The following is a 57504-nucleotide window of genomic DNA, read 5'->3' as shown; positions in this document are numbered from 1 at the left end:
TTTTGGAGGACAAAGGGGTAAAGAACGCTACTTTCTTCCTCTCTTCACCCTGGAGTAAGGATCATCCCGAGATGGTGCAGCGAATTGTTAAAGGTGGATGGGAGGTTGGGAGTCACGGGCATAAGCATGTAAACTACAGCAGTCTCAACGACGATGAGATTCGGACACAAATTAAAACAGCCAACCAAATCTTAAACCAGGTTACTGGTAAAAATCCGAATCTGATCCGGTTACCTAACGGTGATTTTGACAAAAGAGTGCTCCGCATCGCTAACGAGCTTAATTACACGGTCATCCAATGGGATACAGATTCTATGGATTGGATGAATAAAGGCGTCGATAATATTATTAATCGTGTTGTATCCAAGGCTCACCCCGGAGACATCGTACTTATGCATGCCAGCGACTCCGTCAAGCAAACTCACGAAGCGCTGCCCGTCATTATCGATCAGCTTCGCGCCAAAGGCTATGAGTTCGTTACGGTCAGTGAGCTGATGAAGCAAACAGAGGTTCGCAACAAACCACCCGTCGAAGACCAAGCCATGAAACAGCTTCAATAATTCAGTGTTGACTAATAGAAATTAAGAAGAGCCGTCACAGCGGCTCTTTGTTTGTTTTTAGCACTTTCGATAAAATCAATATTTGCCATGCATTGCAAGCAAGCAAAGGGATCATCATAAAGAGAGTTGAAGCTGCACTATTGATCCTGAGCGCTGGTACTGCTTCGATGGCCGTAACGGCTGTCATAAAAAATAATGTAGGGATAAATCCATTTTTGTTGGTCAGCTTCACCTTCCACCAAGAAGTGGAGAACGCGACAACAAGTAAAATAAGCGGCAGCATCATGTAGGTAAGCCAGCTTTCTTGCGCATCTTCATGTCTTAGAAACACCAAATCGACCAAGGCAATAAGGACACAGATCAACTGCAGTGTATCTGTAATCCATTTAGCTCTTATCATGCCCATCACTATAAAACGAACAATCAAGTAAGAGAAAAAACCCATTTGACTGAGAACGCTGATCATGGCCCCACCAAGCAGCATCGTCACCATGTTAAAACCAATTTCATTACCATTAAGCACACTTATCTTCTGATCGGTGGACTGTAAAATAAAACCGATAATTAAAGCTGCTACAGCCCCAATCACAAGTGTCGTCCAGAATAAATAAAACCATTTACGTAATGTCACAACTTTTACCCCCAGCACATGCGTCTTTTCTGATGCTAATTGTACCAACCTTCTCAATAAAAAGCTAATGGGGAGGGGATTTCAAATAAGGCATTTTGGCGAATACTACACACAACAAATCATGAAAGGAGCCACGAAGTCATGAAATCTCAATGGTTGCGTCAGGTTGTTCTTCTCATTCTTATTGGGATGGTATTATCTTCTTGCGGCTCGGATAGCAGCTCTTCACAATCGCAAAACGGCGGTTACAAGGATACCAAAACGATGGTGCTCGACATATTAAAAACCGAGGATGGGCAAAAGGCTATACTCACAGCATCGCAAAAAGCAGCTGCACAAGACGGAGGTCAGTTAAAGTTATTGTCAGCCGGTGATGCCCAGCACATTCAACTTGCGGTTAAGGACGTACTTACCGATACGAGCAATAATAAATTTTTACAAACGGTTATTACTGATCCTAAATTTGCTGGTGAATTTGCCAAGGCGATTCAAAAGGAAATGAAGCAGCTGCAAAAGGATTTGATGAAAGACCCTGAATATCAGCAAGCACTGGTCAGTACCATGAAAAATCCGGATTTTGAAAAAATGCTTCTGGATACGTTGAAAAGCACTCCTTATAGACAGCAGACCAAAACCGTCATTCAGGAATCCATGCAAAGTCCGTTGTTTCGTCTTGATTTAATGAATGTGATGAAAAAGGTGCTTGAGGAAGAATCACAACCCAAGGGGCAGAGTAAGTCAGGAGGAGAAAGTCAGAGTGGCGGCGGCTCTCAGGAAAGCGGCGGCGGTGGTAATCAGAAGAAATAATTCGAGAAGGCCCGAAAAAGCAGTTCAAAACAACTCACAAAAAAATGACCGCCCGATTACGATCTCGGACGGTCTGTTTATTTCTGTATTATTTATTAATGACCTTTAGTGCAAGTTCTTTATATAGGTTACCCGTTTCGGATTCAGCTTTGTAAACCGATGGTGAATAATCAGACTCAGCAGGGTGATTATCAGGCGCACCCAAAGGGATTTGAGCAAGCAGCTCTGTATGCAGCTCTTCTGCCAGCTTGCCGCCACCACCTCTACCAAATACATAAGCCTTCTCTCCACTAGAATCCTTGTAATAAGACATATTTTCAACGATTCCAATAATTTCATGCTCGGTATGTATAGCCATAGCACCAGCCCTTGCAGCAACAAAAGCTGCAGTAGCATGTGGAGTTGTGACAATAATTTCTTTGCTTTGCGGGATCATCTGATGTACATCCAAGGCAACATCACCTGTACCGGGCGGTAAATCCAACAAAACGTATTCGACATCACCCCAGGTCACTTCCTGGAAAAAGTTCCGCAGCATTTTACCAAGCATCGGGCCACGCCAAATGACTGGCGTATTGTCCTCTACGAAGAAGCCCATAGAGATTACTTTAACTCCAAATCGCTCAATCGGCACGATTTTATTGTCAATAAGCTCAGGCTTATGGTCGATCCCCATCATATCTGGCACACTGAAGCCATAAATATCTGCATCAATAAGGCCTACTTTTTTGCCCAATCTTGCAAGCGCTACTGCCAGGTTAACGGTAACGGTGGATTTACCTACTCCGCCCTTGCCACTTGCAATAGCTATGAACTGCACACCCTCTGCAGCATCTAATATATTACGAGCAGGTGCGTTTACTGGATGATCGGTAGGTTCCTTGGGTGTATCTGCTTGCTTTTGTGCCGAAGCAGCCTCCTGGATTTTGCGCGACGCTTCATTCCGATCAAATTCAGATACCCCTCGGAAGCGTAAATGCACCTCTTGGGCACCCACTTTTTGAAAAGCGGCTGTAATTTGATTTTCCAGAGTTGTTCGGTAGTCTTCACTTTCGTTGGACAACAGCACCGTAGCTGCGACATGCTCTTCTTTAATAACCATATCTCGAATAAAATGCAGCTCCACCAAATCCAGCAAAAACTCCTGATCATGAATTGAGCGGACTGCATCTAATAATTGTTCCTTCGTAACCATAGATTCACCCCAGCAATCTGTATTCATACTTGAGTGTTATTATAACATAGTTTGTTTATAAACCCACTTTTTCACCTGAGTAATATCTGAGTACACCTTGATAGATAGCAGCCGCGAGTTTCTTTTGATAATTACGACTCTTCAGCTTGTCAGCCTCCGGAGGATTCGATAGAAAACCTACCTCAATCAAGGCACTGGGCATTTGCAAAGTTTTTAACAAGAACACATTACCTACTGGCTTTGCGATACGCTCTGTATTATTCAGATTGGTTTTCAGTTCCTCCTGGATGAACGTCGCCAATACAATACTGTCTTTATGATTAGGATAGTAGAACGTCTGTGCCCCAGACCATTTAGTTGAGGGTATGCTGTTTACATGGACACTCAGGAACAAGTCCGATTTTTTCTGATTAATAAATTGTGCACGATTCATAAGGTCCTCGGTCTTTCTCTTACTGTAGCCCTTGGTGGAGGAGTCTGCTAAATCCTTATCGTCCTCTCGGGTCATTACCACGAGTGCGCCGGCTTCCTGCAAATAATCTCGGAGGTGCAGTGCAATGTTCAGGTTAATGTCCTTTTCTACAGTTCCATCCTTGCTTTCCGCTCCTCCATCAGGGCCACCATGGCCTGGATCAAGTGCAATGACCTTTCCAGACAAGGGCATTGTCCAATATGTCCATGTTTTGGTTGCGGGCAATTCGTAACTAAACATAATCAGCATGAGGGCAATAAGCAGAGCTGAGAGCCCGATCTTTAAGCCGCTTTGCAGAGTGAGCCATATGACGATTCGCTTCCTTTTTTTCCACATCAAAAATCCACCTCAAGTCCCTATAGATTCTGTATCATCTATATGGGTTGAGGTGGACAAATATACCTTATGACTGTAAGCGTGATTCCGTCTGATTGTATACTTCGTATTCCGGCTCTTTCATGCCTTCAATCAGCACTTGAGCTACTTCTGGTCGAGTAAATTCAACTGGTGGACATTGTCCATCACGCAGCAGGGCGCGAACCTTGGTACCGGACAAATGCAAGTGCTCTGAAGCGTCATGAGGACATGTTTTACTTGAAGCCATGTTACCGCATTTTTTGCAAAAGAAGCTATGCTCAAAGAACAACGGGGTAATGCCCAACCCCTCCTTGCTGAAATTGCTAAATATTTCTTGAGCCTCATACGTGCCGTAATAGTCGCCCACACCTGCATGATCACGACCTACGATGAAATGCGTGCAGCCGTAATTTTTGCGAACTATTGCGTGAAAAATCGCTTCCCGAGGTCCTGCATAACGCATGGCTGCCGGGAATACCCCTAAGGATACACGATCCTTCGGATAGTAGTTTTCCAGCAATACCAGATAGCTTTTCATACGAACATCAGCCGAAATATCATCAGACTTCGTTTCGCCTACCAACGGATTTAGAAACAGACCATCCACGATTTCCATCGCTGTTTTTTGTATATACTCATGAGCACGATGCACAGGGTTACGGGTTTGAAAACCAACAACCGTCTTCCAGCCCTTCTCAACAAATAAGCGGCGGGTTTCTGCGGGATCGAAATAAAACTCCTCAAACTTCTCTGCTTTGGGTCTGTTTAATACCTGCACGGATCCACCTAAATGGGTAGCAGGGCGGGAAAACAATTTTTGGACGCCAGGATGGGCAGAATCGTCGGTTTTAAACACATTTACAGCCTCATGCTTATGGTCGACACTATAGACGCTTTGAACGTCCAGAATGCCATATATAACGTCATCTGCTTCACCAACCAGTGCGATTTGCTGTCCGATTGAAAAGCCTTTACCAATATGGGCCTCAACAGGAAGAGTTACCGGAATACTCCATACCGTACCGTCAGCCAAGCGCATCCGTTCAACAACAGATTGATAATCCTCTTCTCCCAAAAAGCCGGTAAGTGGTGAAAATGCTCCTACCCCAATCAAATCCAGATCCGAGATAGCCCATGCACTTATTTTAAGTGTGTACAAAGTTTTGGCAAGCTCCAGCAGGTGCTCTCTCTCTGCACCTTCCACGATTCGGTTGATCAACGTGCCTCCATGAGGTTGAATCGTTTCGGTCATAGGTTGCAAATCTCCTTTATAATTATTTGTGAAGTCCGCATTCTGTTTTTTCATTGCCAGCCCAACGCCCGGCCCGAGGATCTTCACCAGCAGCGACTTGACGTGTGCAATGCGTGCAGCCAATGCTTGGATAGTTGTTATCGTGCAATGGATTATACAAAACATTGTTTTTGCGGATATAATTCCATACGTCTTCACTTGTCCAGCTAGCCAATGGGTTGAATTTTACTAAACCAAACTTGGTATCATATTCAACTTTTTTGGAATTAGCACGTGTCGGTGCCTGATCCCGGCGAATACCAGTAATCCATGCATCATAATTTTTCAAAATATCGGTTAATGGATCAACTTTTCTTATATTGCAGCATTGATTCGGACTGCTTATCCAAAGCTCGTCACCAAATTGTGCAGCCTGTTCGTCTAAAGTTAACTTTGGAAGTACTTGGACAAACTCCAAACCGTAGTGCTGCTGCAATTTATCACGTGTATCGTACGTTTCCTGAAAATGAACATTTGTATCTAAATAAAATATGTCTGTTTTTGGACTCAGCTTCTGCAGCATATCAACTAATACTACATCCTCTGCGCCGAAACTACAGGCTAATGTAATATTGGGAAACTTCTCTACAGCCAGTTCGATCAATGTTTCTGCCGACTGATTCTCATAATGCTCCGCTGCTTCCTGAATCCACTGCTCTTTTTCAAATAAATTCATTACAATTCCTCCCAAATAATTAATTCCGAGTATATTAATATGCTTTCTTTGTATAATTTCATTATAATGCCGCCAGACTTTTTGTCAAATTAAATTTTTCTTTTGCCATTAGGAGTAAAACGACTACTATATCGATATGCAAATGCATAACAAAAAAAGCCTTTCCACCAAAACGGCAGAAAGACTTTTTTTGTTCGATATGTGTATATCTTAACGCTTGGAGAACTGAGGAGCACGACGAGCGGCTTTCAATCCATATTTTTTACGCTCTTTCATACGTGGATCACGAGTCAGAAAACCCGCTTTTTTCAACGATCCGCGCAATTCAGGATCTACCTTCAGCAATGCACGAGAAATACCATGACGGATCGCTCCTGCTTGTCCAGAGATACCTCCACCGTTAGCAATAACCAATACATCGTATTGACCCAAAGTCTCTGTAAGATTCAATGGTTGCTTAACGATAAGCTTTAAAGTTTCTAAACCAAAATATTCATCCAATTCACGTTTGTTGATCACAATTCGGCCTTCGCCTGGTACTAGACGTACGCGAGCTACCGAATGCTTCCTACGACCTGTTCCATAGTATTGAACCTGTGCCACAAGATAGCCTCCTTTTAACTAACCGCGAAGTTCCCAGACTTCTGGTTGTTGTGCTTGGTGCGGGTGTTCGGATCCTGCATATACTTTAAGTTTCGTTTTCATTGCATCACCTAAACGGTTTTTCGGAAGCATTCCGAAAATTGCCAATTCAAGGACACGTTCTGGTTTGTTAGCAATCATGTCTTGAGCGGATGTTACTTTCAAACCGCCTGTGTACATGGAGTGACGGTAGTACATTTTGTTTTGCAATTTCTTACCTGTTAAATGAATCTTTTCTGCATTGATGACGATAACAAAATCTCCTGTATCCACATGAGGTGTGAATTGTGGTTTGTGTTTGCCGCGAATTAATGCTGCTACTTCGCTTGCAAGACGACCCAGAGTTTTATCTGTAGCGTCAACAATGAACCATTTGCGTTCTACTTCATTAGGCTTAGCCATGTATGTCGTGCGCATTTCGTTGTTCCTCCTAAACATTTTGCATATCGGTAATTGATTGATGACACAGTTTCGCTTTTGATACCGAGACAACCTGTCATCTCATCATCCAATTTATCTGTATCATTTAATTAATATGGTTTATACGGCTCCTGCTTGATCCGGGGCCGTGGGTTAGCCGATCAAGAAACGCCAAGTTGTATTATACTACGTACGGAAGATTAAATCAAGAACTAATCTCATCGTTATCGTATAAAACTTCCCAGAGCATCAGCCCATGAGGCATAGCGGTTGGTCCGGCCAAAGCACGGTCTCGTATAGCCAGAATCTCGCTCATTGCATCAGCTGATCGTTTGCCTTCTCCGATCTGGATCAGCGTACCGACAATAATTCGAACCATATTGTATAAAAAACCATTTCCGGTCACATGAATATGAATACCATATGATTGCAAAATGGGATCCATCGGTTCACATTCCAATGAGACGGCATATATCGTCCGTACATTGGACTTCTTGGTAGAACGAATTGAGCAGAAAGACGTAAAATCATGTTCTCCCACCAAACAGGGCAAACTTGATTGCATGGCTTCCGTATTCAATGGTGTAGGATGGAAGTATTCCTGGTTACGACGAAATAAATCAGGGTGTTTGCCGCAACGGATGGTATATCGGTAGGTTTTGCAGTCTGCACTGCGTCTCGAATGGAAATTATCATCGACCTGCCTTGCGTTACTAACGATAATGTCAGCAGGCAGAAGCGTATTTAAAGCCAAGCACCAACGAACGAGAGGAATCGGGGATGAGGTGATAAAGTTGATAACCTGGCATCTGGCATGAACACCTGCATCGGTACGTCCAGAAGAGGTTATTTTGATCGTCTCACCCGTCAGAGAACGTATCGCACGCTCCAGAATGTCCTGAATCGTGTTGTTGCTTGGCTGTGTCTGAAAGCCGTGATAAGCCGTTCCGTCATAGCTTACGGTCATGCATATATTTCTCAAGGCTAACCTCCGTCTCATATCCATAAGCTGAGGCTACAAAAAAAAGGGCTTCAGCAGAATCATAAGATCCTGTCCACCCTTTCCAATCCCTTTATGCACGATCTACTAGCTCTAAGTAAACCATTGGTGCAGCATCGCCGCGACGTGGTCCAAGCTTTAAGATACGTGTATAACCGCCTTGACGTTCCGCGTAGCGAGGAGCCAGATCAGCAAACAGCTTTTGGATAGCGTCCTGGTTTTCATTCGCTGCTTCGCGGCGAACAAAGGAAGCCACCTGACGACGTGCATGAAGATCTCCGCGTTTTGCCAAAGTGATTAATTTTTCTGCAATAGAACGTAATTCTTTTGCTTTAGCTTCTGTCGTTTGAATACGCTCATAAATGAACAGATCCGTTACCAGGTCACGAAATAATGCTTTACGTGAACTGGAATCACGACTTAACTTTTGATGTTGTGCCATTGTATGTGTAACCTCCTTATGCTTAATAATCGTTGACGTCTAGTCTTCCATTCGAAGACCAAGACCCAGCTCTTCGAGCTTCTCTTGAACTTCTTCAAGGGACTTGCGTCCAAGATTACGAACCTTCATCATATCTTCTTCGGTTTTCGTAATCAATTCTTGTACGGTATTAATACCCGCGCGCTTCAAACAGTTGTAAGAACGAACTGAAAGATCAAGCTCTTCGATCGTCATCTCAAGCACTTTCTCTTTTTTGTCCTCTTCTTTTTCAACCATGATCTCAGCATCTTTAGCTTCATCAGTCAAACCGACGAATAACATCAAATGCTCAGTCAAAATTTTGGCGCCCAAGCTTACAGCTTCTTCAGGTCGAATACTTCCATCGGTCCACACTTCAAGAGTCAGTTTATCATAATTGGTAACCTGGCCTACGCGAGTATTTTCGATGTTGTAATTGACACGAGTGATTGGCGTGTAAATCGAATCAATCGGTACTAAACCGATAAGCTGCTCTTCTTTTTTGTTCTTATCCGCTTGTACATATCCACGTCCACGATTTGCGTGAATTCGCATATGAAGACGGGAATCGGATGAAAGTGTAGCAATGTGCAAATCCGGATTAAGGATTTCAACATCACTATCACCACGAATATCGCCAGCTACGACCGCTCCTTCGCCTTCAGCGTCAATCTCCAACACTTTATCCTCGTCGGAATGAATTTTAAGCGAAAGTCCCTTTAAGTTAAGGATAATCTCAGTGACATCTTCCTTAACACCAGGAACGGTTGAAAACTCGTGCAGCACTCCGTCGATTTGAACCGAGGTAACCGCCGCCCCCGGTAAGGAGGACAGCAAAATTCTGCGCAGCGAGTTTCCCAAAGTTGTTCCATAGCCTCTTTCCAAAGGCTCTACAACAAACTTACCGTAAGTGCCCTCTTCGCTTAATGCTACGGTTTCTATTTTCGGCTTTTCGATTTCGATCAATGATAACCCTCCTTCAAAACGTCGTTTCCCTCTGGATAACTTAAGACGCATAAAACGTGCAGTATTCTTATCCACATAGTATTGTCAACTTTTGGATAAATATACCACTCTTCGTAATCTCAATTAGACACGACGACGTTTTGGAGGACGGCAACCGTTGTGAGGTACAGGAGTTACGTCTTTAATCAGGTTAACTTCCAGACCAGCTGCTTGAAGCGAACGAATTGCTGCTTCACGACCAGCTCCTGGGCCTTTAACCATAACTTCAACGACTTTCATCCCATGCTCCATTGCCGCTTTAGCTGCTGTTTCAGCAGCCATTTGTGCTGCGAACGGAGTGCTTTTACGTGAGCCTTTAAAGCCCATGTTACCAGCACTCGCCCAAGAGATTGCATTACCGTGAGGATCGGTAATAGTTACGATGGTATTGTTAAACGTTGAACGGATATGTGCTACTCCGGTGTCAATGTTTTTCCGATCACGACGTTTCGTACGAACAACTTTTTTAGGTTTAGCCATTTTCAGTGTTAACCCCCTTTACTATTTTTTCTTATTAGCTACAGTACGACGAGGACCTTTACGCGTACGGGCATTTGTTTTAGTACGTTGACCACGAACAGGTAAACCGCGACGGTGACGAACACCACGATAGCAACCAATTTCGATTAGACGTTTAATGTTCAGAGCAATTTCACGACGAAGGTCGCCTTCTACTTTGACAGTTTTGTCAATAGCATCACGAAGCTTGCTTACTTCATCTTCGGTCAAATCGCGAACGCGAGTTGCCGAACTTACACCGGTTTCGGCCAAAATCTTTTGGGATGTTGTTTTACCGATACCAAAAATGTATGTCAGGGCAATTTCCACGCGCTTTTCACGAGGTAAGTCTACACCAGCAATACGTGCCATTTATACAAGCACCTCCTTAACCTTGTTTTTGTTTGTGCTTCGGATTTTCGCAAATAACCATTACATTGCCTTTGCGACGAATGACTTTGCATTTCTCACAAATCGGCTTAACCGACGGTCTAACTTTCATTTTTATTACCTCCTAAGAGTTTGCTTTAGCAAACTGACTTCGTAAGCATAAGCTGAGTTTTCAAGAGAAAACTGTCTTCGTAAGCATGAGCCGAGAAAGCTTTAGTGAGCTATCTTGGTAGGCATAGGTATATATGTTCATACATTTATTTAAAACGATAGGTTATACGGCCTCTAGTCAAATCATAAGGTGAAAGTTCCACCGTTACTTTATCTCCAGGCAAGATCCGGATAAAGTGCATTCTGATTTTACCGGATACGTGAGCAAGTATCTTATGACCGTTTTCCAGCTCCACTTTAAACATTGCATTCGGAAGAGGTTCAATCACTGTACCTTCAACTTCAATAACATCTTCTTTGGCCACAGTCATTCTCCTTTCTCTTGTGCTTCTGATTGAATTTGGTTCACAACCTTATTGATTACAAAGCGCAATTTACTATTGGTTACACGTCCGCTATCGCTCATGCTTTCCACAACTTCGCTGCTAACCGTTGGTAACAATTCGAGATGAAGTATATTTTTCTTCTTAGGCTGGTCGAATCTCCGCTTGTCGCCGTCTACAATCCACACGAATCGTTGGTCTTCGACATTTATGATGACAGCGTACTTCCCGGAATCGTTGCCGCGAATAATCCTAACTAATTGTCCAAGCTGTGGTTTGTTTACCGAATTCACAAGGCTCACCTACGCTTTAGGCTTTCGTAAATATTTCGTAACCATCCGGCGTAATTGCAATGGTATGCTCAAAATGCGCGCACAGTGTGCCATCCACTGTAACAACCGTCCAATTGTCTTTCAGTGTCTTAACATAACGTTCACCGACATTGACCATGGGTTCGATTGCTAATACCATTCCCGGCTTCAGTCGAGGTCCTCGTTCTGGTAAACCGTAATTTGGAATCTGCGGCTCTTCATGTAATTTGGAGCCAATTCCATGCCCAACATATTCTCGAACAATTGAAAAACCTTCGTTCTCGACGTACTTTTGAATAGCATGAGAAATTGTATACAACCGAGCATCCGGTTTAGCTTCCTCTAGTCCTTTGTATAAGCATTGCTCAGTTACCTCCAAAAGCTTCTTGGCTGTATCCGATATGGTTCCAACACCATAAGTCCAGGCTGAGTCACCATGATATCCTTTATACTGAGCTCCGATATCAATACTGATGATGTCGCCATTCAACAACTTACGCGGTCCGGGTATACCATGTACCAATTCATCATTGACTGAAGCACAGATACTTCCAGGAAAACCGTTGTATCCTTTAAAAGATGGGATTGCTCCTTGACTGCGAATATATCCTTCTGCGATTTGATCGAGCTCCTTGGTTGTAATATCGGGCTGAACGGCCTTTTGTAATAAGCGATGCGTTTCGGCTACAATTCGACCTGCTTCTCTCATTAAGTCCAACTCAGCTGGAGATTTACAAATGATCATTTCGCTTGACCTCGCAATAGTAAGCTGATTTGTGCAGCAACCGTACCTATTTCTTGCTCACCGTTAACCTCACGCAAATTTCCTTTGTTACGATAATACGATAAAAGCGGTGCTGTTTTATTCAGATACTCGTCAAGCCGAGTTCCTACTTTTTCTTCGGTATCATCTGATCTTTGGTACAATTCGCCTGAGCATTTATCACATACATTCTCAGTATGAGGAGGGTTAAACAAGACATGATACGTAGCACCACAAGATCTACAAATTCTGCGACCTGTTAATCTCGCCAAAAGCAGGCTGCGATCAACATGAAGGTTTATAACATGATCAATGCTTGAACCTAAAGAATCCATGATCTTATCGAGAGCTTCCGCTTGCTCGATCGTTCTTGGAAATCCGTCAAGCAAAAACCCTGACTTACAATCAGGAAGCTGAAGTCGTTCCTTTACGATACCAATCGTAATTTCATCCGATACAAGCAAACCCTGATCCACATATTTTTTTGCTTCCAACCCAAGGGCCGTACCTTGCTTCATGGCTAAACGAAAAGCGTCGCCGGTTGAAATATGCGGGATTTGAAACTCATTGACGATTGATTCCGCCTGTGTACCTTTGCCTGCACCAGGAGGACCCATAAATATTACGTTCATAATGATTCCTCCCTATCACAGCAAATGATGCAACCAGAACAATAGGTGCCGATAGTGAAAGTTCACTATCAGAACCTATTTACTATTTATTGATAAAACCTTTGTAATGACGTTTGATCAGTTGACTTTCAACCTGCTTCATCGTTTCCAATCCTACACCAATAACAATTAGCAAGGAAGTTCCTCCAATACGAACCGATTCCGGCAAGCCTGCAAGGTGGCCCAGTACCATTGGAATAATGGAGATCGCAGCCAAGAAAAGAGCACCAGACAAAGTAATGCGAGTCATTACTCTGGTCAAGTATACAGAAGTTGTTTTCCCAGGACGAATTCCTGGTATGTAACCTCCGTTTTTCTTCATTTGGTCAGCCATCTGTTCAGGATTAATCTGAACAAACGTGTAGAAGAAGGTGAACCCAATGATCAATAGTACATACAGAACCATACCGAGTGGTGCTGTATAATTTAAATTCGTAATGATCCAATCTGCCACTACATTACCTCTCCAAAAATTAGCAAGTGTTGGAGGAAAAACAAGTAATGATAAAGCAAAGATGACTGGAATTACACCCGCTGCATTTACCTTTAATGGGATGTGTGTCGATTGCCCACCATAAGTCTTGCGACCTACAACCCGTTTGGCGTATTGCACCGGAATTTTACGAATGCCTTGTTGTATGAAGATAACCCCAGCGATCAACGCAATAATAACAACTACGATGAGCACGACTTTGATAATATTCAAGAACAGTGCATCTCCAGCATCGGCTAATTGAGTTTTGTAAATCTGTGAAATTCCTGTCGGAATTGCAGCTACAATCCCCGCGAAGATGATAATGGAAATACCATTTCCAATTCCATTTTCAGTGATTTGTTCCCCTAACCACATCAGAAATGCAGTTCCCGCTGTCAGAACGATTGCGATCAAAGCATACGTTGTGAACGTAGGATCCACAACTAACCCTGTGTAGATTCGGTTAAATCCGATAGCCAAACCAAATGCCTGGATAATCCCTAATCCAATTGTACCGTAACGGGTAATCTGCGCTAACTTCTTTCTGCCCACTTCCCCTTCTTTTGCCCATTGAGCAAAACGTGGTATTACATCCATCGATAAAAGCTGAACGATGATCGAGGCTGTAATATAAGGCATAATTCCCATCGCGAAGATCGAGAATTGGAACAATGCGCCACCGGAAAAAGTATTCATCAAACCAAACACACCACCTGTGTTGGCTTGATCCTGAAGTTTGATAATATCTGTGTTGATGTTAGGTACCGGAATAAAAGCACCAATTCTGTAGACGATCAAAACGATTAAGGTGAAGAATATTCTTCTCCTCAGATCGTCTACTTTCAAAATATTGGATATGGTACGTAACATTAAATCACCTCGGTTTTACCGCCGGCAGCCTGAATTTTCTCTACCGCAGATTGAGAGAACTTGTTAGCTTTTACACTCAACTGAACAGTAAGATCGCCATTGCCCAAGATTTTGATTCCATCTCTTGCATTTTTGATAATACCGGACTCTTGAAGAATTTCTGGAGTCACTTCAGTACCAGCAGCAAATTTGTTAAGCTCAGTCAGATTTACAATAGCGAATTCCTTACGGAATCTGTTAGTAAATCCACGTTTAGGCAAGCGACGATATAGAGGATTTTGTCCCCCTTCAAAACCTGGACGAACACCACCGCCAGAGCGCGAATTTTGTCCTTTATGTCCACGAGTTGACGTTTTTCCCATACCACTACCGATACCACGACCCACACGCTTGCGGGCTTTACGTGCCCCGATAGCCGGAGTAAGCTCATGCAATTTCATCGTTTGCACCTCCTCTTAATACGTTTTGTAAAGCAAATTTATGCTTCCAGTTCAGTAACTTCAACTAAATGACTTACTTGATTAACCATGCCGCGAATCGCTGCATTGTCTTGTTGTACAACAGTTGAATTCAGTTTGCCCAGTCCAAGTGAAACTACAGTACGACGTTGTGTTTCTGGACGGCCGATCAAGCTGCGTTTGAGGGTAATTTGCAATTGTTTAGCCATGATATCCCTCCTACCCTAAAATCTCTTCAACAGTTTTGCCACGCAGCTTTGCAACTTCTTCAGCACGCTTCAGACGCTGTAAGCCTTCAAGAGTAGCATTTACCATGTTGATTGAGTTAGAAGATCCTAAAGATTTGGTCAAGATGTCGCCAACACCAGCAAGTTCCAGCACTGCACGAACTGGACCGCCCGCGATCACTCCAGTACCCTTGGAAGCAGGTTTCAAAAGAACATTACCAGCTCCAAATTTACCAATAACCAAGTGAGGGATAGTGGTTCCAACGATAGGTACATGAATCAGGTTTTTCTTAGCATCTTCAATACCTTTGCGAATTGCATCTGGTACTTCGCCAGCTTTACCGATTCCTGCGCCTACCCATCCGTTACCGTCGCCAACAACAACTAATGCACTAAAGCTGAAGCGACGTCCGCCTTTAACTACCTTAGATACACGATTAATGTTAACAACTTTTTCTGTTAACTCTAAAGTATTGGGATCAATACGCAAGTGATTTTACCTCCTTATATGTTCGATTAAAATTCAAGACCTGCTTCACGAGCTGCATCGGCTAATGCCTGCACACGTCCGTGGTACAAATATCCACCGCGGTCAAATACGATTTTTTCTACTCCGTTTTGCTTAGCGCGCTCTGCAATTAAAGCTCCGACCTTGCGAGCTGCTTCAGCATTACCACCATTGCCGATGTTTTCTTTCAACTCTTTATCTTGAGTGGAAGCAGATGCAATAGTTACACCTTTAACATCATCGATCAATTGTGCGTACATATGCTTGGATGAACGGAAGATATTCAAGCGCGGACGTTCAGTCGTTCCTTGAATTTTCTTACGGACACGTAAATGTCTTTTCAAACGAGCTTTGTTCTTGTCGCTTTTGTTAATCATTCGAGGTTTACTCCTTTCAACTTAAATGAAGGATGATCCTGCATTTATGCAAGCTTATTTCTTCTTACCAGCTTTACCTTCTTTACGAAGAATACGTTCGCCTTCGTACTTAATACCTTTACCTTTATAAGGTTCAGGCTCACGAACAGAACGAATCTTTGCAGCAACTGCGCCGACCAATTCTTTGTCAATGCCCTTAACCGTGATCTTCGTGTTTGATGGAACATCAAACTCGATACCGTTCTCCGGTTCGATTTCAACTGGATGCGAGTAACCAACGTTCAAAACCAGCTTATCACCCGTTTTGTTAGCGCGGTATCCAACTCCAACCAGCTCAAGGTTTTTTGCAAAACCAGTAGTTACGCCGTTTACCATGTTAGCAACAACGCTTCTTGTAGTACCGTGAAGAGAACGATGTAATTTATTATCAGAAGGACGTTCAACAGAAATTTCATTTTCTGCAACGACCAGCTTCATATCTCTGTGTAACTCACGAGACAAAGTACCCTTAGGGCCTTTTACTGTGATAAGAGTGTTATCAAGAGTGATGTTTACTTCACTCGGGATTGTAATGGGCTTGCGACCAATACGTGACATGGTATGCACCTCCGTTCATTTAAATTCTTTATTACCAAACGTAGCAGATAACTTCTCCGCCAGCTTTAGTTTGACGAGCTTCTTTATCGGTCATAACGCCTTGAGAAGTGGAAATAATCGCAATTCCCAAACCGCCTAGTACGCGAGGAACCTCTTGACTTTTTGTGTAAACACGCAAGCCGGGTTTGCTGATTCTTTTAAGACCGGAAATAACACGTTCATTGTTAGGTCCGTATTTCAAGAATACGCGGATAATTCCTTGCTTGTTATCTTCGATATATTCAGCGTCGCGGATAAAACCTTCTTTTTTGAGGATCTCAGCAATTTCTCTTTTGACCGTCGAAGCAGGGATTTCAACCGTTTCATGACGCACAACGTTTGCATTACGAATACGTGTAAGCATATCTGCAATTGGATCTGACATCACCATTTATGTGAACCTCCTTCCCGAAACTTGGGTAATTACCAGCTTGCTTTTTTAACGCCAGGGATTTGACCTGCGTGTGCTAATTCGCGGAAACAAATTCTGCAAATTTTAAACTTCCGAAGAACCGAATGCGGACGGCCACAGCGTTCGCAGCGTGTATAAGCCTGCACCTTGAATTTTGGAGTGCGCTGTTGCTTCACGATCATTGAAGTTTTTGCCACTTACTTTTACACCTCCGGTTGTACCGTACCTTATTTGGTAAACGGCATTCCTAATTGGGTTAATAACTCACGGGACTCTTCGTCCGATTGGGCTGTAGTTACGATAACGATATCCATACCGCGTACTTTATCAACTTTATCGTATTCGATTTCAGGGAAAATTAATTGTTCTTTCAAACCCAATGTATAGTTACCGCGTCCATCAAATGCTTTTGAAGAAACACCGCGGAAGTCACGAACACGAGGAAGCGCAACATTGAACAATTTGTCCAAGAAATGATACATGCGCTCGCCGCGAAGCGTTACTTTTACACCGATCGGCATATTTTCACGCAATTTGAAGCCTGCGATTGATTTCTTTGCTTTAGTAACAACCGGCTTTTGACCAGCGATTAACTGAAGATCCTGAACAGCTACATCCAACACTTTGGAGTTCGAAACTGCTTCACCCACACCCATGTTAATGACGACTTTCTCAATCTTAGGCACCTGCATAACCGTTGTATAACTGAATTTCTGCATCAAAGCAGGAGTTACTTCATTCAAAAAACGATCTTTTAACCTTGCTGCCATCTTTCATGTACCTCCTTTCCTAACTTTTACGATTAATCGATAACTTCACCGGATTTACGAGCTACACGTACTTTTGTACCGTTGTCCAGAACTTTGTAACCTACACGGGTAGGCTGGCCGCTCTTCGGATCAATCAGCATCACGTTCGATACGTGAATAGGTGCTTCTTGCGAGATAATACCACCCTGTGGGTTAGATTGCGAAGGTTTGCTATGCTTCTTGATCATATTTACACCTTCAACCAACACGCGATTTTCACGAGGGTATGCTGCAATTACACGGCCTTTTTTACCTTTATCTTTGCCAGTAATTACGAACACTTTATCGTCTTTTTTAACATTTAGTTTGTTATTATGAGACTCCAATTTCTTGGGTTGCTTTGGCATTGAGTTTCCACCTCCTGAGAGCATTCGTAGAATGCTAACTTCGTAAGCATAATTTCTTCTATCGTGCAGCTGCTTAAGCAGCATTTAAATTAGATAACTTCTGGAGCCAGAGAAACGATTTTCATAAAGTCGCGATCACGAAGTTCGCGAGCAACTGGTCCAAAGATACGAGTTCCACGAGGACTCTTATCATCCTTAACGATTACAGCTGCATTTTCATCAAAAGTAATGTAAGAACCATCTTTACGGCGTGCACCGCTCTTTGTACGAACGATTACCGCTTTGACAACATCACCCTTTTTGACAACGCCACCTGGTGTTGCTTCTTTTACCGAGCAGATGATCAAATCACCGATATGACCCACACGACGTCCAGTACCACCAAGAACGCGAATGCACATCAATTGCTTTGCTCCTGAGTTGTCAGCCACTTTTAAACGAGATAGAGGTTGAATCATTGTTTAAACCCTCCTTCCGGAATTGATGCTTCGTATCTTTTTTATACCAAAACAGCTTTTTCTACAATTTCAACCAATCTCCAACGCTTGTCTTTGGACAAAGGACGTGTTTCGGAAATTTTCACAACATCACCGATTTTGGCCTCATTGTTCTCGTCATGCGCTTTGAATTTCTTCGTATATTTAATTCTTTTGTGATAAAGATCGTGTTTTTTGTATGTTTCAACCGCAACAACGATGGTTTTTTCCATTTTGTCACTCACGACTTTACCGACTTGAGTTTTACGATCGTTACGTTCACTCATGGAAGATCCTCCTCTCTCACTCATTAACTAATGATCCCCAGTTCTCTTTCACGCAAAACAGTCTTTGCACGAGCAATCTCTTTGCGGACTTCCCGGATCTGTACTGGGTTTTCCAGTTGACCGGTAGCTAGTTGAAAACGGAGGCTAAAGAGTCTTTCTTTAAAGCCGGCAATTTTTTGTTCAATTTCAGCAGTGGTTAGGTTGCGAAATTCACTAGCCTTCATTTGCTTCACCACCTACATCTTCTCTTTTAACAAACTTGGTTTTGATCGGAAGCTTGTGAGAAGCCAGACGTAATGCTTCACGAGCAATTTCCTCACTAACACCGGCAAGTTCAAACATAATCTTACCTGGTTTTACAACGCAAACCCATTTCTCTACGCTACCTTTACCGCTACCCATCCGTACTTCAAGCGGTTTTTGTGTTGCCGGTTTCGAAGGGAAAATTTTGATCCATACTTTACCGCCCCGTTTGATGTAACGAGTCATCGCAATACGAGCAGCCTCGATTTGACGGTTGGTAACCCATGCAGGCTCCAAAGCTTGCAATCCGAATTCACCGAAACTTACTTCTGTTCCGCCTTTAGCGCGACCACGCATTTTACCACGAAACTCTTTACGGTGTTTGACACGTTTAGGAACTAACATTCTTAGTTGCCTCCTTCCGTAACAGCCTTTTTCTTAGCCGGTGGAAGAACTTCGCCGCGATAGATCCATACTTTTACTCCGATACGACCATAAGTAGTATGAGCTTCCGCTGTACCATAGTCAATATCCGCACGCAATGTATGAAGAGGCACTGTACCTTCACTGTAGCCTTCATTTCTAGCGATTTCCGCTCCGCCCAAACGACCACTTACTGCTGTTTTGATTCCTTTTGCTCCGGCTCTCATCGATCTTTGGATCGATTGCTTCATAGCACGACGGAATGAAACGCGACGTTCCAATTGTTGTGCAATGCTTTCAGCAACCAAAATTGCATCCAATTCAGGATTTTTGATTTCAGAGATATTGATGTGAATCTTTTTGCCGTTCGACAGATTAGCAATGTAGTTACGAATAACTTCGATTTCTGCTCCGCCTTTACCGATAACCATACCAGGCTTAGCTGTTTGAATGGTAACATTCACACGGTTAGCAGCACGTTCGATTTCAATATGTGAAACAGCTGAATCTTTCAGCTTCGTTTTTAAGTATTCGCGGATTTTAACATCTTCAATAAGAAGATCGCCGAAATCTTTACCTGCGAACCATTTGGATTCCCAATCGCGAATAATCCCAACTCTAAGTCCTACTGGGTTTACTTTTTGACCCACACGTTATCCCTCCCTTATTTTTCGGATACCACTATTGTAATGTGGCTGGTACGTTTATTAATGCGGCTAGCACGTCCCATTGCACGTGGACGGAACCGTTTCATTGTTGGTCCTTGGTTAACAAATGTTTGTGATACGACCAAGTTGTTCGGATCCATGGAGTAGTTATGCTCAGCATTAGCAATGGCAGAGTTCAAAACCTTCTCAACGATCGGTGAAGCGGATCTTGGTGTATGACGCAGAATCGCAATTGCTTCTCCTACTTGCTTGCCGCGGATCAAATCAACAACCAGCTGCGCTTTACGGGGAGCAATACGAACGAATCTTGCAATACTTTTTGCTTCTGACATGTGTTGTACCTCCTCTCATTTACTGCTTATTACACAAGCAAAGCTCTAATTAGCGCTTGCTCGTCTTCTTGTCATCATCATGACCTTTGTAAGTACGAGTTGGAGCAAACTCACCAAGTTTGTGACCAACCATATCCTCTGTAACGTAAACCGGCACGTGCTTTTTACCATCGTATACCGCAAAAGTAAATCCGATGAATTGCGGGAAAATAGTCGAACGACGCGACCAAGTTTTAATAACTTGTTTCTTCTGAGTGTCGCCTTGCGCTTCAACTTTCTTCATAAGATAGCCGTCAACGAAAGGACCTTTTTTCAAACTGCGACCCATATTTCGTTCCTCCTTTCTTCAACCCTTGCTAGAATCCGATTATTTAGTGCGACGACGAACAATATATTTATCAGATGCTTTGCCTTTTTTACGAGTTTTGTAACCAAGAGTCGGTTTGCCCCAAGGAGACATTGGAGATTTACGACCGATAGGAGCACGGCCTTCACCACCACCGTGTGGGTGATCGTTAGGGTTCATTACAACACCGCGGACTTCAGGTCTTTGACCCAACCAACGCGAGCGTCCAGCTTTACCTACTTTGATCAATTCGTAATCTTCGTTACCAACAGAACCGATTGTTGCGCGGCAAACTTTCAAAACTTTTCTAACTTCGCCGGAAGTAAGACGAATCGTTACATAAGTTTCTTCTTTACCAAGCAATTGAGCTTCAGTACCAGCAGCGCGAACCAATTGAGCGCCTTTGCCAGGTTTCAACTCGATGTTGTGGATAACTGTACCTACAGGAATATTTTCAAGCGGTAAAGCATTACCGATCTTGATATCCGCTTTAGGTCCGGATTCGATTTTATCATCGACTTTCAAGTTCTTAGGAGCGATGATATAACGTTTTTCACCATCAGCATAATGAATCAAAGCAATGTTAGCGGAACGGTTTGGATCGTATTCAATCGTAGCAACGCGACCTGGTATTCCATCTTTATTCCGTTTGAAGTCAATAATCCGGTATTTACGTTTGTGTCCTCCACCTTGGTGACGAACCGTGATTTTACCTTGGTTGTTACGTCCCGCGTGTTTGAACAACGGAGCCAATAACGATTTCTCCGGTGTTGACGTTGTGATTTCTTCAAATGTAGAAACCGACATATGACGTCTGGCAGGTGACGTTGGTTTATATTTTTTAATTGGCACTTGGATTCCTCCTTACTTGAAAAGGTTAATTACACACTCTCAAAAAATTCAAGCTCTTTGCTATCAGCGCTTAACGAAACAATCGCTTTTTTCCATTCCGATGTATAACCGGCATGACGACCATAGCGTTTTGGCTTAGCCGGCATTCTCAAAGTGTTAACTTTCGTTACTTTTACTTTGAAAATTGACTCGATAGCCAATTTGATTTCCGTTTTGTTTGCACGGAGCTCAACTTCAAACACATATTTCTTCTCAGCCATCATATCACTTGTACGCTCAGTGATTACAGGGCGTTTAATAATATCGCGAGGATCTTTCATTATGCAAAAACCTCCTCTACCTTCTGTACCGCATCCTTAGTAATGATCAGCTTGTCGTAAACCATAACATCAAGCACGCTAATTCCGTCAGCAACTACAAATTTCACGCCTGGGATATTACGAGCGGATAATGCCACGTTTTCTTCATAACCAGCTGTTACTACTAAAGCTTTGCGATCCACTTTCAAATTGTTAAGAATCGCTGCAAATTCCTTGGTTTTCGGCTGATTCAATAGCAATTGATCCAGTACGATAATTTCGTTGCCAAGTACCTTGGAAGACAATGCAGACTTGATGGCGATACGACGAACTTTCTTAGGAAGCTTGTACGCGTAGCTGCGTGGAGTCGGTCCAAAAACGATACCGCCGCCCTTCCATTGAGGGGAACGAATACTACCTTGACGTGCACGACCTGTACCTTTTTGTTTCCAAGGTTTACGACCGCCACCACGAACTTCGGAGCGCCCTTTAACTTTGTGTGTACCTTGTCGTAACGAAGCACGCTGCATTAATACTGCTTCATTCAAAATGTGGGAATGGGGTTCAATACCGAACACGGAATCAGACAATTCCACTTCTCCCACTTGTGCACCACTTACATTATACAATGCTACTTTTGGCATCTGTTAATCCTCCTTCCTTGCTTTACTTAACTGTTGATTTAACACTCACGTAGCTATTTTTAGGACCCGGAATGGAACCTCTTACTAGGATCACATTACGTTCCGCATCGACTTTGATAACTTCAAGACGTTGAATCGTAACTGTTTCCGCACCCATATGTCCTGGAAGCTTTTTGCCTTTTGGAACACGGTTGGATTGGATGGAACCCATGGAGCCTGGACCACGATGGTAACGCGAGCCGTGAGCCATTGGACCAACAGATTGATTATGTCTTTTGATAGAACCTTGGAAACCTTTACCTTTAGAAGTACCGGTTACATCAACGAATTCGCCTTCTGTGAACAAGTCAGCTTTGATTTCTTGGCCAACTTCGTATTCAGAGATCTGAATACCACGAATTTCTTTAATGTAGCGCTTAGGTGTTGCACCAGCTTTTTTCGCATGGCCCAACTCAGGTTTGATAGCTCTACTTTCTTTCTTGTCATCAAAACCGATTTGAATAGCTTCGTATCCGTCATTCTCAGCATCCTTTTTTTGCAAAACCGTACAAGGACCTGCAAGAATTACCGTTACCGGAATTACCAAGCCTTCAGGAGTAAACACTTGGGTCATTCCAAGCTTTTTTCCTAAGATACCTTTAGTCATCGTTGACACCTCTTTTCTTCTTATGCTTTCAATTATTTATACACATGTGGATTACAATTTAATTTCGATATCCACACCGGACGGTAGATCCAAACGCATTAACGCATCTACAGTTTGTGGTGTCGGATTAACAATATCGATCAAACGCTTATGTGTGCGTTGTTCAAATTGCTCACGCGAGTCTTTGTATTTGTGTACCGCACGAAGAACAGTAATGATTGTTTTCTCCGTAGGTAATGGGATCGGACCAGATACGCTTGCACCTGAACGCTTTGCCGTTTCCACAATTTTCTCAGCAGATTGATCCAGAATTCTGTGATCATATGCCTTCAAACGAATACGAATTTTTTGCTTTGCCATAGTATTCCCTCCTTCTATCGCCCAATTTAGTATCGGACATACTCAGTGAAAATCTCCTGACGCCTTCCCCATGGCAAAGGGGCCGGGTGTGTCAGCAACCTCTCACATCATCGCAACGTCTCAGACCAACGTTCACTATTATATAAAAAATCAAAACAAAAAGCAAGAACATTTCCATTCTTTTTTTATAAATTTATAAATCCATTATTTGCAGTACAAATTAGCAAAAATAAAAGCCCTCCATCCAGTAATTGCGATGGAAGGCTCTCAGATCTATGATGATCTTATTTGCTGATTGTTGCTACTGCGCCAGCGCCTACTGTACGGCCGCCTTCGCGAATTGCGAAGCGAGTACCTTCTTCAATAGCGATTGGAGCGATCAGTTCAACAGTAACGGTGATGTTATCACCAGGCATTACCATTTCAGTGCCTTCTGGCAATGAGATGATACCAGTTACGTCAGTTGTACGGAAGTAGAACTGTGGACGGTAGCCTGTGAAGAAAGGCTTATGACGGCCACCTTCTTCTTTAGTAAGAACGTAGATTTGAGCGGAAAATGCAGTATGTGCTTTAACGGAACCTGGTTTCGCCAAAACTTGACCACGCTCAATGTCTTTACGGTCTACACCACGAAGCAATGCGCCAATGTTGTCGCCCGCTTGTGCGGAATCCAACAATTTACGGAACATTTCAACGCCTGTAACGATACATTTGCGAGTTTCTTCTTGAAGACCAAGAATTTCAACTTCTTCTTGAATTTTGATAGTTCCGCGCTCTACACGACCTGTAGCAACGGTACCACGACCTGTGATTGAGAATACATCCTCAACAGGCATCAAGAAAGGCTTGTCAGTTTGACGCTCAGGAGTTGGGATATAAGTATCAACTTGTTCAAACAATTCGATAATTTTATCAGCCCAAGGACCATCTGGGTTTTGCAATGCTTCACGAGCAGCACCACGGATGATTGGAGTATCATCGCCTGGGAACTCATATTCGTTCAGCAAATCGCGAACTTCCATTTCAACCAGTTCAAGCAACTCTTCGTCTTCTACCATATCGCATTTGTTCAAGAAAACAACGATGTAAGGTACGCCTACTTGGCGGGACAAAAGGATGTGCTCACGAGTTTGTGGCATAGGGCCATCAGCTGCAGATACAACCAGAATAGCTCCATCCATTTGTGCTGCGCCTGTAATCATGTTCTTAACATAGTCAGCATGTCCTGGGCAGTCAACGTGTGCATAGTGACGGTTAGGTGTTTCATACTCAACGTGAGCTGTGGAGATTGTGATACCGCGCTCGCGCTCTTCTGGAGCTTTGTCAATTTGGTCAAACGCTACTGCTGCGCCACCGTATCTTTTGGACAATACAGTTGTGATAGCTGCAGTTAAAGTTGTTTTACCGTGGTCAACGTGACCGATAGTTCCAATGTTAACATGCGGTTTATTACGTTCGAATTTCGCTTTTGCCATGGCTTGGATTGCCTCCTCGATTAACTTATATTTGTATTAAGCGCCCTTATGTTTAGCAACAATTTCTTCTGCAATTGACTTAGGCACTTCTTCATAATGGGACAATTCCATCGAATATACGCCACGTCCTTGAGTACGTGAACGCAAAGTTGTGGAGTAACCGAACATCTCGGAGAGAGGCACCTTAGCACGGATAATTTGTGCACCAAAGCGGGAATCCATACCTTCGATACGACCACGACGGGAGTTCAAATCACCCATAACATCGCCCATATATTCTTCTGGAACGGTAACTTCAACTTTCATGATTGGCTCAAGCAAAACTGGACGACATTTTTCTGCCGCTGCCTTTAATGCCATTGAACCTGCAATTTTGAACGCCATTTCGTTGGAGTCAACATCATGGTAAGATCCGTCAACAACAGTTGCTTTAATATCAACCAGCGGGAATCCTGCCATAACACCGTTCTTCATTGATTCTTCGATACCGGCTTGAATTGGAGCGATGTATTCTCTTGGAATCGAACCACCCACAACCTTGCTTTCGAACAAGAATCCTTCACCAGCTTCTTGAGGTGTGAAGATAACCCAACAATGTCCATATTGACCGCGGCCACCGGACTGACGAACAAACTTACCTTCAACTCTAGCTTCTTGACGGAATGTTTCACGGTAAGCAACTTGTGGTTTACCCACGTTTGTTTCTACCTTGAATTCACGCAACATACGATCCACTAGAACTTCAAGGTGAAGCTCACCCATACCTGCAATAATCGTTTGTCCAGTTTCCTCATCTGTGTGTGCACGGAAAGTCGGATCTTCTTCGGACAGCTTGGATAAAGCAATACCCATTCTGTCTTGGTCAGCCTTCGTTTTCGGCTCAACAGCGAGTTGAATAACCGGTTCAGGGAAATTCATTTTTTCAAGGATTACTGGGCTTTTCTCTTCACAGAGGGTGTCACCCGTTGTAGTATCCTTCAAACCTACAGCAGCCGCAATATCACCCGCATATACAATGCTGATCTCTTGACGCGTGTTTGCATGCATTTGAAGAATCCGTCCAACTCTTTCGCGTTTACCTTTAGTAGCGTTAAGAACATAAGAACCTGAATTTAACACACCAGAGTATACACGGAAGAAAGTAAGCTTTCCTACATAAGGATCCGTCATAATTTTAAAGGCAAGTGCTGAGAAAGGCTGATCATCCGAAGACTTACGAATGACTTCAGTACCGTCATCAAGTACACCTTTAATATCAGGTACATCAAGAGGGGATGGAAGGTAATCTACTACCGCATCCAACATCAATTGAACACCTTTGTTTCTATATGAAGAACCACAAATAACAGGGAAGATTTTTACTTGGCATACACCTATACGAAGTGCTTTTTTGATTTCCTCGACAGTGATCTCTTCACCTTCGAGATATTTCATTGTCAGCTCTTCGTCTAGCTCTGCAACTTTTTCAATCAGTTCAAGTCTTAATACTTCAACTTGTTCTTTGAATTCATCTGGGATATCAACTATCTCGATGTTTTCACCTTTGTCATCTTTGAATATATGTGCTTTTTGTTCAACCAAGTCAATGATGCCGTCAAAATCACTTTCAGAACCAATTGGCAATTGAATAGCAACTGCATTAGCTCCTAATTTCTCGCGCATTTGCTGGATCGCACCAAGGAAGTCAGCACCAATAATATCCATTTTGTTAACATAGGCAATCCGAGGAACATTATAACGGTCAGCTTGACGCCATACCGTCTCCGACTGAGGCTCAACGCCTTCTTTGGCGCTGAATACTCCAACTGCCCCGTCCAATACACGCAGGGAGCGTTCCACTTCAACAGTGAAGTCAACGTGTCCCGGGGTATCGATGATATTGATGCGGTGACCCTTCCAAGCAGCAGTAGTAGCAGCGGAAGTAATTGTAATTCCGCGCTCCTGCTCTTGTTCCATCCAGTCCATCGTAGCAGCGCCATCATGCACTTCTCCGATTTTGTGAGTACGACCTGTAAAGAATAAGATACGCTCGGTCGTGGTCGTTTTACCTGCATCAATATGCGCCATAATCCCAATATTACGTGTATCTTTCAAGGAGAACTCTCTAGCCATCAGGATGTCTCCTTTCAAATTATAAGGAATTTAGATTCTACCAGCGATAATGAGCGAAAGCTTTGTTAGCTTCAGCCATTTTGTGTGTATCTTCGCGTTTCTTAACGGAAGAACCTGTGTTGTTGCTGGCATCAATAATTTCTTGTGCCAATCTTTCTTCCATTGTTTTCTCACCACGAAGGCGAGAATAATTCACCAACCAACGAAGTCCCAAAGTCGTACGACGATCAGGTCTAACTTCGATTGGCACTTGATAGTTTGCTCCACCTACACGACGAGCTTTAACCTCAAGAACAGGCATAATATTTTTGATGGCTTGTTCGAAAACTTCCATCGGCTCTTTACCTGTACGATCTTGAATCATTTTGAATGCATTGTACAAGATGGTTTGAGCAACACCTCTTTTGCCATCGAGCATAATGCGATTGATAAGACGAGTAACAAGTTTGCTGCTATAGATTGGATCTGGTAATACGTCTCTGCGAGTAACTGGACCTTTACGAGGCATAGTTATCCCCCTTTCTGAAAAAATCATCCGTTTTTATTTGCTTTATTTACTTCTTAGCTGCTTTAGGACGCTTCGTACCATATTTGGAACGAGCTTGTTTACGGTTGTTCACACCGGATGTATCCAATGCGCCGCGAACGATGTGATAACGTACCCCTGGAAGATCCTTAATTCTACCTCCACGAATCAATACCACGCTGTGCTCTTGCAAGTTGTGTCCAATACCCGGAATATAGGCAGTAACTTCAACACGATTTGTCAAACGCACACGAGCATATTTACGAAGTGCAGAGTTTGGTTTCTTCGGCGTCATTGTACCTACACGCGTACATACACCACGCTTTTGAGGAGCGCTAATGTCGGTTGCTTCTCTTTTCAAGGCATTAAATCCTCTTTGAAGAGCTGGTGATTTGGATTTCTCCACTTTTGCTTTACGTCCTTTACGAACGAGTTGGTTAATTGTTGGCATATCGCCACCTCCTTCCAATCTTATTAGTTCTCTTTCAAGCCCACAGATCCAGGCGAATCATAAATGAACAAACGAAAAGCTTTTGCCGCCAACATTTCTGTTATTGAACAAAAACGGATTTGCTTTATTCATTCACTATTGCTGCCACAGCAGCTCCAACATCAATACCGCACGCTTTACCCAATAACTTCATGGAATCAACGTAGGTCACTGGAATACCCTCTTTCTTGCAAAGGGCTACCATCTTTATCGTTATTCGCGGATCTGCATCTTTGGCTACAAAAACTTCGGATGATTTGTTCATCTCGACTGCTCTTGCAGTTTGTTTCATGCCAATACTAATGTTAGCAGCCTGTTTTACTTTTTCATAAGACATATAAAATATCCTCCAAAGGACAGGAAACACTTCACAAAATGGCACACTTCGATATAATAGCACTTTGAAAGTGCCGTTGTCAAGATATTTACCTGCCCTTACAAAGAATTTACACAATCTCTTAGCAAGGGCAAGTATCTCATCCTTCTATAAGCAATTAGTCAGCCGAAACGACTTCTAATTCTAAAGATTTGTTATCAGCTTCCACTTCATTCGGATTCGTGATCCGGATGTCACGGTATCTATGCATACCTGTTCCCGCAGGAATCAGCTTACCAATAATAACATTTTCCTTCAATCCGAGCAGTTTATCAACCTTGCCCTTGATGGCAGCATCAGTCAATACACGTGTAGTTTCCTGGAAGGAAGCTGCGGAGAGGAAGGAATCCGTCTCAAGCGAAGCTTTGGTAATACCGAGCAGAACCGGTTTGGCAACCGCTGGCTCTTGTCCGGAGTACAAAGCGACCTTATTGGCTTCTTCGTATTCATGGATATCCACAAAGGAACCTGGAAGCAGCGTCGTGTCACCAGAATCAACGATACGTATTTTACGAAGCATCTGGCGAACCATAACCTCGATATGCTTATCGTTGATTTCTACACCCTGGTTCCGATAAACACGTTGAACCTCTTGAAGAATGTAGTTTTGTACACCACGGATACCCTTGATGCGGAGCATTTCCTTAGGATCGATCGATCCTTCCGTCAACTCATCACCCGCCTCAACCTGTTGGTTAAGCGATACGCGAATACGTGAACCATAAGGAACTGCATAAGTTTTGGATTCAGCTTCACCAAGAACTTCGATTTCACGACGATCCTTGGCTTCACGAATCTCCTTGACTACCCCATCAATTTCCGAAATGATCGCTTGACCTTTCGGATTTCTGGCTTCAAACAACTCCTGAATACGCGGCAAACCTTGTGTAATATCATCTCCAGCAACACCACCGGTATGGAACGTACGCATGGTCAGCTGCGTTCCTGGTTCTCCGATAGATTGTGCAGCGATAATACCTACAGCTTCACCAATCTCTACAAATTGTCCAGTTGCCAGGTTACGACCGTAGCATTTTTTGCAAACGCCATGATGGGAACGGCAGCTTAGAACGGACCGAATCTGCAGTTTTTCGATGCCGGCTGCGATGATTGTATCCGCGATGTTCGCTTCTATCAATTCATTGCGTCCAACAATCACTTCACCGGTTTGCGGATCACGAATCACTTCGAATGCATAGCGGCCTTCAATCCGGTCATACAGATCCTCGATAACCTCTTTACCATCCTGAATCTTGTTAACGGTAAAGCCTTTATCCGTACCACAATCCTCATCGCGAACGATAACATCCTGTGCTACGTCTACCAGACGACGTGTCAGGTAACCGGAGTCAGCTGTACGAAGTGCTGTATCGGCCAAACCTTTACGCGCACCATGTGTTGAAATAAAGTATTCCAAAACCGTTAAGCCTTCACGGAAGTTCGACTTAATTGGCAACTCAATGATCTTACCAGACGGGTTGGCCATCAGACCACGCATACCGCCCAGTTGTGTAATTTGCGATTTGTTACCCCGTGCCTTGGATTCCACCATCATGTTGATGGAGTTGTATTTGTCTAGGGATTTCATCAGGATATCCGTGATTTCATCCTTCGCTTTACTCCAAATCGTAATAACACGATCATAACGTTCTTCATCGGTTATCAAACCACGACGATATTGGTTCGTTACCATATTGACTTTATCATCAGACTCTTTAAGGATGGCATCTTTTTCAAGGGGTACCGTTACATCCGCAACTGCGATTGTAATACCGGATTTCGTTGAATAAGTAAAACCAAGCTCCTTGATTTTGTCCAATATAACCGAAGTTTTGGTTGTATGGTATTTCCGGAAGCACTCAGCAATAATCAAGCCCAAATACTCTTTACCTACTGCTTTGCCCTCTGGAAGCTCCTGCATGATTTTACGAATATCAGCGCCCTTTTCAAACACGAAATATTGATCGGATGCACCATTCAATAAATTCGATTTGGTAGGTTCATTGATATAAGGCAAATCTGGAGGATAAATTTCATTAAAGATTACCTTACCGATCGTTGTAATCAGCATCGCTTCTTGCTGTTCCGGTGTAAAGCTTGTTTTGTTCAATGCTTTGGCTGGAATAGCAATACGCGCATGCAGTGCAGCTGCTCCACGTTGGTACAAGGATACAGCTTCATGTACAGTACGAACAATGGTTAAGGCGCCATGTGCTTCCTTATTATCGGTTGTCAGATAGAAACTTCCCAAGATCATATCCTGTGAAGGCGTAACTACCGGCTTACCGTCTTTTGGATTCAAGATATTACCGGCTGCCAGCATCAGCAAACGAGCTTCTGCTTGTGCTTCTGCAGACAGTGGAACGTGAACCGCCATTTGGTCTCCGTCAAAGTCGGCATTATAAGCAGTACATACCAATGGATGCAGCTTAATTGCACGGCCTTCAACCAGAATCGGTTCAAACGCTTGAATACCTAGTCTATGCAACGTAGGTGCACGGTTCAACAGAACCGGATGCTCCTTAATGACTTCTTCCAATACGTCCCAAACTTCTGGACTTACGCGCTCCACTTTACGTTTTGCACTTTTGATATTGTGGGCAAGCCCTTTATTGACCAGTTCCTTCATCACAAAAGGTTTAAACAATTCAAGTGCCATTTCCTTCGGAAGTCCGCACTGGTACATTTTCAAGCTTGGACCTACGACGATAACCGAACGACCGGAATAATCGACACGTTTACCGAGCAGATTTTGACGAAAACGTCCTTGTTTCCCTTTGAGCATATGACTTAAGGATTTTAACGGACGGTTGCCCGGACCCGTTACTGGACGGCCGCGGCGGCCATTATCGATTAGTGCATCGACAGCTTCCTGCAGCATCCGCTTTTCATTTTGAACGATAATATCTGGTGCACCCAGATCCAACAGCCTTTTCAAGCGGTTGTTCCGGTTAATAACGCGGCGATACAAATCGTTCAAATCTGAGGTGGCGAATCTTCCTCCATCCAATTGAACCATAGGACGAAGCTCTGGTGGTATAACAGGGAGGACATCAAGTACCATCCAGCCCGGTAAGTTTTTTGAATTACGGAATGCTTCCATAACTTCTAGACGTTTGATCGCACGATTACGGCGCTGACCTTGGGCTGTTTTCAGCTCTTCCTTCAGCATTTCCACTTCACGTTCGATTTCAATGTCCTGCAGCAATTTCTTTACAGCTTCGGCTCCCATACCAGCCTGGAACGCATAACCGTATTTTTCACGGTAGCTGCGGTATTCCTTCTCGGACAAGAGCTGCTTTTTCTCAAGCGGTGTATCTCCAGGATCTGTAACCACATAGGATGCAAAGTAGATAATTTCCTCGAGTGAACGAGGAGACATATCAAGCGCCAAGCCCATACGGCTTGGGATGCCTTTGAAATACCAAATGTGTGAAACCGGAGCTGCGAGTTCAATGTGACCCATACGCTCACGGCGAACCTTTTGACGGGTTACTTCCACTCCGCAGCGATCGCAAACAACACCTTTATAACGTACACGTTTGTACTTACCGCAATGACATTCCCAGTCTTTAGTAGGCCCAAAAATCTTCTCGCAAAACAGACCTTCCTTTTCAGGTTTCAAGGTTCTGTAATTGATCGTTTCTGGCTTCTTCACTTCTCCGCGGGACCACGAACGGATCTTTTCTGGAGAAGCTAATCCAATTTTCATAAATTCGAAGTTGTTAACATCCATCAAGGAGCCACCCTCCTTATGTTTTATGGGAAACCTTAAGTGCAAGATAGACCTGTGAACATACGATGGAACTGGGTTATTCTACACCCAGTTCTGAACCTTCCAGATTGAGATTCAGCTTATCGCTGCTAACCTCATCATCATCGTCTGTTTCCCTCATTTCGATCTCTTTTTCATCGCCAGACAAGATTTTAACATCCATGCCCAAGCTCTGCAGCTCTTTAATCAATACTTTGAAGGATTCAGGAACGCCCGGCTCTGGAACGTTCTCGCCTTTAACGATCGATTCGTACGTTTTCACACGTCCGACTACATCATCGGATTTAACTGTCAAAATTTCCTGCAACGTGTAAGCCGCTCCATAGGCCTCCAACGCCCAAACTTCCATCTCACCGAATCGTTGTCCACCGAATTGAGCTTTACCGCCCAGTGGCTGTTGGGTAACGAGTGAGTAAGGACCTGTAGAACGGGCATGGATTTTATCGTCAACCATGTGCGCAAGCTTGATCATGTACATGACGCCAACCGTAACTTCACGCTCAAACGGGTCACCAGTACGGCCATCATATAGAATGGTTTTACCATTACGCTGCATACCTGCTTCTACCATCGTATCGAACACGTCATACTCACGGGCACCGTCAAATACCGGTGTTGCTGTGTGTATACCGAGATACTTGGCGGCCATTCCTAAATGGACCTCCAGCACCTGACCGATATTCATCCGTGAAGGAACTCCCAGAGGATTCAATACAACTTGCACAGGTGTACCATCCGGCATAAACGGCATGTCTTCTTCCGGCAAAATACGCGCGATAACACCCTTGTTACCATGACGTCCAGCCATCTTATCGCCTTCGGAAATTTTCCGTTTTTGCGCAATATAGACACGTACCAGTTGATTCACGCCTGGAGGCAGCTCATCACCGTTTTCACGGGTAAATACTTTAACGTCAACAACAATACCATCCGTACCATGTGGCACTCGAAGCGACGTATCGCGAACCTCACGTGCTTTCTCACCAAAAATTGCGTGCAGTAAGCGTTCTTCAGCAGTAAGCTCGGTAACACCCTTCGGCGTAACTTTACCTACCAGAATATCACCAGCACCAATTTCGGCTCCGACACGAATAATTCCGCGCTCGTCCAAGTTCTTCAGAGCATCTTCACCTACGTTAGGAATATCGCGAGTAATTTCTTCAGGTCCCAGCTTCGTATCACGGGCTTCTGATTCATATTCCTCGATATGGATAGAGGTGTAAACATCCTCTTTTACCAGCTTTTCGCTAAGCAGGATCGCATCCTCATAGTTGTAACCTTCCCAAGTCATAAAGGCAACGACCACGTTACGACCTAACGCCAGCTCACCCATTTCCGTAGAAGGACCATCTGCAAGAATATCTCCGACCCGAACTTGCTCGCCTTTATGACAAATCGGACGTTGATTGATGCAAGTTCCTTGGTTGGAACGCATAAATTTATGCAATTTATGTTTCACCAGGTCCCCGTTAACCAGTTTGCCGTCTACCATTGCTTGGCGGCGCACCCATATTTCGTTAGCTGAAACACGTTCTACAACACCATCTATTTTGGACACAATACATACACCGGAGTCTTTAGCCGACTTATGCTCCATACCCGTACCCACCAACGGCGACTTCGGAATAAGCAAAGGTACAGCTTGACGTTGCATGTTGGATCCCATCAACGCACGGTTGGAGTCATCGTTTTCCAAAAACGGAATTAATGCTGTAGCCACGGATACAACCTGTTTAGGTGATACATCCATGTAATCGACACGGTCTTTGGGAAGAATCAAGTTATCATCTTTGTAACGTACGATAACCATATCGCTCTTCAAATGACCTTCTTCACTCAGCTCCGAGTTTGCTTGAGCAACAACATAGTTATCTTCTTCATCGGCTGTCAGATAAGCGATCTGCTCAGTAACGATGCCGGTCTTCGGATCTACCCAACGGTATGGAGCCTCGATAAAGCCATACTCATTGATTCTCGCAAAGGAAGATAAGGAGTTGATCAAACCGATATTTGGACCTTCCGGTGTCTCAATCGGGCACATACGACCATAGTGAGAGTGATGCACGTCACGGACTTCAAAGCCCGCACGTTCCCGAGTCAAACCGCCGGGTCCGAGAGCAGACAGACGACGTTTGTGAGTCAGTTCAGCCAATGGATTCGTTTGGTCCATAAATTGCGACAACTGGGAGCTACCAAAAAACTCTTTAATTGAAGCGATAACGGGACGAATATTAATTAAAGCCTGTGGTGTAATAACATTGGCATCCTGAATGGACATCCGCTCGCGTACAACACGCTCCATACGGGACAAACCGATACGGAACTGGTTTTGCAGCAGTTCGCCAACCGAACGCAATCTACGATTACCCAGGTGATCGATATCATCCGTACTGCCAATACCATGAAGAAGATCAATAAAGTAGTTAATCGACGCAATGATATCTGCAGGCATAATATTTTTAACTGATTTATCTATTTTACCGTTGGCAATCACTTTAACGATCTTGCCGTCTTCAATCGGTGAATACACATTAATACACTGAAGTGGAATACGTTCCATTTCAGCAATACCATTAGAAGCTGTGTATTCTTTGAAACCTACGCTCTTTTCCAGAAAAGGTAGAACCTCATCCAGCAGTCTACGATCCAGCAGTTGACCTGCTTCTGCGATGATTTCCCCTGTTTCCGGATCAACTAAGGTTTCAGCCAATCGTTGATTAAACAAACGGTTTTTGATATGCAGCTTTTTGTTGATTTTATAACGTCCTACATTTGCCAAATCATAGCGCTTTGGATCAAAGAAACGTGCAACCAGCAAGCTTCTTGCATTATCCAGTGTAGGCGGCTCACCTGGACGCAAGCGTTCATAGATTTCTATTAGCGCTTTATCCGTTGAATCCGTATTATCCTTGTCAAGCGTGTTGCGAAGATATTCGTCGTCACCCAACAGCTCCAAAATTTCTGCGTCGGTACCAAAGCCCAATGCACGCAGTAAAACAGTAACTGGAATTTTACGGGTACGATCGATTCTTACATAAATAATATCTTTTGCGTCAGTTTCCAACTCCAACCACGCACCGCGGTTAGGAATTACAGTTGCTGTATACGTTTTTTTACCGTTCTTATCTATCTTCGTACTGAAGTAGACGCTCGGAGAACGAACTAGCTGACTGACGATAACCCTTTCAGCGCCATTGATAATAAAGGTTCCAGTTTCCGTCATCAGAGGGAAGTCTCCCATAAACACTTCCTGCTCTTTAACTTCTCCAGTTTCTTTATTGATCAAGCGCACCTTCACACGAAGTGGAGCTGCGTAAGTGACGTCCCGTTCCTTGGATTCATCGACTGAATACTTAGGTTCGCCTAAGTTGTAATCGATAAATTCCAGTATCAAATTTCCCGTAAAGTCTTGAATTGGGGAAATATCCTGAAACATTTCACGCAATCCCTCTTCCAAAAACCAATCGTACGATTTTTGTTGGATCTCAATAAGGTTAGGAACCTCCAAAACCTCATGAATCCGAGCGTATGACCTGCGTTTACGTCGACCTAATTGAATAAGATGACCCGCCAAGTTTGATTCACCCCTCATGTCTACTCAATAGAACAAAATAAAAGCCTCTCCTGAAGCCTTCTCGAGTAAATACTGCCCGAAGTGTCACTTCTTACAGAAGCTTTCCATGCATAAAATTCATTTAACCGATAGTCCCTTACCTTTTGCTATGGTGCACCTAAAATTTACACATTATACGTATAAAGTGTCAATTTTATTCACCAAAGATAAAATAACGCTTGACATTTTAGCTAACTAAAGACAAAAACCCCATCTTTAATGCTGACATTTTATTATGATAACATAAAGGAAATGTCAAGTCAATAATATTTGTGAAAAATATGCATTTACTTTTGCGCTTTGATGATTCGATACCCTTTATCCTTGCCCATCTCCTGCACTTGTGCAAATAAACTTTCCAGCTTTGCAAAGGCAGATGGAGCCCCCTGCTTTTTTTGAATCACAATCCAAAGACTGCCTCCATCTCTCAGCACTTGATGCGCTTGCTCAAAAATCTGATGGACGGTCTCCTTGCCTGCCCGAATAGGCGGGTTCGTAATGACAACATCAAAGGTGCGATTAATGACAGCATCCAGCTTATCACTCTGCATAATTTCGACATTCGTCACTCGATTGCGTTCGGCATTCATTCGCGCAAGCTCCACGGCTCTTTCATTTATATCAACCATGGTGACTGTTCCATGAATGGCCAACCCTGCTGCCGCAATCCCCATCGGACCATAGCCACAGCCTACATCAAGAACCTCGCTGCGTTCAGAAATTTGCAAACTTTCGATCAGTACCTTAGAGCCATAATCTACGCCTTTTTTAGAAAAAACGCCTGCATCCGTCACAAATGTATAGGTACGGCCGCGCAATGTCTCCTGGATTTGGTGGAGATCATGTGCCGCTGTCGGCTTTTGCGAATAGTAATGCTCAGACACTAATTTCACCTCTTCGAAATCAGTTATATAGAAATGGAAAACCCCTTGAAGAAAAACTTCAAGGGGTTTTAAGACAAAAAATTACTTAACTTCTACAGTTGCGCCAGCGCCTTCAAGTTTCGCTTTAACAGCTTCTGCTTCTTCTTTGCCCACTTTTTCTTTGATTGGTTTTGGAGCGCCGTCAACCACGTCTTTAGCTTCTTTCAAGCCAAGACCAGTGATTTCACGAACGATTTTGATAACGTTGATTTTGGAAGCGCCAGCGCCTGTCAAAATTACGTCAAATTCTGTTTGTTCAGCAACTTCAGCTACTGCTGCGCCGCCGCCAACAGCAACTGGAGCTGCTGCAGTAACGCCGAATTCTTCCTCGATCGCTTTTACAAGATCGTTCAATTCCAAAATAGTCATTGCTTTAATTTCTTCCAAGATTGTTTCCTTACTCATTTGTGTATACCTCCGTTAATTGTTTTATGAAATATTTATTATTCTTAAATTAAGCTTCTTGCTTTTCTGCAACAGCTTTAACTGCAAGAGCGAAGTTGCGAACAGGAGCTTGTAGAACGCTAAGCAACATGGAGAGCATACCTTCTCTGGAAGGCAGATCCGCCAATGCTTTGATTTGATCAAAGCCAACAACTTTACCTTCAACAACGCCTGCTTTAACGCTAAGCTTGTCGTTCTTTTTAGCAAAATCCGTTAAGATTTTGGCAGGAGAAACGATGTCATCTTTGCTGAATGCAATTGCCGTAGGACCGGTCAAAAATTCATCCAGTGCAGATAGGTCAGCACTTGCAGTTGCGCGTCTAGCCAAAGAGTTCTTCAGTACTTGAAATTCAATACCAGCCTCACGCAATTGTTTGCGAAGTTCGGTAACTTGAGATACGTTCAATCCACGGTAATCCGTTACGATTGTGCAAGAGCTGCCTTTTAATTTCTCAGCTACTACATTCACTTTCTCGGCTTTTAATTCAATTGTTTTCGTGTTTGCCATTTTTGCACCTCCTAAGAGCATCTGTAAAGATGCTTTCTTCGTAAGCATAATCTTAACTTTCGTAAGAAAGTTATCTTCGTAAGCATAATCTTAAAGCTGAACTCAGCACGTAAACGAAGGCATCCGTAAAAGTAAAGATGCCTCCGCAGACGCTGCGAAGGCATGATGATTCACGTTATCTTTGGTCGAACAAAGAAACCCGATTCTATATCATAACACCTCGGCAGGACATTAAGCTCTAAACGAGCACCTGCTGTCTACGGTAAGTCATATTCGATTATCAGCTAGAATAGGTTATCATGACCTTACTAAAAAGTCAATCCAACTTATCTATATGTTTGTGTGTTTACGCGAGCTGCAGGACCCATTGTTGAGGAAACTGCGATGTTTCTAAGGTAGATACCCTTAGCAGCAGCAGGCTTCGCTCTAACCAAAGCGTCGATCAATGCGCGGAAGTTTTCAGCCAACTTCTCGTCATCAAAGGAAACTTTGCCAATTGGAGCATGAATTTGTCCGGCTTTATCCAAACGGTATTCGATTTTACCTGCTTTAATCTCCTGAACTGCTTTCGCTACATCAAATGTAACGGTACCAGCTTTAGGGTTAGGCATCAAACCTTTACCACCCAAGATACGACCCAACTTACCCACTTCACTCATCATGTCGGGAGTTGCTACGCACACATCAAAATCAAACCAACCTTGTTGGATTTTGTTAATCATGTCTTGATCGCCAACGAAATCAGCACCAGCCGCTTCCGCTTCTCTTACTTTATCACCTTTGGCAAATACAAGAACACGTTTAGTTTTACCAGTACCGTGAGGCAATACAACAACGCCACGAACAGCTTGGTCTTGCTTTCTTGGGTCTACACCCAGACGAACTGCAACTTCTACAGTTTCATCAAATTTGGCAGTTGCCGCTTTTTTAACAAGCTCAATTGCTTCTTTAGCTTCATACAAAGCTTCTGCATCAAACAGTTTAACTGCTTCTGCATACTTTTTACTAACTTTAGCCATTTGGTTATCCTCCTATGTGGTATTAGCGGAATTTCCTCCCACTGTGCATGGAACTAGTCTTTGATAACTACGCCCATGCTACGTGCAGTACCTTCAACCATACGCATTGCAGCTTCAACAGATGCAGCGTTAAGGTCAGGCATTTTTTGTTCAGCAATTTCACGGATTGTCGCACTTGTTACAGTTGCAACTTTCTTCTTGTTCGGTTCACCGGAGCCTTTAGGAATTCCAGCAGCAACGCGCAGCAATACAGCAGCCGGTGGCGTTTTGCAGATGAATGTAAAGGAACGATCCTCGAAAACTGTGATTTCAACAGGAATAATCAAACCCGCTTGATCGGCAGTACGAGCGTTAAACTCCTTACAAAAAGCCATGATGTTAACACCTGCTTGACCCAGAGCCGGACCGATTGGTGGAGCCGGATTCGCTTTAGCGGCACTAACTTGCAATTTAACAATTTTAATAACCTTTTTTGCCATTGTGTTACACCTCCTTGCGCTAGTATACGATATTACCCTTTAAATCTTCTCTACCTGATGGTAGTCAAGCTCCAAAGGCGTTTCTCTTCCGAACATGTTGACATGTACCTTCAGCTTGCTTTTGTCGACCAGAATTTCTTCAATGGATCCAACAAAATTAGCAAAAGGACCTTCTTTGACACGCACGGTTTCCTTCAATTCGAAGTCAATCTTAGGCTTAGGCTCTTCCATGCCCATATGCTTAAGAATGGCCTCCACTTCTTCAGGAAGCAAAGCAGTTGGTTTCGAGCCTGATCCCGTCGATCCGACAAAGCCCGTGACACCCGGCGTATTACGCACGACATACCACGAATCATCCGTCTGAACCATTTCAACCAGCACGTAACCCGGATATACTTTACGCATAACCGTTTTCTTCTTGCCGTCCTTGTTTACAATCTCTTCTTCCATCGGAACCAAAACGCGGAAAATTTTGTCTGTCATATCCATAGACTCTACGCGTTTTTCCAAGTTTGCTTTGACCTTGTTTTCATACCCGGAATAGGTATGTACAACGTACCATCTTTTTTCCATTTCCATAATCGCCACCTATAACTCCCGCTTATTTAAAAATAAGGCGTAGCAGCTCAGAAATACCCAAATCCAGCACATAGAAATAAACAGTGACAAAAGCAACTGTAAACAGAACAACCAGCGTGTAGCTGATCAACTCTTTACGATTTGGCCATTTTACTTTTTTCAATTCGGCCCAACTGTCCGCGAAAAAAGAAAATGTGTTACCGAAGCTTCGCTTCATTCGAACCAGAAATGACAAAACTACACCTCCAAGAAACTACCTAGTTTCGCGATGAGCAGTATGTTCATTGCAAAACTTACAAAACTTCTTCAACTCCATGCGGTCCGGGTTGTTGCGCTTATTTTTGTTGGACGTATAGTTCCTTTGCTTGCAGTTCGTGCACGCTAACGTAATAATTACCCGCATGATGTACACCTCCTACGGTCCCAGCCTCATATTTGAATCCTTAAAAAGAGCAAAAAAAGCCTACCAGTTTTAAGGCTACCTGATTACTTTAGCATAGCGCTATTTTCATGTCAAGGAAAACCTATTTACCAGTATATACGAAGAATTGGGAAACTAAACTAGCAAAAAAAATAAAGCACCGTATCATCAACAGGCGCTTTACCTTGCATCTCTAACTTCCAAATACCGTTCCAGCTTTCGTTTGACACGCTGCAAAGCATTATCAATCGACTTCACATGACGATCCAGATCTACTGCAATTTCCTGATAGGAACGGCCGTCTAAATATAGCATCAGCACTCTGCGTTCCAGATCGCTTAAGATTTCACCCATTTTATCTTCCAACCCGCTGAATTCTTCTTGGTTAATAATCAATTCCTCAGGATCGGTCACACGTGATCCGCAGATGACATCAAGCAGGGTTCGATCGGAGTCTTCATCATAAATCGGTTTATCGAGCGAAACATAGGAGTTGAGAGGAATATGCTTCTGGCGGGTTGCGGTTTTGATCGCCGTAATGATTTGACGGGTGATGCAAAGTTCAGCAAAGGCTTTGAAGGAGGCGAGCTTGTCTCCACGAAAGTCACGTATGGATTTATATAAACCTATCATACCTTCTTGCACGATATCTTCCCTGTCGGCACCTATTAGAAAATAGGAGCGTGCTTTGGCGCGAACGAAGTTTTTATACTTGTTAATCAAGTACTCCAATGCGTCGCTATCCCCTTCGCGGACCGCTTCGACAATGTCTTCATCTGCCTTGAGGTCGTATTCGCACATTCTCAATTCTTTGAGGTCGACACTCAAAATAATCCCTCCGGCCTAGGCAAGACTCATAATCTACTTGATCCTAAAAGATAGGATAAGTATACATTATGTAATCTATTATCGTCAACCGAATTCACGATAGCATGGGCTTTATTCATTCTATCGTCATCGGCCTCTGCGCCATTTTTCAAAGAGATCTTTCATCTCGCTGCTTAGCTTGCTGTCAAATGTATTTCGCCTTCGTGACGTGTCCTGCTCGATTTTGTTATCGATTTCCCGCTTGGCATGCTTGACCTTCACCAGAAGCTCACTGGCCGGAATACGAAATGCTCCTTTTCCAAAAATCACATTCTGCTCGGTCATATCAGAGGTGGCCACATAGATCTGCTTGCGCCGCCCCACATGCTCAGTAACCAGGCGTTCAATCAGTTCATCCGCCGTCTCCTTTTCCTTCGTATAATAAATTCGCAGCTTGCTGTGCTCATACTTGCCACCCAGGCCGGGCACATAGTAGGCGTCGAACACCAGCAGTACTTTGATACCGGAAAAGGATTGATATTCAGCGAGCAGCTCGATTAATCGGTCACGCGCATCCTCCAGGCTGATATCCTTAAGCTTCTGCAGCTCGGGCCAGTCGCCAATAATGTTGTATCCGTCCACAATGAGAAACTCCTTGAATGCCGGAGCTACCATCTATTTCACAGCAAGCCGCTGACGGACTACCTCGTACATAAAGACGGATGCGGCCACGGAGGCATTCAACGAATTGACATGTCCGAACATGGGAAGCTTGAGCAGGAAATCACATTTTTCTTTGATTAATCTGCCTACGCCTTTATTCTCATTACCTATGACGATAGCGAGCGGAATGGTCAGATTGGTCTGATAAATGGGTTGATTGGCAGCAACATCCGTACCCGCTACCCATACGCCACGTTCTTTTAATTGCTCGATCGTTTGCGCCAAATTCGTAACACGCGCCACTCGAACGTACTCCACAGCTCCCGCCGAGGTTTTGGATACAGCAGCCGTCAAACCTACCGCTCTGCGCTTGGGAATGATAACCCCATGCACCCCCGTACAGTCAGCAGATCGAAGAATCGAACCCAAATTATGCGGGTCCTCAATCTCGTCTAATATAAGGATAAATGGCTCTTCATTGCGACTTTTGGCAAATTCCAGAATATCCTCAATCTCCACATAAGCATAAGCGGCAACCTGAGCGACAACACCTTGATGCGGCACCTCTTCGACCATCTGATCAAGCTTGCGCTTGTCCACAAATTGGACGATGATTCCCTTCTGTTTGGCCTCAGTTACGATCGGCTGAGTCAATTGCTTCTGAGCGCCCTCAGCGATCCATATTTTATTAATCGTTCGTCCTGAACGCAAAGCCTCAAGCACCGAATGCTTGCCGGCAATATACTCTTCTTCCTCCATGCTCGTTCTCTCCTTTATGCAAAACCTGGCTTACCTGAATGCCATAGTCATTTTGCGTCCTGCTGATAGGGTTCAAGTGTTTGCATCATGATGTATTGAAGCCTTTCCAACTGCTTCGTGTAATATAAGTAGCCAAGCAAGCATTCGAATGCTGTACTGTGGCGATATTCCAATATATCTGCATTTTTCGCTGATGTCCCTGACTTGGCATTACGTCCACGCTTGACGATATCCGCTTCCTCTTCGCTCAGTATCGGCATGAGACGCTGCAGATTTTTGGCCTGCGCCTTCGCCGAAACATATTGTGTAGACAGACGATGCAGGTGATTCGGACGTTGATTGGCCATTGAAATGACGTATTGTCGAATAAATACCTCATAGATCGCGTCCCCGATATAGGCGAGTACGATCGGACCGAGCAGCTTCGGTTCTTTGGCGGGAGGAAAGCAGAATAAGTCAGTCTCCATAACAAAGGGTTCTTGGCTCATTATTTCCTCCGCCAACGAATACCTTGTGCCGTATCCTCCAGTGTGATCCCCTTTTCCGTCAACAGATCGCGGATTTCATCCGCACGCGCCCAGTTCTTCGACTTGCGTGCTTCCGTGCGATCAATAATCAATTGTTCGATTTCCTGATCCAGCAGCTGCTCCGCTGGTTGGGCTAATATTCCCAATACTTTATCCATCGTTTCAAAACGCTCCAGCAGCAGCTGCAGCGAGCTGCGTGTCACTTCCGCCTGCTGTAGATATGGATTCGCTGCACTAACCAGTTCAAATACAGCCGTAATCGCATCTGGTGTATTAAAGTCATCATTCATTTTCAATTCAAATTGTCGCTGTACTTCAGCAACCGCGTGTAGGATTTCTTCGGCAACCTCTCCTTCAGCAGCCGTAGACAGACGATGCTTAATATTGGCCAGACAATTCTCGATTCGCGCCAATCCATTGTTGGCTTGCTCAATGGTCTCTTCACTGAAGTTCAGCGGGTTGCGATAATGCACCGACAGCATGAAGTAACGTAAGGTTTGCGGGCTGATCGTTTGTAACAGCTGATGGACATTGACACCGTTACCGAGTGATTTCGACATTTTTTCATTATCAATATTAATATACCCATTATGCATCCAGTAGTTAGCCATAGGGTGGCCGGTCAAGCATTCAGATTGCGCAATTTCACATTCATGATGAGGGAACTGCAGATCCTGCCCTCCCCCGTGGATGTCGATCGTATCACCTAAATATTTGCGAACCATCGCGGAGCACTCGATATGCCAGCCAGGTCGTCCTTGGCCCCATGGACTGTCCCATGAGATTTCGTCTGGCTTAGCAGCCTTCCATAGTACAAAATCCTGTGGGTTTTCCTTACGATCGTCAACCTCTACACGGATGCCGAATTGCAATTCGTCCAGATTTTGATGCGACAGCTTGCCGTATTCTATGAACTGCGTTGTACGGAAATACACATCACCACCGCGCTCATAAGCGAAGTCTTTTTCAAAAAGACCCTCAATGAATGCGATGATTTCGTCAATATTCTCGGTTACACGTGGGTTTAATGTGGCTCTGCGGATGCCTAAGCCTTCCGTGTCCTCATAAAACTTTTGAATAAACATATCCGCCACTTCAGGGACGGATAATTCCATTTGCGCCGCTTTTTTAATCAGCTTATCGTCCACATCGGTAAAATTAACAACATAATTGACTTCATAGTTGATGGATTCCAAATATCTCCGAACGACATCAAAGAACACCATCGGACGCGCATTCCCTATATGGATGTAATCATATACGGTCGGACCACATACGTACATTTTCACTTTTCCAGACTCGAGAGGCTGAAATTCATCCTTTGCTCTTGTTAGTGTATTATAAATTTTAAGCACCATGATCCTGGCTACCTCCACTTGTCTGTTTGATAGTCTCTACTTCCAATTTCAAATCATCAATCTGCTGCTGCAGTTGTCGAAACATATCGATAACCGGATCGGGCAAATTATTATGATCCAACCGTCCCACACGAACCCCATCCCGCTTCACGATTCGTCCAGGTATACCTACAACTGTACTATTGGGCGGCACCTCACTGAGTACAACCGCATTGGACCCAATGCGTGAATTATCGCCTACAAGAAAAGAGCCCAGTACCTTGGCTCCGGAGGCAATTACTACGTTACTGCCGATCGTCGGGTGACGTTTTCCCTTTTCCTTACCGGTGCCTCCAAGGGTTACCCCTTGATAGAGCACGACATCATCGCCAATCTCACATGTCTCTCCGATAATTACCCCCATACCGTGATCGATGAAAAAACGGCGACCAATAACAGCTCCCGGATGAATCTCAATTCCGGTCATGAAACGGCTCCATTGGGATATCACTCTGGCTATTGTATACCAATGGTTTTTGTACAGATGGTGTGCCACACGATGCGCCCATAGCGCATGCAGACCTGAATAAGTAAAGACCACTTCAAACCAGCTGCGAGCCGCCGGGTCATTTTCGAATATCGTCGAGATATCTTCTTGCATGAACTTCAACAAGCCATTCCACCTGCTTTCCTTCTTGTCGTAGGCTGACCAACAAGCTGTACACATAGAAAAGCCCCCACAGCCATAAAGGCTGCAGAGGCGAAAAAGTCGCGGTTCCACTCTGCTTGGACAGCATAATCCTATCCATCTCAACTGTTCGTAACGTGAACAGGTACGGTAAGACTACCTTGACTTCAGCTATGCTCATTACAGGCATCCATCTGAAGCAGCTCGTCAATACGGCTCCCAGGTGCATTTCCAACGAAAGGATATGGACAGCTTTCAGCTCGGGCTGTATAGCCGCGGTTGTCCTCTCTGTAAAACCCTTACTCAATTGTACTCTCCTGATCTACGCCACGATTGTTATATTAGGATTAGTATAACGAAAAAGCATTCGGTTTACAATAATTTGTTCAACCGTGCTGCAACCTTCTCTTTTCCCAGCAAAAACACGGTCATATTGAGGTCTGGTCCATGCGTTTGACCTGTTAAGGCAACACGAATCGACATAAAAAGCGGCTTGCCTTTATAGCCTGTGGCCTTCTGAACAGCTTTCAGCATAGCTGGAATAAGCTCAGCTTCAAAGGCTTCAGCACGTTCCACTTCGTCCAGGAACCCGCGAATGACAATCGGTGCATATTCTTCAGCCAAGATGGCCTTTGCTTCTTCTTCCTCATAGGAAACATCTTCCTGAAAAAAGATTTGGCTCAGCTGGACGATCTCCCCAGCGTACTGCATACGGTCTTGATTCAAGCCTACAAGCTTGTTAATCCAATCTTCCTGCTCGGAGTTCAATGTCTGCGGAACCAGTTCGGCATTTTGCAAATGCGGCAGCGAAAGCGCAACGACACGAGACAGCTCCGTTTTTTTCATATAATGGTTGTTCATCCAATTCAACTTGTCCATATCAAATACAGCTGGGCTTTTGGACACACGGCTTAGATCGAATTGAGCTATAATTTCTTCTTTGGTAAAAATCTCTTCTTCGCCTACTGGAGACCATCCGAGTAAAGTAATAAAGTTCAGCACCGCTTCAGGCAAATAACCCAAATCCCGGTATTGGCCAATAAACTGGACGATCGACTCATCACGCTTGCTCATTTTCTTACGGTCCGGATTTAATATGATCGACAGATGGGCAAATTCCGGAATCGGCAATCCCAGTGCTTCATACATCAGGATCTGTCTTGGCGTATTCGACAAGTGCTCCTCGCCGCGAATAACAAGGTTAATTTTCATCAAATGATCATCCAGAATAACAGCAAAATTGTAGGTCGGGATTCCGTCCGCGCGTACAATGATGAAGTCACCAATCCCATCGGATTCAAATTCCACATGCTCACGAATCCGATCCTTAAAAGCGATCAGACGGCCCTCGGGAACACGGAACCGTATCGACGGCTTACGTCCTTCAGCGTCATAGGCTGCAATTTGTTCCGCAGTTAAATAACGGCCCTTTCCTGAGTAACGCGGCATTTCCCCTCTTGCTTCCTGCTCGGCACGCTCCTGCTCCAGCTCCTCCTCGGAACAATAGCAGGGATAGGCATGTCCGCCAGCAAGAAGCTGCTCCACGAAAGGCTTGTACAAATCCAGACGCTCCATTTGACGGTAAGGTCCGTACTCGCCACCAATGTCGAGACTCTCATCCCAATCCAAACCAAGCCACTTTAATCCATCCAGTTGATTGCTGACTCCGGACTCAATATGTCGGCTTTGATCGGTATCCTCGAAGCGAATAATAAATTGTCCGCCATCTTTACGAGCCATCAAATAATTAAATAATGCTGTTCGCGCTCCACCGATATGTAATTGACCGGTTGGACTTGGCGCATATCTTACACGCAAATGATCTGACATCATAATGGCTCCTCTCCTGTATTAAAAACCGTTAGCCAAATAATAATAGTTGTTATGATAGCACATTTCTTATTAGACAAACAACCGATTGTGAAGCAATTCCTTCACCGCGGCCTGTAAAACCCAACTGTTCAGTAGTGGTTGCTTTGACATTGACCTGTGAGGGCTCCGCTTCCAGTGCTTGAGCAATACGTTCCACCATCGCCGGAATATAGGGAGCCATCTTGGGTTTCTGGGCAATGATCGTTGAATCGATATTTCCCAGCTTATAGCCCGCCTCTTTGGCCAACTGCCATACCTGCACCAATAGCTGGTAGCTATCGGCATCCTTGAACGCCTCATCCGTATCCGGAAAATGCTTGCCGATATCTCCCATGCCAAGCGCTCCAAGTATCGCATCGCTGATCGTATGCAGCAATACATCCGCATCCGAGTGACCGAGCAGCCCTTTTTCATAAGGAATTTCAATTCCACCGATTATACATTTACGCCCTTCCACCAGCTGGTGTACGTCAAAGCCTTGTCCTACTCGAATCATGATTGCTTCTCTCCCCTAACATTATGGATAATCCAATTGGCCCAAGGTAGGTCCTCCGGCGTTGTGATTTTAATATTGTAATAGTCCGCTTCTACAACCTGAACGCTTATGCCCAATTGTTCAACAAGCATGGCATCATCCGTACCGATAAATCCTGTCTTCTTTGCCTGCTCATAAGCTTCCAGCAGCAATGAAAAGCGAAAAGCCTGTGGGGTTTGAATAGCCCACAAGCTTCGACGATCAGGCGTGGATTGAATCTTTCCCGTCGTGTCAACTACTTTAATCGTATCCTTAACGGGTACTGCCAGAACAGCTGCTCCCGTTTCCATTGCTTTATGCCAGCAAGCGATAATATGCTCCATGGCTGTAAAAGGCCGGACACCATCATGCACCAATACCCATTCCGTATCCGTGGTCAGCATCTGTAAACCTTTGTAAACGGAGTCCTGCCGTTCTTGGCCACCTGCGACAACCGATTGCACCTTGGATAGCCCATACTGCTTAATATAGCCCCTACAGCGCTCTACATCATCGGCACCCGTTACGAGTACGATGGAGTTAACCTGTTCCATCTTTTGAAAAAGACTCAATGTATGTACAAGAATCGGCTTTCCATCTAAAATCAGAAACTGTTTGCTTTCCACGGTTTGCATTCGCGAACCTTTACCCGCAGCCACAACAACAACCGCCAGTTGACTCATATATCTTATTCACCTGCCGTCTGCATCCTAGCGCCTTCTCACACTTACGCTGCTGGTGTCATTGTGTTCCCAACATGGTTTCGAAGGTACCGCACTCATCTATCATAAACGTTTCAGAGTGCTTTTTCCAATAATTTCGGTTTGGCAAAAATCATTCGGCCGGCAGAGGTCTGCAGCACACTGGTCACCATCACTTCAAGCGTTGTCCCGATGAACTCCCGTCCACCTTCCACAACGATCATCGTACCGTCATCCAGGTAAGCAACCCCTTGTCCGTGCTCCTTGCCGTCCTTAATGACCTGAACCAAAATTTCTTCTCCCGGTAGCACAACCGGTTTAACTGCATTTGCCAAATCATTAATATTGAGAACCGATACCCCTTGCAACTCGCACACTTTATTCAAATTAAAATCATTGGTGATCACTTTGCCCTGCAGCACCTTGGCGAGCTTGACCAACTTGCTGTCCACTTCGGAAATCTCTTCGAAATCCCCTTCATAGATCAACACCTTCACATCAAGTTCCTTTTGGATTTTATTCAAAATATCCAGCCCACGGCGACCGCGGTTCCTTTTAAGCAAATCTGATGAATCCGCAATATGCTGCAGTTCCTCCAACACAAACTCAGGAATAACCAGCGTCCCCTCAATAAATCCGGTTTTGCAAATGTCGGCGATGCGGCCGTCGATAATGACACTGGTATCCAAAATTTTATGTTCCTCAAAGCCCTTCACTTCGCCTGCTGCTGCACGTTCTCTGGAAGAACGACTTTTGGTCAGCAAACTGATGAATTCCTCACGTTTGGCGTAGCCCAGACGAAATCCTACAAAGCCCAGCATCGCGGTCAATACCGTATGCAAGAATGGAGATAATAAACCAGCTTGCTCAAAAGGCGTCAACAGGTTGACTGTCAGCAGCAAACCTACCCCAAGCCCAAGTATCCCTGATATCAAATCAGCAATAGGGATATGCCCAATCCACTTCTCTGCGCGCTGCAAAAGCTTCCATCCATAATCAGCTACCCAAGCGCCTATCCCATAAAATAGCAAAACCCCAATAACCATCATCCAATAGCCTTGTCCTGCCACTTCCTTGATACCAAAAACGGTATCCAGCATACCAAAAAAAGGTTTACCAACGATAGCACTCCACTCAAAACTCAATAGACCTCCAATAACGGCAAAAACACATTGAAACCATTTTTTCATCAATAGGGTCACCTCCATGCTCCTTTTCATACGTTCAGGTTCGTTAACATTATGAACCAAAAGCTTGCTGCCTAATCCTCAGTTATGTAAAAAAAACAAAAAAAGCATTTAAATTCCGAATACGGAAAATAAATGCTTTTCATTTTCGACTTATTTTAAAGAGATGGAGTTTCCGGCTTCACATCATCACCGGATTTACGTGATCTTTTACGCTTTGTAAACAGTCGTTCAGCGTTTTTTTTTAAGCCATACAGCGCATACAGTAGCAGCGGTACAAAAATCATTTTAGATAACGTGCCTGGAAATTGAATGGCAACAACAACAGCGATGATCACAACAACCGGTGTAATCCAGATCGCTTTCTTGGGAATGCCCATTTTTTTGAAATTAGGGTATTTGACTGTACTTACCATCAAATAAGATAACAATAATGTACTCAGGACGAGTACAAACGTATTTAATTCATTGTGAAAGAGCGCCAATGTACACAAGACACCACCAGCAGCCGGAATCGGCAAGCCGATAAAATAACCGGGAGTACCCGCAATCACGTTAAACCGTGCCAGACGAAGTGCACCACAAATTGGAAAAGCTGCAGTTGCAATCCAGGCTGTCGCGGCATTCAATTCTGTAAAAGCCACAACATACATAATAAAAGCCGGTGCTACACCAAACGAAATGACATCGGATAGGGAATCCAATTCTTTACCAAATTCACTTTGTACGTTCAACGCTCGAGCAACTCGTCCATCCAAACCATCCAGAAGCATGGCAATGATTACCATAATAGCAGCTAAGTCCGGTTGCTTATTGAAAACGAGAATGATCGCGATAATTCCCAAAAATAGATTTCCTATTGTGAAAATATTGGGAAGAGATTTTGTCAGCATGTTTTGTCCACCTCTGGTTTTACTTTACCCTAATACTTCTTACTATATTAAGGCACCCACTGATTGTTTGCAAGCTAAATGTGTCTGTCAATGAATACTTGGTCCTTGATTCTTTTCAAACCTTCTTTGATTGTCCTTGCCCGAACCTCTCCAATTCCTTCCACTTCGTCCAATTCGCCGATCGTTGCCATCATCAAATGAGGGAGACGTCCAAACCGTTCCACAACATTTTGAATGATCGTAGAGGGCATCCGAGGAATCTTGTGCAGCACACGATAGCCCCTTGGGGAAACGGTTTCTTCAGCGCTGTTGCTGGCAGTTGGATAGCCGAGCAGTCGAGCCACGTGATAATGGTCAAGCATCTCTTCGGATGCCAACCGTTTGAGGCTGTTGGTCAAATCCTTGATTTTGTCCTCATTCAAATCCTTCACATAATCCTTGAGCAGCAAATAAGCATCGTATTCAATTGTACCTACTAACTCTTCAAGCTGCATGCTGATGAGTCTTCCTTCGGTTCCAAGCTCCACAATGTATCGCTTGATTTCAGCCTTGATTCGCAGCACCATCTCAACTCGTTGAATAACATTGGTCACATCATGCAGCGCAACCAGTTCTTCAAATTCAGAGGCGCCCAGGTTGGTCAGAGCCTGGTCAAGCACCGATTTATATTTTTCCAGCGTCTGAATCGCTTGATTAGCTTTGGTAAGAATAACGCCTATATCTTTTAACGAATAGCGCAGATTTCCTTGATACAGGGTGATTACGTTACGTCTCTGTGATATGGATACCACAAGCTTGGAGGTTTGCTTCGCTACACGTTCAGCCGTACGATGCCGTATCCCCGTCTCAGAGGAAGAAATGGTGGAGTCGGGTATCAGCTGGGTATTGGCATACAAAATCATTTTAACATCTTCACTAAGAATGATCGCTCCGTCCATCTTGGCCAGTTCATATAAATAGTTGGGAGAAAAATCACAATTAATCGAAAAACCGCCGTCAACCAGTTCCATCACTTCCGGACTGTAGCCTACAACAATCAAGGCTCCGGTCTTGGCACTAAGCACATTGTCGAGCCCAGCTCTAAAAGCAGTGCCTGGCGCAACTAATTGCAATAGCTGGTTCATTACATCTCTCTTTACTTCTTCCTTGCTCATGTTGTTCCTCCCTGCCGGCCCTGTTTTAACATCTATCCTAGTGCTGCTTTTAATGCTTCTGATACTGTGTTTACGCCTATGATTTCTATACCCGTGGGCGGTGTCCAGCCCTTCAGGCTTTTCTCAGGGACTATTACTCTGCGAAAACCAAGCTTCTCAGCTTCCCTGACTCGCTGATCGACACGGGAAACTCCGCGTACCTCACCCGTTAACCCGACTTCGCCAAATACGACATCAAAAGGTTGTGTTGGCTGGTCTCTGAGACTGGAGGCGATACTGACCGCTATGGCCAAATCAACAGCAGGTTCATCCAGCTTAATGCCACCGGCAACATTGACATAGGCATCCTGATTTTGCAAAAACATGCCCATACGTTTTTCCAAAACTGCGATAATTAAAGCGAGACGATTATGATCGATGCCTGTAGCCATCCGCCGCGGTGAAGGAAAATTCGTTGACGATACGAGAGCCTGAAGTTCCACAAGCACGGGTCTCGTTCCCTCCATGCTGGCGACAACCGTAGAGCCGGCGACCCCAAGCGGCCGTTCCGATAAAAATAGCTCCGACGGATTGCTTACCTCAACCAAGCCGGTTTCCCGCATCTCAAAAATACCGATTTCGTTCGTTGATCCAAACCGGTTTTTCACCGCACGGAGAAGCCGATAGGAGTGGTGCCGTTCTCCTTCAAAGTAGAGAACACAATCGACCATATGTTCGAGCATCCGCGGGCCGGCAATTGCCCCTTCCTTAGTAACATGACCCACGAGCACCGTGGCAATACCTTTGATTTTGGCAATTCGCATAAAATGGCCTGTGCATTCTCTAACTTGGGATACACTTCCAGGTGCCGAGGTTACAGCCGGATGGTATACCGTTTGGATCGAATCGATAACCAGAAAGTCCGGTTGAACCTCTGCAATGGACTCCTCTATCAGCTCCAGGTTCGTTTCACAAAGTACATACAGCATTTCCGAGGACGCATTCAACCGATCAGCACGAAGCTTGGTTTGGCGTATCGATTCTTCTCCGGAAACATAAAGAACTTTTTTTCCCACCTGCGTCAGATCATGCGAGGTTTGCAGCAGCAGCGTTGATTTACCAATACCAGGGTCACCACCAACCAGAAGCAAGGAACCGGGAACCAAGCCTCCTCCCAGTACACGGTTCAACTCTTTATTACCCGTTAGGATGCGCTGTTCCTCTCCACTTTTTATATTTATGATCGATATTGCCTTTTCTTTCGTATGGAGTAAAGAAGAATGTGTCATCTGTGTTTTGGATATGGTTTCTATCTCTTCTACAAACGTATTCCAAGCTTGACAACCCGGACACTTTCCTAACCATTTGGGCGAATCGTATCCGCATTCCTGGCAGCAGAATTTTGTTTTTTGCTTAGCCATCTGTAATCTCCCTGCTGATTTCAATTGTTAGCTTTATTATAATCGTATCCATCAAAGTTTACCATTTTGCACAAGTAATGAAAACCCTACTCTGATAAAGAAAAAAGCACCCTTCCTCCTGTGTATCGAAGGAAAGATGCTCTCGCTTTTTAATAAACTCATTGTTCAAAAAGTATCTGTCTTATTAAGACTGAGCTACGGTCAGCGCTCCATCTTTTTCATCGATTACCAATGAATTACCTTTAACTATCGTGCCGCGGAGCAGTTCCTCGGAAAGACGGTCTTCAATATGTTTTTGGATCGCTCTACGAAGCGGTCTTGCTCCATATGTCGGATCGTATCCTTCTTTGGCCAGAAAAGCTTTGGCTTTGTCGGTGAGGATGAAATCAACATCCTGTTCCTTAAGACGCTTGCTCAGGTCAGCTGCCATCAATGTCACAATTTGACCGATATGCTGCTCATCCAAGGAATGGAATACGATGGTTTCATCGATTCTGTTCAGGAATTCAGGACGGAAGCTTTTCTTCAACTCGCCCATTACCTTATCCTTCATGTTGCTATAATCTTTACCTGCATCCTGGTTAGCGGTGAACCCAAGTGAAGAATTTTTCTTGATTACATCTGCCCCAACGTTTGAGGTCATAATAATCAGCGTGTTACGGAAGTCGACTGTACGACCCTTGGAATCCGTTAAACGTCCATCCTCCAACACTTGAAGTAAAATGTTGAATACTTCAGGATGCGCTTTTTCAATCTCATCCAGCAGTACTACGGAATAAGGCTTGCGGCGTACTTTCTCGGTAAGCTGACCGCCTTCTTCATAGCCTACATATCCTGGAGGGGCCCCTACCAGACGTGAAGTCGAATGCTTCTCCATATACTCGGACATATCAATCCGAATGACCGCATTCTCATCACCAAACAACGATTCCGCTAACGCACGTGCCAGCTCGGTTTTACCTACACCTGTAGGTCCCAGGAAGATGAATGATCCAATCGGACGTTTCGGATCCTTAAGTCCTGCTCTCGCACGACGTATCGCGCGGCTTACAGCTTTTACAGCTTCTTCTTGACCGATGACACGATCATGTAAAATGGATTCCATTTTGAGCAGGCGTTCGGTTTCTTCTTCAGCCAGCTTGAGGACCGGAATACCCGTCCAGCTTGCTACAACCTGAGCGATATCCTCAGGAGTCACCTCGGAATCTGTACTTCCTTGCTTTTCTTTCCATTCGTTCTTCGTGGAATCCAGTTCCTCACGCATTTTTTGCTCGGTATCACGCAGCGAAGCAGCCTTTTCAAACTCTTGGCTCTGTACGGCAGCATCTTTTTCTTTGCGCACATCCTCCAGCTTGCTCTCCAGCTTTTTCAAATCCGGTGGTACCGTGTACGAGCGAAGTCTCACTCTGGAGCCTGCTTCATCCATCAAATCGATTGCTTTATCCGGAAGGAAACGGTCTGGGATGTATCTATCCGATAATTGAACAGCTTGCACAATTGCTTCATCCGTAATTTTCACACGGTGATGGGCCTCGTAGCGGTCACGTAAGCCGTACAAAATTTGGATCGCTTCTTCTGGTGAAGGCTGATCTACGGTGATAGGCTGGAACCGTCTTTCCAAAGCAGCATCTTTCTCAATGTACTTACGGTACTCATCCAGCGTCGTTGCACCGATGCATTGAAGCTCTCCACGAGCCAGAGCCGGTTTTAGAATGTTGGATGCATCGATAGCACCTTCAGCGCCACCAGCTCCAATCAAGGTATGAAGCTCATCAATGAACAGTACGATATTGCCCGCTTGACGAATTTCATCCATGATTTTTTTAAGACGATCCTCAAATTCACCACGGTATTTAGTACCTGCTACTACAGATCCCATATCGAGTGTCATAACACGTTTATCACGAAGGGTTTCCGGAATTTCGTTGTTAATAATTTTTTGAGCCAAGCCTTCAGCAATCGCTGTTTTCCCGACTCCAGGCTCACCTATAAGAACAGGGTTGTTTTTGGTTCTACGACTCAACACCTGAATAACACGTTCGATTTCTTTGCTTCTTCCGATAACCGGATCCAGATGGCCTTCCTTCGCATAAGCAGTCAGATCGCGAGCCAAACCATCCAACGTAGGCGTGTTTACATTTACCGTATTGGCATGGCTTGTTGTTACAGTCTCACTGCTGCCCAGTAATTGCAGAACTTGCTGACGCGCTTTATTTAAGCTCACACCCAAATTATTCAATACTCGCGCGGCTACACCTTCACCTTCACGAATAAGACCAAGCAGGATATGTTCTGTTCCAACATAAGTATGACCAAGCTTGCGTGCTTCATCCATGGACAGCTCTATAACTTTCTTGGCACGTGGTGTGTATGCAATGTTGGTCGGCTGCTCTTGACCCCGGCCTATCAAAGCTTCCACTTCGTCTTGAATCTTCTCCAAGCCAAGTCCCAAAGCTATCAGTGCTTTGGCCGCTATGCCATCGCCTTCACGGATAAGTCCAAGCAAGATATGCTCCGTACCGATATTATTATGGCCCAAACGAACAGCTTCCTCTTGAGCTAAAGACAGTACTTTCTGCGCACGTTCCGTAAATCTTCCAAACATCATATATAACACACCTTTCTGTTATAAAATAAGAAAATTACTTACACCTTAGCATAACGCCCCATTGCTGCGCTACTCGGGTGTGAGCCTCTCCCGAATGAGCTGTGCCCTTCGTATATCTCTTTCTTCAGAACTTAACTTTTCTCCTGCATGCTGCTGCAAAAAGCCTGGCTGTGTCATGACCATAAGCTCGTTCATGACTTGCATGGGGACATTTTTGATAATACCCAAATCAATACCAAGCCGAACATCCGAAAGTCGCTGAGCAGCTTCCTTGGAGTCCATAATCGCGGCATAAGACATGATGCCAAAAGATCGACTCACGCGATCCACCAGCTTCGCCTTCATCTCGAGCTGAAGCTTCTCTCTGGCTCCGCGTTCATGCTCGATAAGCTGGATGACTACCCCACATAAATTATCGATAATTTCCTTCTCTGATTGACCTAAAGTAATCTGATTGGAAATTTGGAACAGATTGCCCAAAGCCTCGCTGCCTTCACCATACAGACCACGTACAGCCAAACCTACCTGTGTAATGGCTGACAAAATTCGGTTAATCTGCTGGGTGATCACTAAAGCAGGTAAATGAATCATTACCGATGCCCTGATTCCAGTACCAACGTTCGTCGGACAACTGGTCAAATAACCGCGTTTTTCATCAAAAGCATAGTTCAGCTGTTCTTCAAAAACATCGTCCAGCTGATTCGCCAAATCCCACGCTTCCTGAATCTGGAACCCAGAACACAAGCATTGTATTCGTAAATGATCTTCTTCATTCAGCATGATGCTGATCGATTCGTTGTCACTTAGAATAACGGCCCCGTTACGCGATTCATTGGCTAAGGCGGGACTGATCAAATGTTTTTCAACCAGTACTCGCTTCTCAAGCTCATCCAATTCGTCCAAGTTCAGTATCGAGAAATCACTAATGGTTCGCAATTCCTCATTCTGCAGAAGGCCCGTTAACAGGTCCAACACTTCCTTGGACTGATCACTTGTCGAAAGCATAGGAAAGGGATGCGACTGCAGGTTCCTGGCAATACGTACTCTGCTGCTGATTACGATATCTGAGTCGGGGCTTTCACCCTTCATCCAATCACTTAAGGCTTGTTCCGTAAAACGATTTGTTACCATAAGCTTGCCTCCTGCCTGCTCAAAGGAACTAAACTTATCCTTCTAGTACTTTTTTCTCCAAATTGCGAATCTCATCCCGAAGTTCAGCTGCTTGTTCGAACTCTTCATTTTCAATTCGATGCAAAAGCTCTTTCTTCAAGCATTCGATTTCCCGCTTATGCTTTATTAACCCACCTGAACGTTTAGGAACCTTTCCGGTATGAACCGTACTACCGTGAACTCGTTTAAATAAAGGATCTAACTTCTCATCGAAGTATTTATAACAAGAGCTGCAGCCAAATCTGCCTACTTTGCTGAACTGGCTGTACGTTAACCCACAATTCTCACAACGGCTTGGCTGAGCTTTAGGGGTTAACCCTTGACTGGCAGGATCGAAATCCAGCAGCCCTGAGAGTAAATTATGAATCGAAAATCCATTCGGTGTCCCGGGGATTAATTCCCCCTTGTCTCTTGCGCATGATTCACAAATGTGAAACTCCGTTTTTTCCCCATTAAGAATTTTGGTGAAATGCAGTGTTGCCTGTTTCTTGCCGCACTCCTGACAAATCATTGGAATCCCTCCTTATTTGCTCAACAAGGAAATCAGCATGGCTTTTAAAATCTTGGCTCGGATCTCATCACGGAGAGGCAGCTTCAGCTGGAGAACGTCTCTAGAGATCGCTGCTCTCATCATCGCTGCTTCTCTTGTCGTAATATACCCGCTCTCCTCCAACTGATATAGCAAGCCCTCTGAGGTCCCTTGATCGATCTGTGAGCAAATCGTTTTGAAAATAAGATCGAGAACAGACCCGTGAGCGTTCAGCTCGATTTTTTGAATACGGATATAGCCGCCGCCGCCGCGCTTGCTCTCTACAATATAACCCTTTTCCAATGTAAACCGGGTACTGATGACATAATTAATTTGAGAAGGAACACATTCAAATTGATCCGCCAAATCGTTACGTTGTATATCTACTACGCCTTCATCGCTTAGCTGCAAAATACTTTTCAGGTATTGCTCGATGACTTCCGAGACATTACGCATCAATTCGACCTCCTTACGAGAAGTAAATTGACTTTGACTTTCTTTGACTTTGACTTTATTATAGCAGTTTTCTGATAATTTGCAACTGGGAGCTGCATCATTTTATTTTCCGCTTTTCGGACTGTTTTATTCTATAAGTGCAAAACAAAAAATAGCCTTTT

The 57504-nt window shown here is 44.2% G+C and carries 74 protein-coding genes and 1 other annotated feature (1 of these 75 only partly in view); of the genes, 2 read left to right on the top strand and 72 right to left on the bottom strand.

The features are described from left to right. Nucleotides 1-560, top strand: partial view of a polysaccharide deacetylase family sporulation protein PdaB gene (pdaB, locus tag OB236_RS06400; protein WP_262683213.1) — the 3' portion only. It extends 226 nt beyond the left edge of the window; the window shows 560 of its 786 coding nt (coding positions 227-786); its start codon lies off the left edge, out of view; its stop codon occupies nt 558-560. Nucleotides 561-594: 34 nt separating this feature from the next. Here the strand turns inward: pdaB and OB236_RS06395 are convergent, their stop codons facing one another. After that, nucleotides 595-1191, bottom strand: a complete 597-nt coding sequence (locus OB236_RS06395) for a KinB-signaling pathway activation protein (RefSeq protein ID WP_262683212.1) — start codon at nt 1189-1191, stop codon at nt 595-597. Nucleotides 1192-1332: 141 nt separating this feature from the next. On the opposite strand from OB236_RS06395, the gene gerD reads away from it, so the two are divergent. Beyond that, complete coding sequence (gerD, locus tag OB236_RS06390) at nt 1333-1998, top strand: spore germination lipoprotein GerD (protein ID WP_076237391.1); 666 nt, start codon at nt 1333-1335, stop codon at nt 1996-1998. 88 nt (nt 1999-2086) lie between these two features. Here the strand turns inward: gerD and OB236_RS06385 are convergent, their stop codons facing one another. The 71 genes from OB236_RS06385 to OB236_RS06035 form a co-directional block, all read right to left on the bottom strand. After that, nucleotides 2087-3193 (bottom strand): Mrp/NBP35 family ATP-binding protein, encoded by a 1107-nt coding sequence (locus tag OB236_RS06385; protein WP_262683211.1) that lies wholly within the window; start codon nt 3191-3193, stop codon nt 2087-2089. Between the two features lie 55 nt (nt 3194-3248). Next, nucleotides 3249-4001, bottom strand: a complete 753-nt coding sequence (cwlD, locus tag OB236_RS06380; RefSeq protein ID WP_262683210.1) for an N-acetylmuramoyl-L-alanine amidase CwlD — start codon at nt 3999-4001, stop codon at nt 3249-3251. 67 nt (nt 4002-4068) lie between these two features. Continuing rightward, nucleotides 4069-5274, bottom strand: a complete 1206-nt coding sequence (sat, locus tag OB236_RS06375; protein WP_262683209.1) for a sulfate adenylyltransferase — start codon at nt 5272-5274, stop codon at nt 4069-4071. Between the two features lie 22 nt (nt 5275-5296). Beyond that, the gene (locus OB236_RS06370; protein ID WP_262683208.1) at nt 5297-5989 is read right to left on the bottom strand and encodes a phosphoadenylyl-sulfate reductase; all 693 of its coding nucleotides are present in this window, start codon (nt 5987-5989) and stop codon (nt 5297-5299) included. 210 nt (nt 5990-6199) lie between these two features. Further along, on the bottom strand, nt 6200-6592 hold the full coding sequence (gene rpsI, locus OB236_RS06365) for a 30S ribosomal protein S9 (protein ID WP_076237405.1): 393 nt from the start codon (nt 6590-6592) through the stop codon (nt 6200-6202). A gap of 18 nt (nt 6593-6610) precedes the next feature. Continuing rightward, nucleotides 6611-7048, bottom strand: a complete 438-nt coding sequence (gene rplM, locus OB236_RS06360; protein WP_076237407.1) for a 50S ribosomal protein L13 — start codon at nt 7046-7048, stop codon at nt 6611-6613. Nucleotides 7049-7256: 208 nt separating this feature from the next. Then, nucleotides 7257-8033, bottom strand: a complete 777-nt coding sequence (gene truA, locus OB236_RS06355) for a tRNA pseudouridine(38-40) synthase TruA (RefSeq protein ID WP_262683207.1) — start codon at nt 8031-8033, stop codon at nt 7257-7259. A 91-nt stretch (nt 8034-8124) separates the two neighbouring features. After that, the gene (rplQ, locus tag OB236_RS06350) at nt 8125-8493 is read right to left on the bottom strand and encodes a 50S ribosomal protein L17 (RefSeq protein WP_076237411.1); all 369 of its coding nucleotides are present in this window, start codon (nt 8491-8493) and stop codon (nt 8125-8127) included. A gap of 39 nt (nt 8494-8532) precedes the next feature. Then, on the bottom strand, nt 8533-9477 hold the full coding sequence (locus tag OB236_RS06345; protein WP_076237413.1) for a DNA-directed RNA polymerase subunit alpha: 945 nt from the start codon (nt 9475-9477) through the stop codon (nt 8533-8535). Nucleotides 9478-9600: 123 nt separating this feature from the next. Continuing rightward, a complete protein-coding gene (gene rpsK / locus OB236_RS06340; protein ID WP_076237415.1) occupies nt 9601-9996 on the bottom strand; it encodes a 30S ribosomal protein S11 in 396 nt (131 codons plus the stop codon). Nucleotides 9997-10017: 21 nt separating this feature from the next. Then, a complete protein-coding gene (rpsM, locus tag OB236_RS06335) occupies nt 10018-10386 on the bottom strand; it encodes a 30S ribosomal protein S13 (protein WP_076237417.1) in 369 nt (122 codons plus the stop codon). Between the two features lie 16 nt (nt 10387-10402). Then, complete coding sequence (gene rpmJ, locus OB236_RS06330; RefSeq protein ID WP_003333770.1) at nt 10403-10516, bottom strand: 50S ribosomal protein L36; 114 nt, start codon at nt 10514-10516, stop codon at nt 10403-10405. 145 nt (nt 10517-10661) lie between these two features. Beyond that, nucleotides 10662-10880, bottom strand: a complete 219-nt coding sequence (gene infA, locus OB236_RS06325; RefSeq protein ID WP_009676800.1) for a translation initiation factor IF-1 — start codon at nt 10878-10880, stop codon at nt 10662-10664. Nucleotides 10881-10882: 2 nt separating this feature from the next. Next, on the bottom strand, nt 10883-11191 hold the full coding sequence (locus tag OB236_RS06320) for a KOW domain-containing RNA-binding protein (RefSeq protein ID WP_076237420.1): 309 nt from the start codon (nt 11189-11191) through the stop codon (nt 10883-10885). 16 nt (nt 11192-11207) lie between these two features. Continuing rightward, a complete protein-coding gene (gene map, locus OB236_RS06315) occupies nt 11208-11954 on the bottom strand; it encodes a type I methionyl aminopeptidase (RefSeq protein WP_076237423.1) in 747 nt (248 codons plus the stop codon). Then, nucleotides 11951-12604 (bottom strand): adenylate kinase, encoded by a 654-nt coding sequence (locus OB236_RS06310; protein WP_076237426.1) that lies wholly within the window; start codon nt 12602-12604, stop codon nt 11951-11953. Before OB236_RS06310 ends, map begins: the two co-directional genes overlap by 4 nt. Nucleotides 12605-12686: 82 nt before the next feature. Continuing rightward, the gene (gene secY / locus OB236_RS06305; RefSeq protein WP_076237429.1) at nt 12687-13988 is read right to left on the bottom strand and encodes a preprotein translocase subunit SecY; all 1302 of its coding nucleotides are present in this window, start codon (nt 13986-13988) and stop codon (nt 12687-12689) included. Further along, complete coding sequence (rplO, locus tag OB236_RS06300; protein ID WP_076237431.1) at nt 13988-14428, bottom strand: 50S ribosomal protein L15; 441 nt, start codon at nt 14426-14428, stop codon at nt 13988-13990. Before rplO ends, secY begins: the two co-directional genes overlap by 1 nt. 38 nt (nt 14429-14466) lie before the next feature. Beyond that, nucleotides 14467-14655 (bottom strand): 50S ribosomal protein L30, encoded by a 189-nt coding sequence (rpmD, locus tag OB236_RS06295; protein WP_076237434.1) that lies wholly within the window; start codon nt 14653-14655, stop codon nt 14467-14469. A gap of 10 nt (nt 14656-14665) precedes the next feature. Continuing rightward, nucleotides 14666-15163 carry a 30S ribosomal protein S5 gene (gene rpsE, locus OB236_RS06290; protein ID WP_076237436.1) on the bottom strand — a complete coding sequence of 166 codons (498 nt, stop codon included), beginning with the start codon at nt 15161-15163 and terminating at the stop codon, nt 14666-14668. A gap of 26 nt (nt 15164-15189) precedes the next feature. After that, nucleotides 15190-15558, bottom strand: coding sequence for a 50S ribosomal protein L18 (gene rplR, locus OB236_RS06285; protein ID WP_076237438.1), 369 nt, complete (start codon nt 15556-15558; stop codon nt 15190-15192). 54 nt (nt 15559-15612) lie between these two features. Beyond that, nucleotides 15613-16155: a 50S ribosomal protein L6 gene (gene rplF, locus OB236_RS06280; protein WP_076237440.1), complete on the bottom strand. Its 543-nt coding sequence runs from the start codon at nt 16153-16155 to the stop codon at nt 15613-15615. 31 nt (nt 16156-16186) lie between these two features. Next, nucleotides 16187-16585 carry a 30S ribosomal protein S8 gene (gene rpsH, locus OB236_RS06275; RefSeq protein ID WP_076237442.1) on the bottom strand — a complete coding sequence of 133 codons (399 nt, stop codon included), beginning with the start codon at nt 16583-16585 and terminating at the stop codon, nt 16187-16189. 32 nt (nt 16586-16617) lie between these two features. Next, complete coding sequence (locus tag OB236_RS06270) at nt 16618-16803, bottom strand: type Z 30S ribosomal protein S14 (RefSeq protein WP_076237445.1); 186 nt, start codon at nt 16801-16803, stop codon at nt 16618-16620. A gap of 30 nt (nt 16804-16833) precedes the next feature. Beyond that, nucleotides 16834-17376, bottom strand: a complete 543-nt coding sequence (gene rplE / locus OB236_RS06265) for a 50S ribosomal protein L5 (protein ID WP_076237448.1) — start codon at nt 17374-17376, stop codon at nt 16834-16836. Between the two features lie 32 nt (nt 17377-17408). Further along, nucleotides 17409-17762 carry a 50S ribosomal protein L24 gene (rplX, locus tag OB236_RS06260; protein WP_076237451.1) on the bottom strand — a complete coding sequence of 118 codons (354 nt, stop codon included), beginning with the start codon at nt 17760-17762 and terminating at the stop codon, nt 17409-17411. An 89-nt stretch (nt 17763-17851) separates the two neighbouring features. Next, the gene (rplN, locus tag OB236_RS06255) at nt 17852-18220 is read right to left on the bottom strand and encodes a 50S ribosomal protein L14 (RefSeq protein WP_076237453.1); all 369 of its coding nucleotides are present in this window, start codon (nt 18218-18220) and stop codon (nt 17852-17854) included. 41 nt (nt 18221-18261) lie between these two features. After that, nucleotides 18262-18525 carry a 30S ribosomal protein S17 gene (gene rpsQ, locus OB236_RS06250; protein ID WP_076237456.1) on the bottom strand — a complete coding sequence of 88 codons (264 nt, stop codon included), beginning with the start codon at nt 18523-18525 and terminating at the stop codon, nt 18262-18264. A 23-nt stretch (nt 18526-18548) separates the two neighbouring features. Beyond that, on the bottom strand, nt 18549-18749 hold the full coding sequence (gene rpmC, locus OB236_RS06245) for a 50S ribosomal protein L29 (protein ID WP_076237459.1): 201 nt from the start codon (nt 18747-18749) through the stop codon (nt 18549-18551). Beyond that, nucleotides 18739-19173 (bottom strand): 50S ribosomal protein L16, encoded by a 435-nt coding sequence (rplP, locus tag OB236_RS06240; protein WP_076237462.1) that lies wholly within the window; start codon nt 19171-19173, stop codon nt 18739-18741. The genes rpmC and rplP overlap by 11 nt, the downstream gene beginning before the upstream one ends. 2 nt (nt 19174-19175) lie before the next feature. After that, complete coding sequence (gene rpsC / locus OB236_RS06235; protein ID WP_076237465.1) at nt 19176-19841, bottom strand: 30S ribosomal protein S3; 666 nt, start codon at nt 19839-19841, stop codon at nt 19176-19178. Nucleotides 19842-19855: 14 nt separating this feature from the next. Next, nucleotides 19856-20191, bottom strand: a complete 336-nt coding sequence (gene rplV / locus OB236_RS06230; RefSeq protein WP_076237468.1) for a 50S ribosomal protein L22 — start codon at nt 20189-20191, stop codon at nt 19856-19858. 49 nt (nt 20192-20240) lie between these two features. Next, on the bottom strand, nt 20241-20519 hold the full coding sequence (gene rpsS / locus OB236_RS06225; protein ID WP_076237471.1) for a 30S ribosomal protein S19: 279 nt from the start codon (nt 20517-20519) through the stop codon (nt 20241-20243). Between the two features lie 39 nt (nt 20520-20558). After that, entirely contained in the window at nt 20559-21389 is an 831-nt protein-coding gene (rplB, locus tag OB236_RS06220) for a 50S ribosomal protein L2 (protein WP_076237473.1), read from the bottom strand. A gap of 29 nt (nt 21390-21418) precedes the next feature. Then, nucleotides 21419-21709, bottom strand: coding sequence for a 50S ribosomal protein L23 (gene rplW, locus OB236_RS06215; RefSeq protein ID WP_076237476.1), 291 nt, complete (start codon nt 21707-21709; stop codon nt 21419-21421). Next, nucleotides 21709-22332: a 50S ribosomal protein L4 gene (gene rplD / locus OB236_RS06210; RefSeq protein ID WP_076237479.1), complete on the bottom strand. Its 624-nt coding sequence runs from the start codon at nt 22330-22332 to the stop codon at nt 21709-21711. Before rplD ends, rplW begins: the two co-directional genes overlap by 1 nt. A 22-nt stretch (nt 22333-22354) precedes the next feature. Further along, the gene (gene rplC, locus OB236_RS06205; protein ID WP_076237482.1) at nt 22355-22978 is read right to left on the bottom strand and encodes a 50S ribosomal protein L3; all 624 of its coding nucleotides are present in this window, start codon (nt 22976-22978) and stop codon (nt 22355-22357) included. Between the two features lie 51 nt (nt 22979-23029). Further along, entirely contained in the window at nt 23030-23338 is a 309-nt protein-coding gene (gene rpsJ / locus OB236_RS06200) for a 30S ribosomal protein S10 (RefSeq protein WP_076237484.1), read from the bottom strand. Nucleotides 23339-23622: 284 nt separating this feature from the next. Next, nucleotides 23623-24813, bottom strand: coding sequence for an elongation factor Tu (tuf, locus tag OB236_RS06195; RefSeq protein WP_076237487.1), 1191 nt, complete (start codon nt 24811-24813; stop codon nt 23623-23625). Nucleotides 24814-24849: 36 nt separating this feature from the next. Further along, nucleotides 24850-26925 (bottom strand): elongation factor G, encoded by a 2076-nt coding sequence (gene fusA / locus OB236_RS06190; RefSeq protein ID WP_076237490.1) that lies wholly within the window; start codon nt 26923-26925, stop codon nt 24850-24852. Nucleotides 26926-26962: 37 nt separating this feature from the next. Then, a complete protein-coding gene (gene rpsG, locus OB236_RS06185) occupies nt 26963-27433 on the bottom strand; it encodes a 30S ribosomal protein S7 (RefSeq protein ID WP_076237493.1) in 471 nt (156 codons plus the stop codon). A 46-nt stretch (nt 27434-27479) separates the two neighbouring features. Further along, complete coding sequence (rpsL, locus tag OB236_RS06180) at nt 27480-27902, bottom strand: 30S ribosomal protein S12 (protein WP_091176426.1); 423 nt, start codon at nt 27900-27902, stop codon at nt 27480-27482. 124 nt (nt 27903-28026) lie between these two features. After that, the gene (locus OB236_RS06175) at nt 28027-28278 is read right to left on the bottom strand and encodes a 50S ribosomal protein L7ae-like protein (RefSeq protein WP_076237499.1); all 252 of its coding nucleotides are present in this window, start codon (nt 28276-28278) and stop codon (nt 28027-28029) included. 157 nt (nt 28279-28435) lie between these two features. Continuing rightward, nucleotides 28436-32056, bottom strand: a complete 3621-nt coding sequence (gene rpoC, locus OB236_RS06170; protein WP_076237502.1) for a DNA-directed RNA polymerase subunit beta' — start codon at nt 32054-32056, stop codon at nt 28436-28438. Between the two features lie 73 nt (nt 32057-32129). After that, a complete protein-coding gene (gene rpoB / locus OB236_RS06165) occupies nt 32130-35666 on the bottom strand; it encodes a DNA-directed RNA polymerase subunit beta (RefSeq protein ID WP_076237505.1) in 3537 nt (1178 codons plus the stop codon). A gap of 326 nt (nt 35667-35992) precedes the next feature. Continuing rightward, complete coding sequence (locus tag OB236_RS06160) at nt 35993-36589, bottom strand: class I SAM-dependent methyltransferase (protein ID WP_262683206.1); 597 nt, start codon at nt 36587-36589, stop codon at nt 35993-35995. 81 nt (nt 36590-36670) lie between these two features. Beyond that, nucleotides 36671-37033 (bottom strand): 50S ribosomal protein L7/L12, encoded by a 363-nt coding sequence (rplL, locus tag OB236_RS06155; protein ID WP_076237511.1) that lies wholly within the window; start codon nt 37031-37033, stop codon nt 36671-36673. Nucleotides 37034-37082: 49 nt separating this feature from the next. Next, nucleotides 37083-37580: a 50S ribosomal protein L10 gene (gene rplJ / locus OB236_RS06150; RefSeq protein WP_076237514.1), complete on the bottom strand. Its 498-nt coding sequence runs from the start codon at nt 37578-37580 to the stop codon at nt 37083-37085. Between the two features lie 123 nt (nt 37581-37703). Beyond that, nucleotides 37704-37861 (bottom strand) — a sequence feature (ribosomal protein L10 leader region). Nucleotides 37862-37906: 45 nt separating this feature from the next. Further along, nucleotides 37907-38599: a 50S ribosomal protein L1 gene (gene rplA, locus OB236_RS06145; protein WP_076237517.1), complete on the bottom strand. Its 693-nt coding sequence runs from the start codon at nt 38597-38599 to the stop codon at nt 37907-37909. Nucleotides 38600-38652: 53 nt separating this feature from the next. Further along, nucleotides 38653-39078 carry a 50S ribosomal protein L11 gene (rplK, locus tag OB236_RS06140; RefSeq protein WP_076237519.1) on the bottom strand — a complete coding sequence of 142 codons (426 nt, stop codon included), beginning with the start codon at nt 39076-39078 and terminating at the stop codon, nt 38653-38655. Nucleotides 39079-39117: 39 nt separating this feature from the next. After that, entirely contained in the window at nt 39118-39651 is a 534-nt protein-coding gene (gene nusG / locus OB236_RS06135; protein ID WP_076237548.1) for a transcription termination/antitermination protein NusG, read from the bottom strand. 28 nt (nt 39652-39679) lie between these two features. Then, nucleotides 39680-39892: a preprotein translocase subunit SecE gene (gene secE, locus OB236_RS06130; protein WP_076237522.1), complete on the bottom strand. Its 213-nt coding sequence runs from the start codon at nt 39890-39892 to the stop codon at nt 39680-39682. Between the two features lie 18 nt (nt 39893-39910). After that, nucleotides 39911-40060 (bottom strand): 50S ribosomal protein L33, encoded by a 150-nt coding sequence (gene rpmG / locus OB236_RS06125; protein WP_028552031.1) that lies wholly within the window; start codon nt 40058-40060, stop codon nt 39911-39913. Between the two features lie 198 nt (nt 40061-40258). Further along, complete coding sequence (gene sigH / locus OB236_RS06120; protein ID WP_076237524.1) at nt 40259-40906, bottom strand: RNA polymerase sporulation sigma factor SigH; 648 nt, start codon at nt 40904-40906, stop codon at nt 40259-40261. 126 nt (nt 40907-41032) lie between these two features. Continuing rightward, a complete protein-coding gene (locus OB236_RS06115) occupies nt 41033-41560 on the bottom strand; it encodes an NYN domain-containing protein (RefSeq protein WP_076237527.1) in 528 nt (175 codons plus the stop codon). Then, complete coding sequence (gene rlmB, locus OB236_RS06110) at nt 41561-42307, bottom strand: 23S rRNA (guanosine(2251)-2'-O)-methyltransferase RlmB (protein ID WP_076237529.1); 747 nt, start codon at nt 42305-42307, stop codon at nt 41561-41563. It abuts the gene before it with no gap. A gap of 47 nt (nt 42308-42354) precedes the next feature. After that, nucleotides 42355-42795 (bottom strand): Mini-ribonuclease 3, encoded by a 441-nt coding sequence (locus tag OB236_RS06105; RefSeq protein ID WP_076237531.1) that lies wholly within the window; start codon nt 42793-42795, stop codon nt 42355-42357. Beyond that, the gene (gene cysS, locus OB236_RS06100) at nt 42795-44192 is read right to left on the bottom strand and encodes a cysteine--tRNA ligase (protein ID WP_262683205.1); all 1398 of its coding nucleotides are present in this window, start codon (nt 44190-44192) and stop codon (nt 42795-42797) included. Before cysS ends, OB236_RS06105 begins: the two co-directional genes overlap by 1 nt. Then, nucleotides 44182-44832, bottom strand: a complete 651-nt coding sequence (gene cysE / locus OB236_RS06095) for a serine O-acetyltransferase (protein WP_083689852.1) — start codon at nt 44830-44832, stop codon at nt 44182-44184. Before cysE ends, cysS begins: the two co-directional genes overlap by 11 nt. Beyond that, nucleotides 44798-45166: a hypothetical protein gene (locus OB236_RS06090; RefSeq protein WP_262683204.1), complete on the bottom strand. Its 369-nt coding sequence runs from the start codon at nt 45164-45166 to the stop codon at nt 44798-44800. Before OB236_RS06090 ends, cysE begins: the two co-directional genes overlap by 35 nt. A gap of 65 nt (nt 45167-45231) precedes the next feature. Then, nucleotides 45232-46689: a glutamate--tRNA ligase gene (gltX, locus tag OB236_RS06085; protein ID WP_262683203.1), complete on the bottom strand. Its 1458-nt coding sequence runs from the start codon at nt 46687-46689 to the stop codon at nt 45232-45234. 52 nt (nt 46690-46741) lie between these two features. Continuing rightward, on the bottom strand, nt 46742-47227 hold the full coding sequence (gene ispF, locus OB236_RS06080) for a 2-C-methyl-D-erythritol 2,4-cyclodiphosphate synthase (protein WP_240421589.1): 486 nt from the start codon (nt 47225-47227) through the stop codon (nt 46742-46744). Further along, entirely contained in the window at nt 47224-47928 is a 705-nt protein-coding gene (gene ispD, locus OB236_RS06075) for a 2-C-methyl-D-erythritol 4-phosphate cytidylyltransferase (protein ID WP_262683202.1), read from the bottom strand. The genes ispF and ispD overlap by 4 nt, the downstream gene beginning before the upstream one ends. A 113-nt stretch (nt 47929-48041) precedes the next feature. Next, nucleotides 48042-49139: a PIN/TRAM domain-containing protein gene (locus OB236_RS06070; protein WP_076237539.1), complete on the bottom strand. Its 1098-nt coding sequence runs from the start codon at nt 49137-49139 to the stop codon at nt 48042-48044. 152 nt (nt 49140-49291) lie between these two features. After that, nucleotides 49292-50026, bottom strand: a complete 735-nt coding sequence (gene pssA, locus OB236_RS06065; protein ID WP_076237540.1) for a CDP-diacylglycerol--serine O-phosphatidyltransferase — start codon at nt 50024-50026, stop codon at nt 49292-49294. 74 nt (nt 50027-50100) lie between these two features. Beyond that, a complete protein-coding gene (gene disA, locus OB236_RS06060) occupies nt 50101-51180 on the bottom strand; it encodes a DNA integrity scanning diadenylate cyclase DisA (RefSeq protein ID WP_076237541.1) in 1080 nt (359 codons plus the stop codon). 32 nt (nt 51181-51212) lie between these two features. After that, complete coding sequence (gene radA / locus OB236_RS06055; RefSeq protein ID WP_262683201.1) at nt 51213-52580, bottom strand: DNA repair protein RadA; 1368 nt, start codon at nt 52578-52580, stop codon at nt 51213-51215. Nucleotides 52581-52764: 184 nt separating this feature from the next. Beyond that, nucleotides 52765-55188: an ATP-dependent protease ATP-binding subunit ClpC gene (clpC, locus tag OB236_RS06050; RefSeq protein ID WP_076237543.1), complete on the bottom strand. Its 2424-nt coding sequence runs from the start codon at nt 55186-55188 to the stop codon at nt 52765-52767. 69 nt (nt 55189-55257) lie between these two features. Then, nucleotides 55258-56319: a protein arginine kinase gene (locus OB236_RS06045; protein ID WP_262683200.1), complete on the bottom strand. Its 1062-nt coding sequence runs from the start codon at nt 56317-56319 to the stop codon at nt 55258-55260. Nucleotides 56320-56353: 34 nt separating this feature from the next. Further along, nucleotides 56354-56869 carry a UvrB/UvrC motif-containing protein gene (locus tag OB236_RS06040; RefSeq protein WP_076237545.1) on the bottom strand — a complete coding sequence of 172 codons (516 nt, stop codon included), beginning with the start codon at nt 56867-56869 and terminating at the stop codon, nt 56354-56356. Nucleotides 56870-56881: 12 nt separating this feature from the next. After that, nucleotides 56882-57343 carry a CtsR family transcriptional regulator gene (locus OB236_RS06035; protein WP_076237546.1) on the bottom strand — a complete coding sequence of 154 codons (462 nt, stop codon included), beginning with the start codon at nt 57341-57343 and terminating at the stop codon, nt 56882-56884. Nucleotides 57344-57504 lie beyond the last annotated feature (161 nt).

Source organism: Paenibacillus baimaensis (assembly GCF_025567575.1).
Note: the sequence above shows the minus strand (reverse complement) of the source record. Positions and strands in the feature narration are given on the sequence as shown.

Coding starts and splice junctions, on each gene's coding strand:
- cysS (WP_262683205.1), bottom strand. CDS start 44,192: ATGGTGCTTAAAATTTATAATACACTAACAAGAGCAAAGGATGAATTT.
- OB236_RS06310 (WP_076237426.1), bottom strand. CDS start 12,604: ATGAACGTAATATTTATGGGTCCTCCTGGTGCAGGCAAAGGTACACAG.
- rlmB (WP_076237529.1), bottom strand. CDS start 42,307: ATGGAGGAAGAAGAGTATATTGCCGGCAAGCATTCGGTGCTTGAGGCT.
- rplA (WP_076237517.1), bottom strand. CDS start 38,599: ATGGCTAAAGTTAGTAAAAAGTATGCAGAAGCAGTTAAACTGTTTGAT.
- rpsG (WP_076237493.1), bottom strand. CDS start 27,433: ATGCCTCGTAAAGGTCCAGTTACTCGCAGAGACGTATTACCAGATCCA.
- radA (WP_262683201.1), bottom strand. CDS start 52,580: ATGGCTAAGCAAAAAACAAAATTCTGCTGCCAGGAATGCGGATACGAT.
- nusG (WP_076237548.1), bottom strand. CDS start 39,651: ATGGAAAAAAGATGGTACGTTGTACATACCTATTCCGGGTATGAAAAC.
- rplM (WP_076237407.1), bottom strand. CDS start 7,048: ATGCGCACGACATACATGGCTAAGCCTAATGAAGTAGAACGCAAATGG.
- OB236_RS06385 (WP_262683211.1), bottom strand. CDS start 3,193: ATGGTTACGAAGGAACAATTATTAGATGCAGTCCGCTCAATTCATGAT.
- rpmD (WP_076237434.1), bottom strand. CDS start 14,655: ATGGCTAAACAATTGCAAATTACCCTCAAACGCAGCTTGATCGGCCGT.
- rplR (WP_076237438.1), bottom strand. CDS start 15,558: ATGATTAACAAAAGCGACAAGAACAAAGCTCGTTTGAAAAGACATTTA.
- OB236_RS06115 (WP_076237527.1), bottom strand. CDS start 41,560: ATGGTAGCTCCGGCATTCAAGGAGTTTCTCATTGTGGACGGATACAAC.
- rplV (WP_076237468.1), bottom strand. CDS start 20,191: ATGTCAGAAGCAAAAAGTATTGCAAGATTCGTTCGTATTGCTCCCCGT.
- OB236_RS06370 (WP_262683208.1), bottom strand. CDS start 5,989: ATGAATTTATTTGAAAAAGAGCAGTGGATTCAGGAAGCAGCGGAGCAT.
- rpsS (WP_076237471.1), bottom strand. CDS start 20,519: ATGGGTCGCAGTTTGAAAAAAGGTCCTTTCGTTGACGGCTATCTTATG.
- rpsJ (WP_076237484.1), bottom strand. CDS start 23,338: ATGGCAAAGCAAAAAATTCGTATTCGTTTGAAGGCATATGATCACAGA.
- rplC (WP_076237482.1), bottom strand. CDS start 22,978: ATGACTAAAGGTATCTTAGGAAAAAAGCTTGGAATGACCCAAGTGTTT.
- tuf (WP_076237487.1), bottom strand. CDS start 24,813: ATGGCAAAAGCGAAATTCGAACGTAATAAACCGCATGTTAACATTGGA.
- rplW (WP_076237476.1), bottom strand. CDS start 21,709: ATGAAAGATCCTCGCGATATTATTAAACGCCCTGTAATCACTGAGCGT.
- rpmC (WP_076237459.1), bottom strand. CDS start 18,749: ATGAAGGCTAGTGAATTTCGCAACCTAACCACTGCTGAAATTGAACAA.
- rpsK (WP_076237415.1), bottom strand. CDS start 9,996: ATGGCTAAACCTAAAAAAGTTGTTCGTACGAAACGTCGTGATCGGAAA.
- map (WP_076237423.1), bottom strand. CDS start 11,954: ATGATCATTTGTAAATCTCCAGCTGAGTTGGACTTAATGAGAGAAGCA.
- OB236_RS06035 (WP_076237546.1), bottom strand. CDS start 57,343: ATGCGTAATGTCTCGGAAGTCATCGAGCAATACCTGAAAAGTATTTTG.
- ispD (WP_262683202.1), bottom strand. CDS start 47,928: ATGAGTCAACTGGCGGTTGTTGTTGTGGCTGCGGGTAAAGGTTCGCGA.
- rplD (WP_076237479.1), bottom strand. CDS start 22,332: ATGCCAAAAGTAGCATTGTATAATGTAAGTGGTGCACAAGTGGGAGAA.
- rpsL (WP_091176426.1), bottom strand. CDS start 27,902: ATGCCAACAATTAACCAACTCGTTCGTAAAGGACGTAAAGCAAAAGTG.
- rplL (WP_076237511.1), bottom strand. CDS start 37,033: ATGAGTAAGGAAACAATCTTGGAAGAAATTAAAGCAATGACTATTTTG.
- OB236_RS06175 (WP_076237499.1), bottom strand. CDS start 28,278: ATGTCTTATGAAAAAGTAAAACAGGCTGCTAACATTAGTATTGGCATG.
- rpsM (WP_076237417.1), bottom strand. CDS start 10,386: ATGGCACGTATTGCTGGTGTAGACTTACCTCGTGAAAAGCGCGTGGAA.
- rplJ (WP_076237514.1), bottom strand. CDS start 37,580: ATGGCAAACACGAAAACAATTGAATTAAAAGCCGAGAAAGTGAATGTA.
- rplQ (WP_076237411.1), bottom strand. CDS start 8,493: ATGGCACAACATCAAAAGTTAAGTCGTGATTCCAGTTCACGTAAAGCA.
- rplP (WP_076237462.1), bottom strand. CDS start 19,173: ATGTTAGTTCCTAAACGTGTCAAACACCGTAAAGAGTTTCGTGGTAAA.
- clpC (WP_076237543.1), bottom strand. CDS start 55,188: ATGATGTTTGGAAGATTTACGGAACGTGCGCAGAAAGTACTGTCTTTA.
- rpsQ (WP_076237456.1), bottom strand. CDS start 18,525: ATGAGTGAACGTAACGATCGTAAAACTCAAGTCGGTAAAGTCGTGAGT.
- disA (WP_076237541.1), bottom strand. CDS start 51,180: ATGAGCAAGGAAGAAGTAAAGAGAGATGTAATGAACCAGCTATTGCAA.
- rplE (WP_076237448.1), bottom strand. CDS start 17,376: ATGGCAGCAAGGTTAAAAGATCGTTTTTTGAATGAAGTAACTCCTGCT.
- rpsH (WP_076237442.1), bottom strand. CDS start 16,585: ATGGTGATGTCAGATCCAATTGCAGATATGCTTACACGTATTCGTAAT.
- gerD (WP_076237391.1), top strand. CDS start 1,333: ATGAAATCTCAATGGTTGCGTCAGGTTGTTCTTCTCATTCTTATTGGG.
- cysE (WP_083689852.1), bottom strand. CDS start 44,832: ATGCAAGAAGATATCTCGACGATATTCGAAAATGACCCGGCGGCTCGC.
- OB236_RS06045 (WP_262683200.1), bottom strand. CDS start 56,319: ATGGTAACAAATCGTTTTACGGAACAAGCCTTAAGTGATTGGATGAAG.
- rpmJ (WP_003333770.1), bottom strand. CDS start 10,516: ATGAAAGTTAGACCGTCGGTTAAGCCGATTTGTGAGAAATGCAAAGTC.
- OB236_RS06105 (WP_076237531.1), bottom strand. CDS start 42,795: ATGAGCCAAGAACCCTTTGTTATGGAGACTGACTTATTCTGCTTTCCT.
- rplO (WP_076237431.1), bottom strand. CDS start 14,428: ATGAAATTGCATGAGCTTACTCCGGCTATCGGGGCACGTAAAGCCCGC.
- rplN (WP_076237453.1), bottom strand. CDS start 18,220: ATGATTCAACCTCTATCTCGTTTAAAAGTGGCTGACAACTCAGGAGCA.
- rplK (WP_076237519.1), bottom strand. CDS start 39,078: ATGGCAAAAAAGGTTATTAAAATTGTTAAATTGCAAGTTAGTGCCGCT.
- pssA (WP_076237540.1), bottom strand. CDS start 50,026: ATGCTGACAAAATCTCTTCCCAATATTTTCACAATAGGAAATCTATTT.
- secY (WP_076237429.1), bottom strand. CDS start 13,988: ATGTTACGTACCATATCCAATATTTTGAAAGTAGACGATCTGAGGAGA.
- sat (WP_262683209.1), bottom strand. CDS start 5,274: ATGACCGAAACGATTCAACCTCATGGAGGCACGTTGATCAACCGAATC.
- OB236_RS06040 (WP_076237545.1), bottom strand. CDS start 56,869: ATGATTTGTCAGGAGTGCGGCAAGAAACAGGCAACACTGCATTTCACC.
- ispF (WP_240421589.1), bottom strand. CDS start 47,227: ATGATTCGAGTAGGACAAGGCTTTGACGTACACCAGCTGGTGGAAGGG.
- rpmG (WP_028552031.1), bottom strand. CDS start 40,060: ATGCGGGTAATTATTACGTTAGCGTGCACGAACTGCAAGCAAAGGAAC.
- gltX (WP_262683203.1), bottom strand. CDS start 46,689: ATGTCAGATCATTTGCGTGTAAGATATGCGCCAAGTCCAACCGGTCAA.
- fusA (WP_076237490.1), bottom strand. CDS start 26,925: ATGGCTAGAGAGTTCTCCTTGAAAGATACACGTAATATTGGGATTATG.
- rplF (WP_076237440.1), bottom strand. CDS start 16,155: ATGTCACGTATTGGTCGCAAGCCCATTACAATCCCGAGTGAAGTAAAC.
- cwlD (WP_262683210.1), bottom strand. CDS start 4,001: ATGTGGAAAAAAAGGAAGCGAATCGTCATATGGCTCACTCTGCAAAGC.
- rplX (WP_076237451.1), bottom strand. CDS start 17,762: ATGCCAAAGCAACCCAAGAAATTGGAGTCTCATAATAACAAACTAAAT.